Raw genomic sequence first — 54,715 nt, forward strand, 5'->3', positions numbered from 1 at the left:
GTCGATCTCGCATGCGCTATGGCATGGATCACTTAAATGAAGACGCCGCCTAGGCATCGACATGGATTTCGACTCAGGCATGAGGCTGGGGCGGCAATTTTCCCTCAGTCATGGCCTTGGTAGAGGCCGGGGCATCGGATTGTAGAGCGAAGAACTTTCCTATTTGCCGCCGTTTCTACGCCATAGCCCTACGCTGCCTAAATATCAGTTGCACAACGATAAATCACTGTTCTGTCTGGTCTCTGCAATCGTCAGAAACAACCAGCAGGAGGCAGCGTAGCCATGCGTCAACCAGACCGTATCATCCGTTTGAAGACCGTTCTCGCCCGCACAGGGCTGTCCCGGTCCACTATCTACCGCAAGATCGCCGAAGGCACCTTTCCACCCCAGATCAAGATCAGCACCAACGGCGCTGGCTGGAAGGAATCCGACATCAATCGCTGGGTCGCCAACCCGGTCGGATGGCGGCAGCGTTCGTTCAACGAATTTGATTTCCTCGATGACTTCTGATCGCAGTGACGCCCCCAAGCCCGTGACGGCATCCCGCTCTCGGCGCGCCAAACGACCGCCCACGGCGTCGGCGCAGCTTGAGGAATTGCTGGGCTATCCGTGGCCGTTCCCCGGCAGGCCGCCCAAGCACGACCTCACCACATGGACTGTCATCGACGACTGGCCCGACCCCGTTCCGGTCACACAAGCCGAGATTGACGTGTTCGAGCGATGGTTCGGCGACCTGTTCGATGAACTCTTTGACCCCGAGGCCGGATCGCCCGGCGCCGGGATCGCGATCGACCTTGAAGACGGTACCAAATAATGATACTGGATACTCCATGAAAAAGCGTCACAGAACCACGCTGGAACTGATCTTCGCCCGCCCGGTCAACGGCTCGATCCGCTGGGCCGACATAGAGGCGCTGTTTGTAAGCCTCGGGGCGGAAGTCAGCGAGCGGGAAGGGTCGCGCGTCGGCGTGTTCCTGTTTGGCGAAGTGCGCGTCTTTCATCGTCCGCATCCGTCACCGGATACGGACAAAGGTGCGGTTGCCAGCATCCGAAAATGGCTGGACGAACACGGAGTAAAGCCATGAACAATGTCGTTGAAATCAATGGCGAGAAGGCGGTTATCGCTTTCGATCCCGAGATTCAGATGCTGCGCGGTGAGTTTGTCGGCCTCAATGGCGGGGCCGACTTCTATGCCGAGAGCGTCCACGATCTGATCGAGGAAGGCCGCAAGTCGTTGGCCGTCTATCTCGAAATGTGCCGGGAGAAGGGCATTGAGCCGCGCCGGAAGTTCTCCGGCAAGTTCAATGTCCGCCTCACGCCTGACGACCATGCCGCCGCAGTCATTGCCGCAGCAGCATCGGGCAAGAGCCTGAATGAATGGATCGTCGGGACGATCAGGGAGGCCGCTGAATAGCGTCCTCGTTCGTTCGACCGGATTTGAAAGGAGACATCGCCATGACCGCTTCCACCGTGCCGCTACGCGCCGCCCTTTACCTGCGCGTTTCGACGGCGCGGCAGGCCGAGCATGACGTTTCCATTCCCGACCAGAAGCGGCAGGGCGAAGCCTATTGCGAGTCACGCGGGCTGCAACTGGTCGAAACCTTCATCGAGCCGGGCGCATCGGCGACCAATGACCGCCGCCCCGAGTTCCAGCGCATGATCGAGGCTGGCACGTCCAAACCCGCGCCATTTGATGTTGTGGTGGTCCATTCGTTCAGCCGGTTCTTCCGCGATCACTTCGAGCTTGAGTTCTACGTCCGCAAGTTGACGAAGAACGGCGTCAAGCTGGTTTCGATAACTCAGGAAATGGGCGACGATCCCATGCACGTCATGATGCGGCAGATCATGGCGCTGTTCGATGAATACCAGTCCAAGGAAAACGCCAAGCACGTCATGCGGGCCTTGAAGGAGAATGCGCGGCAAGGCTTCTGGAATGGTTCTCTTCCTCCTATCGGCTATCGCACTGTTGCCGCCGAGCAGCGCGGCGCGAAGGTCAAGAAGAAGCTGGAAATCGATCCGCTCCACGCCGACACGGTGCGGCTGATCTATCGCCTTGCCATGGAAGGCGATGGCACGACCGGCCAGATGGGCGTCAAGAACATCGTCTCCTATCTCAACAGCCGCCGCATCTTCACCCGCGATGGTGGACGCTGGGGCATCGGTCAAGTTCACCGCATCCTGACACGCCGCACCTATATGGGCGAGCATGAGTTCAACAAACGCAGCAAGACCAAGGAATTGAAGCCGGTCAGTGATATCGTGACGGTTCCGGTCCCGCCGATCATAGACAAAGAGACGTTCGAGGCGGTTCAGAAGCTGCTCAAGGCTCGTAATCCCAAGGTCGTGCCCGCCCGCGTCATCAGTGGCCCGACCATGTTGACCGGCCTGATCCATTGCGCCAAGTGCGGCGGGGCCATGACCATCCGCACCGGCAAGGGCGGGCGCTATCGCTATTATGCCTGCTCAATGAAGGCGCGGCAGGGGCCGACCGCCTGCGAAGGCATGGCCGTGCCGATGGAGAAGCTGGACGATCTGGTCGTCAATCACCTTGAAAAGCAACTTCTCCAGCCCGAGCGGCTGGAAAACGTTCTTGCCGCCGCACTCGACCGCAGGGAAGAACATGCCGAGCGCCGCCGCGAGCATATCGCCGAGTTGAACAAGCGCTCAGCCGAATCAGAATTGCGCCTCAAACGGCTTTATGACGCCATCGAGGCAGGTGTTGCCGATCTGGACGACCCGGCGCTGAAAGATCGTATCGACGGCCTCAAGGCCATCCGTGATCAAGCCAAGGCCGATGCAGAGCGGGCGCAGGCCATGCTCCAGAACACCGGCCAGAAGGCGGTGACGCCGCAGATGCTGCGAAAGTTCGCCACGACAGCCCGCGAGCGTATCCGGCTGGAAGGCGGCGGCTATCGCCGCGACCACCTGCGCGCGCTCGCCCAGCGTGTTGAGGTCGCAGAGGGCGAGGTTCGCATCATGGGATCGAAGTCCCGGCTGCTACAGACGCTTGTGGCGGGAAGTGGCGTAAATTCAGTGCCCACTCAGGGACTGAAATGGCGGAGGCGGTGGGATTCGAACCCACGGTGGATTTTCACCCACGTCGGTTTTCAAGACCGGTGCATTAAACCACTCTGCCACGCCTCCGTCGGCCTGCATTATCCCGGTGGGCGCGGGGGTGCAACAGGGTCAGCGGTTCAGTGTGACAGTATTCCCGGCACCCGAGATGACCACCTGGCGCAAGCGGGCCAGCGTCACGTTGGGAATAGCGACGGCGGCGGTGATGGTGTCCACGGCTGGGTTCGCGGGGGTCGCCGCGGCCGCAGTGCCGGGCTGAGGCGCATCGGCCACCATGCGCAGGCGCAGCACGCCATCCGCGTCGGGGCGAAGGCGGCCGGTCGGGTCGGGCGTTTCAGCAACCAGCGCCACGTTGGAATAGCCTTTGGTCGGGGTCATGCCGGTGACGACCAGCAGCCGCCCCTCGCTGATGGGTTGCCATGATACGCCGGTGATCTGGGCGATTCCCGGACGTGCGGGGGCTGTGGCGCGATAGCCGCCCTCGGGTTCCAGCGTGGCGGTGCGCGTGCCTGCGCCACTGCCCATCCAGCGCAGCGGGTTCAGCGACCCGGCGCTGTCGCCCAAACGGCCACATCCGGCAACGGCCAGCGTTACGATCAGCAAAGGTGCGGTCAGTTTCATCATCGCAATTCCCCGTCGTTCCGGCCCAAGTGTTAGGGGAAAGCGCGGCGGGGCGAAAGCCTCTTTGACCTTGGCGATGGCACGGTCTAATCCTTGGCGGCGAAAGGAAACCGCCATGGCTACCCCTGCCTTTGAAGATATTGCCGAAACCTTTGACTTTCTGGACAACTGGGAAGACCGCTACCGCCATGTCATCGAGCTGGGCAAGGCGATGCCGCCGATGGACCCGGCGCTGTGCGTGCCTGCGACCAAGGTGGACGGCTGTGCCAGTCAGGTCTGGATCATGCCGCGCATTGCGGATGGCGTGTTCGATTTTCAGGGCGAAAGCGATGCCATGATCGTGCGCGGGCTGATTGCGGTGCTGCACGCGCTGTATTCCGGCGTTCCGGTCGGGCAGGTGGCCGCCATTGATGCTCAGGCTGAACTGGCCCGGCTGGGGCTGGAGGAGAACCTGTCCTCGCAGCGGTCCAACGGGTTGCGGGCGATGATCGAACGGATCAGGTTGCTTTCCGCCGACGCAGGCTGATCCAGCCGCCACCCAGCACGCGCGACCCTTCGGGCGCATAGAAAACACAGGCCTGACCGGGGCTGACGCCTTCCTCCGGGGCCAGAAGTTCGACTTCGGCGCGGTCGGGGCCAGTGGCGCGCAGAATCGCCGGGCGCGGCGGACGGGTCGAGCGGATACGCACGCGCACCGGGATTTCGCCTTGAAACGGTGTGTCGCCCAGCCAGTTGACCTCGGTCACGGGCACGATGCTGGCCGACAGCGCCGATTTCGGGCCGACGACAACCTGCCGCGTTTCGGGGTCCAGCCGCACCACATACAGCGGATCGGCAAGGCCGCCGATGCCAAGGCCCCGGCGCTGACCGATGGTGTAATGGATCACGCCTTGATGCTGGCCCAGAACATTGCCCTGCATATCCACGATCTGCCCCGGTTCGGCCGCACCGGGGCGCAGCTTTTCGATAACGGCGGCGTAATCGCCGTTGGGCACAAAGCAGATGTCCTGCGAATCGGGCTTGTCCGCGACCGGCAGATCATATTGCGCCGCCAAGGCCCGTGTGTCGGCCTTGCTGGGCAGGTGCCCCAGTGGAAAGCGCAGGAAATCAAGTTGTTCCTGCGTGGTCGAAAACAGGAAATAGCTTTGGTCGCGGGCCGGGTCGGCGGCCATGTGCAATTCGGCCTGCTGCGGGCCTTCCTTGCGCTGGATGTAATGCCCGGTCGCCATGCAATCGGCGTCCAACTCGCGCGCGGTTTGCAGCAGATCGCGGAATTTGACCCGTTCGTTGCATCGAATGCAAGGAACCGGGGTTGCCCCCGCCAGATAGGCATCGGCGAATTCGTCGATCACCGATTCTCGGAACTTGTTTTCATAATCAAGAACATAGTGCGGAAAGCCCATCCGTTCCGCCACTCGACGGGCGTCGTGAATGTCCTGCCCCGCACAACATGCCCCTTTTTTCGCCAGGGCCGCGCCATGGTCATAAAGCTGCAAGGTCACGCCGATGACATCATAGCCCTGATCTTTCAGCAGTGCCGCCACGGCAGAACTGTCCACGCCGCCCGACATGGCCACGACCACCCGCGTTTCCGAGGGCGGTTTGGCAAAGCCAAGACTGTTCAATTCAGCGTCGCGCGCGGGGGCGCGTGGGTCGGTTGTCATGCTCATCGGGTGAACCTTTAGGGCCATCGGGCCGGGGTGAGGCAAAATATAGTCAAATGCTGTGCATTCTCAACCCGTGGCGGGGACGGATTCTGCTTTTGTTCAACCGGGATTTAACTGATTTCCGCGATGGTCCTTGGCAACAGTTCAAAGGACAGGCGAATGTTCGTGAAAAAAAGCTATGGCCCCCGCACCGTTACGCTGCCCGATGGCAGCATTCTGTCGATTGTCGATCTGCCTCCCGTCAATACGCGCTGGGTCGCCAGCCGCAAGGCTGTGGTGGTTCATGCCGTGGCCCACGGCCTGATTTCGCGGGATGAGGCGATTCGCCGTTATGACCTGTCAGAAGAGGAATTCGACAGTTGGGTCAGCGCCATCGAACGGCATGGGGCACGGGCGCTCAAGGTGACGGCGCTGCAAAAGTTCCGGCAACCATAAATTGCCGATTGCGCAAAAACTATCCGAAAGGTAACCAGATATTAACCATTTGTCTGCACCCTGACGGGGAAAGAACACCTTAAGGGAATCAAAATGCGCATCTTGCTCGTTGAGGACGAACACAGCACAGCCCGCGCGATCGAGCTGATGTTGTCTGCCGCCAACTATAATGTCTTCCGCACCGACATGGGGGAAGAAGGCATCGACCTGGCGAAACTGTATGACTACGACCTGATCCTGCTGGATCTGGACCTGCCCGACATGCACGGGATGGAGGTGCTGCGTCACCTGCGTATGTCGCGCATCGACACGCCGATCCTGATCCTCACCGGCTCGGACGATACCGAAAGCAAGCTGCGCGGATTTGGCTTTGGCGCCGACGATTACATGACCAAACCATTCGTGCGCGAAGAACTGGTGGCGCGGATTCAGGCGATCATCCGCCGGTCCAAAGGACACAGCCAGGCCATCATTCAGACCGGCGATCTGATCGTGAACCTTGACGCCCGCTCGGTCGAGGTGAATGGCCGTGCGGTCAACCTGACCGGCAAGGAATACCAGATCCTTGAACTGCTGAGCTTGCGCAAGGGCACGACGCTGACCAAGGAAATGTTCCTTAATCACCTGTATGGCGGCATGGATGAACCCGAACTCAAGATCATCGACGTGTTCATCTGCAAGCTGCGTAAAAAGCTGACCGAGGCATTGGGCGGGGCGAATCATATCGAAACCGTCTGGGGCCGGGGTTACGTTCTGCGCGATCCCTCGTCGGCAGACGAAGAGCGGCTGGCCATCGGTGCCTGAGATCGTGCCGACTCCGCTGATGCGGGCAGGCACTTGTTACTGACAGCGGCTGGCCGGGGATGGCTGGCCGCCACTCCCTGTGCCCGCCCGGCTCTGGTTTTTCAACAGACGGGTGCGGGGAGTTTTGCCGGATTCTGCGTGCATGGACCATTGTGCCCTGACGCAAAATGGCCGACCTAAAGGCGAACAGACAGAATCCGGACGACCAGATGAGCACTGATCTGACTGCCGCCGAGGCTGCGGCCCGCATAAAAGATCTGACCGCGCGGATCGCGCAGGCGAACGAGGATTACCATCGGCGCGACGCACCGACGATCAGCGATGCCGATTATGACGCACTGAAGCGCGAGCTTGCGGCGCTTGAGGTGGCGTTTCCCGATCTCAAGCAGGATAACAGCCCCAGCGATCAGGTTGGGGCGGCCCCGGCCGAAGGCTTTGGCAAGGTGATGCATCGCCAGCGGATGATGTCGCTGGAAAATGCCTTTTCCGACAGCGATGTCGCCGATTTCGCCACCCGTATCCGCAGTTTTCTGAACTTGCCCGCTGATGCGCCGCTGAATTTCACCGCTGAACCCAAGATCGACGGGCTGTCGCTGTCGCTGCGATATGAAGGCGGGCGGCTGGTGCAGGCGGCGACGCGGGGCGATGGCACGGTCGGGGAAAACGTCACCGCCAACGCCCGCACGATTGCCGATATTCCTGAAACTCTGCTGCCCGGCGCCCCTGATGTGCTTGAGGTGCGGGGCGAGGTTTACATGACCCACGCCGATTTCGCGCGTCTGAATGACACCGGCCCCCGCACCTTCGCCAATCCGCGTAACGCGGCGGCGGGGTCTTTGCGGCAGATTGATCCGGCGATCACGGCGGCGCGCCCGCTGCGCTTTTTCGCCTATGCCTGGGGCGAGCTGTCCGCGCCGCTGGCCGATACGCAGGCGGGGGCCGTGGCGCGCCTGGCGGAGTTTGGTTTTCAGACCAACCCCTTGATGCAGTTGTGCGACGGCACTGACGCCATGCTGGCCGTCTGGACCGGGATCGAGCAACAGCGCGCGACCTTGGGCTATGACATCGACGGCGTGGTTTATAAGGTGGACGACTTGTCCTATCAGGCACGGCTCGGGTTTCGATCCACGACGCCGCGTTGGGCCTTGGCGCATAAATTCCCCGCCGAACTGGCCTGGACGCGGCTGGAGGCCATCGACATTCAGGTTGGCCGCACCGGCGCGCTGTCGCCGGTGGCGCGGCTTCAGCCGGTGACGGTGGGCGGGGTCGTCGTGTCGAACGCTACCCTGCACAACGAAGATTACATCGCAGGGCGCGACAACACCGGCGCGCCGATCCGCGACACTGACATTCGCCCCGGCGATTGGGTGCAGGTGTATCGCGCGGGCGACGTGATCCCCAAGATTGCGGCGGTGGATCAGTCGCAGCGCACCAGCTCCGCGCCTTACCAGTTTCCCGACCATTGCCCCGCCTGCGGGTCCGAGGCGATCCGTGAGCCGGGCGATTCCGTCCGCCGGTGCACAGGTGGTTTGGCCTGTCCGGCGCAGGCGGTTGAAAAGCTGAAACATTTCGTCAGCCGTGCGGCCTTTGACATCGAAGGGCTGGGCGCCAAGCAGATCGAGATGTTCTTTGCCGATGACACGCTGCCGATCCGGGAACCGGCTGACATCTTTACGCTGGCGGCGCGCGACAAGGCGAACCTGTCGCGGTTGAAGAATCGCGATGGCTTTGGCGAAAGGTCAGCCGAAAAACTGTTCGCTGCAATCGAGGAACGACGTGCCATCCCCTTGACGCGGCTGATTTTTGCGCTTGGCATTCGCCATGTGGGCGAGGTTGCAGCAGCGACATTGGCGCGGCATTTCGGCGACCTGCCCACGTTGATCGCGGCAATGGACGCTGCTGCACCGGCGGCGGAACGCCACATTGCTGCGGATGAAGCCGTCGCCGCCGAACGGGCGCAGGCTGCCGCGCAGAACCGGCGCGCGCGGATTGCCGAAACGCGCGACCGGATCTGGTCTGATCCGCCACTGCCCGCCGCCGCGCGCGCCGCGTGGGACGATCTGACCGGCATTGACGGTCTGGGCGCGGTGCTGGCGCAATCGCTGGTCACGGCCTTTCATCAGCCCACCGAACGGGTGGTGATTGACCGGCTGATTGCGCAATTGAATGTGTTGCCAGCCGAAGCCCCCGCCGCGCAAGACAGTCCGGTGGCGGGGCAGACCATCGTGTTCACCGGCTCGCTGGAAAAGATGACGCGGGCTGAGGCCAAGGCGCGGGCCGAGGCTTTGGGGGCGAAGGTTGCCGGTTCGGTCAGCGCGAAAACCGATCTGGTTGTGGCCGGGCCGGGTGCCGGGTCCAAGGCGAAAAAGGCCGAAGATCTGGGCATCCGCATCATTGACGAGGACGAATGGCTGGCGATCGCGGCGACATAAGCGCGCCGCGCGGACGGCCTCCGGCGCTGTTTCCGCTGTTCGCGGCGGCGGAAACCTTGCCCGGTATCGGTCCCAAGGCGGCACAGGCCTTGGCGCAGATGGGGGTGGAGCGGCCGCGTGATCTGTTGCTGACGCTGCCGTCAGGCGGAGTGCAGCGGCGACGGCTGGATCGCCTGGCCGATGCGCGCCCGCCCGAAATGGTGACGGTGGCTGTCACCGTCACCCGCCACGCGCCGCCCACTGCACGCGGGCGACCGTTCCGGGTGGTGTGCAGCGATGGCGTGGCCGATGTGACGCTGGTTTTCTTTCACCCGCGCACCGACTGGATCACGGCGCAATTACCCATCGGTCAGCGGCGTATTGTCAGCGGTAAGATCGAACTGTTCGACGGCATGGCGCAGATGGTCCACCCTGACCATATCCTGCGCGATACCGACCCGCTGCCTGCGGATTTCGAGCCGGTTTACCCTTTGTCCGCCGGTCTGACGCAAAAGGTCATGGCGCGCGCGGCAGTGGCGGCGCTGGACCGCGCGCCCGCTCCGCCCGAGTGGATCGACCCGGCGGTGATCGCCGCGCAGGGCTGGCCGTCGTGGCGGGATGCTTTGGCGGCGGCCCATGCACCGGCGGGGATGGGCGATCTGTCGCCCACCGCTCCGGCCCGCGCGCGGCTGGCCTATGATGAATTGCTGGCGCATCAGATGACCCTTGCGCTGGTGCGGCGCGACAAGCGGCGCAGCAAAGGGCGCGCCAGTCCGGGCGATGGGCGGCTGCGGGCGCGCGTGATCGACAGCCTGCCATGGCCGATGACCGGCGCGCAAACCCGCGCCGTGGCCGAAATTGCCGCCGATATGGCCAGTGATCAGCGCATGAACCGGCTGCTGCAAGGCGATGTCGGGGCAGGGAAAACCCTGGTCGCGCTGCTGTCGGCGCTGGTTGCGATTGAATCGGGCGGGCAGGCGGTGCTGATGGCTCCGACCGAAATTCTGGCCCGCCAGCATGCCCGCGCGCTGGAACCCTTGGCCCGTGCAGCGGGGGTGCGCTTGGCTGCGTTGACTGGCCGTGACAAAGGCGAGGGGCGTGCGGCGATTCTGGAAGATCTGCGGCAGGGTCGGATCGGTATTCTGGTTGGCACCCATGCCGTGATCCAGCCCGAGGTTGAATTTCACGATCTGCGGCTGGCAATCATCGACGAACAGCACCGTTTCGGTGTGGCGCAGCGGCTGGAGCTGTCGGCCAAGGGCGTGGCCCCGCCTGATATGCTGGTGATGACGGCGACCCCGATTCCGCGCAGTCTGGCACTGTCGCAATATGGTGATCTGGACCTGTCGGTGCTGGATGAAAAGCCCGCCGGGCGGCAGCCGATCACGACGGTCATGATCTCGGATCAACGGCTGGATCAGGTGACGGCGCGGCTGCGCGCGGCGCTGGATGGCGGCGCGCGGGCCTATTGGGTCTGCCCGCTGGTCGAGGAAAGTGAGGTCAGCGATCTGACCGCCGCCGAGGCGCGGTTTCAGGCGCTGCGCGCGCAATTCGGCGATGTGGTGCGGCTGATTCACGGGCAGATGCCGGTCGAGGCGCGCGACACGGCGATGGCCGACTTTATCGCGGGCCGAGCGCGGCTGCTGGTCGCCACGACGGTGATCGAAGTTGGCGTGGACGTGCCCGAGGCAACGATCATGGTGATCGAGCGCGCCGAAAGTTTTGGGCTGGCGCAGTTGCATCAGTTGCGCGGACGAGTCGGGCGCGGGGCCGATGCTTCGACCTGCGTGCTGATCTATCATCCACCGCTGTCAGATATGGCAGCGCAACGTCTTGAAATTATGCGTGAAACCGAGGATGGGTTTCGGATTGCGCAGACTGATCTGGAAATGCGCGGGGCAGGGGACGTGATCGGCACGGCCCAGTCGGGGCTGCCTCGGTTCCGCGTGGCTGATCTGGAACGGCAGGCCGGATTGATGGCGATGGCGCGGCAGGATGCCCGCGCCCTGCTGGAGCGCGACCCGGCGCTGGACAGCGCACGCGGGCAGGCGGTGCGGATGCTGATGTGGCTGATGGAGCAGGATAAAGCGATCCGGCTGATCGGCGTAGGCTGAATGTTCCTAAAAAGTTCTTTACAAGCCGCCAGCGATGTGAGAACAATAACGGAACATCGACAAGGGAGCCACGCTATGACCCGTGAACTTATCTCCGATATTCTGGGTGCCGCCGCTTTGTCGGTGACGACTGTTGTTGTGTTCTGGTTGCCCGCTTTGTTCGGCGTTTGATTTCTGCCCCGCGTTACTCCGGTGCCATCGCCTGTGCGCCGTTTCTGTCCCCGTGACGCGCAACTTGACCGGCCCCGTCGTGGGCCGGTCTTTTCGTCAGGCGGCGCTGGCTTGTGCGCTGTCGAAGGCTGCCAGCGTGGCATCCCACGCCAGCAGGATCGAGGCATGGCGATTGGGGAAATCCCGCGCCGGTGACAGGGCTTCCAGCGCATCAAAGGGCGCGGCGGGCACGGGGCCGCCGTGTTTCAGCATCGCCTCTAACGCGTCGCGGGTGGCGGTGATTTCGTCGCGGCTGCGGCCAATGACGGCAGCCCCCAGAACGGCCGCCGATGCCTGCCCAAGCGCGCAGGCCCGCACCTCTTGCGCAAAATCGGTGATTATCTCGCCATTCAGCACGACGTCCACCGTGACCGACGATCCGCATTGCGGCGACCGGCGCATCGCACTGCCCTGCGGCGCGGGCAGGCGGCCCAGATGCGGAATCGCCGCCGTCAGCGCCAGAATGCGCCGCGAATAAAGCTGCATCAGGTCTTGATCCGGCATGGTGCCCCCTGTGATTGCGCTTTAGATAGGCATGCGCCCCGCGAAAGGAAAGCCGATGTTCGACCCTATGACGCTGAAGTATGATGCCTCTGGCCTGATTCCCGCCATCGCGCAGGACAAAACGGGCGATGTGCTGATGATGGCTTGGATGAACGCACAAGCCGTCGCGCGGACATTGGAAACCGGGCATGTCACCTATTGGTCGCGCTCGCGGCAGGCATTCTGGGTCAAGGGCGAAAGCAGCGGGCATGTGCAGCGGCTGGTTGAACTGCGGGTCGATTGCGACCGCGATTGCCTGTTGCTGATCGTCGAGCAGAGCGGGCCTGCCTGCCACACCAACCGGCGGTCGTGTTTCTATACCGCCATCCGCGAGGGGGCCGAGGTGGAAATTCTGACGCCCGTGGCCGACTAAGCATTCTTGACTTGAAAGGGCGAATCCGGCATATACACGTAACCGGCCGGGCATTTGCCCTTGGCCGGTGCGTTATTTTCAACACCACCCTTTGATCTGGGTGCGCTGTCCGTGGCAATGAACGCCTGCAATCGTCAGGGGCCAAAGGGCGCGGCAATGGAAGGATAAGCGGATGTTTGCGGTTCTGAAAACCGGCGGCAAGCAATACAAAGTGCAGGCGGGCGATGTGCTGCGCGTGGAAAAACTGGCGGCTGAGGCTGGCGACAAGGTCCAGTTCAACGACATTCTGATGGTCGGCAGCACGCTGGGCGCACCCTTGGTCGATGGTGCCTGTGTGCAGGCCGAGGTCGTTGATCAGATCAAGGCGGATAAGGTCATCACCTTTGTAAAGCGCCGCCGCAAGCACTCCAGCCAGCGGACCCGTGGTCACCGTCAGCAACTGACGCTGATCCGCGTCACCGATGTGCTGGACAAAGGCGCGGACAAGACCGGCGTCAAGGCCGCAGTTGGTGCGCGCACCCGCGACACCGCCACCGAAACCAAAGCCTAAGAAGGACCAGAAGATATGGCACATAAAAAAGCAGGCGGTTCCTCGCGCAACGGTCGCGATTCCGCGGGCCGCCGTCTGGGGGTCAAGCTGTTCGGCGGGCAGGAAGCCATCGCCGGTAACATCATCGTTCGTCAGCGCGGCACCAAATGGTGGCCGGGGGCCAACGTCGGCATGGGCAAGGATCACACCCTGTTCGCACTGGCCGACGGTCAGGTGACCTTCCGCAAGGGCCTGAAAGGCCGCACCTTTATTTCGGTGACTCCGGCCACGATTGAGGCTGCCGAGTAAGCCGGTCTTAACACATCAGTGTTACAGCAGGGGACCGGCACTGCCGGTCCTTTTTGCTTTTGCTCTGGTCGGTGAAGGGGACGTCGGCCTGAGCAACGAAAAAGGGAGATGCAGACGATGCTGGCCATCAAGGAACAGCAGACCATCCGCACGGAACGCTTTGTTCTGCGCCCGTTGCGCATTTCGGATGTGGGGCTGATTGCGCATTACACTGCTGACCGGCGTGTGGCTGAAGGGACGCGGGCGATTCCGCATCCGCTGCCGCCCGGTGCATCGGAAGCCTTTGTCAAACGCGCTATGTCGCCCGAGCGTAGTGAAGATGTCTGGGCCATCGACGGATCAGAACATAATCTGACCGAGGTTCTGGGCGTCGTTTCCCTGACCCGGATGGAGGGGGCGCAGTCCGAGCTGGGCTTTTGGATTGGTGCTGGTTTCTGGAATACCGGCTTTGCGACCGAGGCGGTGGCAGCTTTGGTCGAGCTCAACCCGCATGGCGCGCGCACCCTGTTTGCCGAGGCGTTTCAGGATAACCCCGGCTCGGCGCGTGTGTTAACGAATTGCGGCTTTGAGTATCTGGGCGATGCTGAAAGCTGGTCGGTTGCCCGTGCTGCGCGCGTGCCAACCTGGACCTATCTGCGCAAAATGAGTGGCGTCTAAGCAGGCAGGACGACCGGCGCGGTTCCTATTACGCGGGCTGTCCTATGGCCTGAATAAAACGCAGCCCTTCGGCATCCAGCCAGGCGGCTGTCAAAATACCGCTGCGCCACGCCCCGGTATCCACGGCAATCCGGCCCGATTCGGCAAATGGGTTGGGGCTGATAACGTGCCCGTGCCCGATCCAGCAGCCGTCGCCGCGCAGTTTGGCCGTAAAATCAGCCCGCCCCCACAGCAAATCATGATCTTTTTGCCGGTCTAGCCCGCGCGACGGATCTGCTGCGGCGTGAACTGCGGCAAGATCCGGTTCGCCGTGCCAGATCAACGGCAGGCTGTTCAGCCATTCATATTGTTCCACGGGCATATTGCGGCGCAGCTCTTGTGCGGCCAGCCGCGGTCTGTCCAGCAGGTCGGTGATGTGATACGATTTCAATGTGGCGGCTGCGCCATGGCGAAGCCAGCGGCGTCCCTGAACCGGGTCGGCCAGAAAATCCAGCAGCATCCGTTCGTGATTGCCCATAAGGCAGGTCCAGCGATCCGGCGCAGCGCGGGTTTTCGCCATCAGCCGGGCAATGATATGCGCACTGTCAGGCCCCCGGTCGATCATGTCACCCAGAACCACGATCCGCGCCAAATGATAGCCGGGCTGAGCAGCGATTTTGGCAAGCAAACTGTCCAGCAAATCCAGCCGCCCGTGAATATCCCCGATCAGGCAGACAGGCTGCCCAGGGCGGGGCAGGGGCACCGTCCAGATATCAGGTGCGGAACCTGCGCCCGATATCAGCCGGTTGAGCAGATTGCCGATCATGCTGCGGTGCGGGATGCCGTGGGTTCTTCCTTGGCATCCCCCGCTGATTTCAGGCGACCAAGGATCATTGCCCGGCTTCGCTGTCGGTTGCATCCGTTTCGGTCTGAGCACCGTCCGTGCCGTCGAGTACTGCAAGCGCCTCGCGCGCTTCGGCCATTTGTGGCAGGTCGCGGTCGCCGGCCAGTTCCAGCGCGGTGGTCAGGCTGGCCCGCGCGGCCTCGGTCTGGCCAAGCCGTGCCTGCGTCATGCCTAGATGAAAACGAACCAGCGGATCTTGCGGCAAACCCTCAACCGCACGTTCCAGATAGGGCAAGCCTTCTTCGGCGTTGTTGTTCAGATAGGCGATCCAGCCATAAGTATCCTGAAACGGTGGAACCGTCGTGCCACGCAACCGCTGTGCGGCAGCCGTCGCACGCGCCAGACTTTCGGGGTCGCGCCGCCATGTCGCCAGCAGGCTGGCGACATTATTGGCCAGAACCGTGTCGGCGGGATTGGCGGCATAAAGCCGTTCATAGATTGCCAGCGCGTCGTCAACCTGACCGTCACGTTCCAGAACCGAAGCGTGGATCATATTCAGGCGGGCATCTTCGGGCATCCGCGACAGTGCCTCGGTCAGCAGGCTGTTGGCATCGTCCGTGCGCCCTTGCGCGATCAACTGCCCATAAAGCAGTTGCACCGGGCCGGGGGCCTGCGGATTCGCCGCGATCACGTCGCGCAGAACCTGTTCTGCCTCGGCTGGCTTGCCCTCGGACAGAAGCAGGCCAGAGTTAATCAACTGAAGCTCGGCGTCGTCAGGTGTTTCCGCCAGCAGACCATCCAGATAGCTGCGTGCTTCGGTGGTTTGTCCGGCCATAACGCGCGCACGGATCAGTGACAGAACCGCTGCACGATTGCCCTGACCTTCATCGGCGCGCTGCTGCATCAGCGCCAGACCTTCGTCCACGCGTCCCTGCCGCAGCATGGCTTCGCTGCGCAGTGCGCTGGCGGCGGATTGTGCGGCGACATCGGCCTGAATCGCTTCAAGCTGGGCGGCGATCTCAGTCACCCGGGCCCATGCCTGATCCTCGACCGCCATGCGTCCGGCGGTTGTCAGCAGGGCAACGTTAGACGGGTTGTTGCGCAGCGCATCCTCGATCACGGTGCGTGCGGCGGCGCGACGGTTATCCTGAATCAAGAACGCGGCATAGCGCAGCGATGTTTCGGGCGCTGCCGTGGAAATATCCACGGCCGAGGCCAGTGTTTCACCCATAAGCTGGCGGTTTCCAGCGCGTTCATAGGCGGTTGCCAGCAGGTTCAGTGTGTCCAGATCGCGCGGAGCCTGATCCAGCGCGCGGCGCAATTCGGTGATCGCCTCGTTGGCGCGACCATTGTTCATCAAGGATTCGGCCTTGACGCGCAGGGCAAAGATATTGGTCGCGTCGGCTTCGAGCACCTCTTGCACCAGACGGTCGGCCTCTTCGGTCTGGCCCTGATTCAGCAACATTCCGGCCAACATGGCGCGCAGGCGGTTGCTTTGTGGCGAAGGCTGGGTGTTCGTCAGCGTGGTGCGCAGCAGTTCCGTTGCCTCGTCGCGTTGGCCCAGATTGAACATGTAATAGGCACGCATCGAATCATAAAGCTGGCGCGCGGTTTCGTCGGTTGCGTTGGAGGACAGGCGTTCAGCTTCGGTCAGTGCAGCCTGGGTGCCACGATAGCGTTCCATGAACTCAATCAGCCCCATGCTGGCGTCGGAACCGTCTTCGCCCTCGTCCGCCATGCGGCGCCAGACCTGTTCGGCCTGATCCAGCTGATTTTTGGATACATACCACGCCGCCTGAGTCGCCATGACTTGTGTGTTGTCGGGGAAATGTCCGATCATCCATTGCAGATGGGCTTCGGTCGCAACATCGTCATCACCACGGCTGAGCAGCCCCAGTTTGAGCATCGCCGGTTCAAGCGACTCGGGTTCGGCGGCGATCAGCGCGTCGGCCATTTCCAGCGCCTCGGCCTGCTGATCGTTTTCGACGTAATACGAGGCCAAAAGCCGCAGAAGCGTCAGATTGGCCGGATCGTCGGCCAGTTTGGCCCGCACACGCTCAACCACTTCGGCCAGTGCGGCATTGTCGCGGGCCAGCGCGGCCCGACGATAATCCAGCGCCAGAATGATTGTTTCCAGTTCGGGATTGCCTGGTTCCAGCCGCTCGGCCTCGCGGCCGTGGCGTTCGGCTTCGTCCCAATTGCCCAGAGTAATCGCCATATCCGCAAGCTGGCGGCGGATAACGGCGTCCTGCGGATACTGTTCAGCCAGCCGCAGCAGTTGCGAATACCCCCCGCGCGCATCTCCTCGTTGGATCAGCACATCGGCCAATTGTTTGCGTGCTGCGTAATGTGCACCATCATAGCGGAACACGTTCCGCAATTCGACGGCGGCCCGGTCAAGGTCGCCCGCCTCAAGCAGGGCCATGGCAGACTGATAGTAACGCTCGGCCTTGTCCTTTGAGCTTTCGCAGGCAGCAAGAGCCAACGTGGCGGTTAACGCAAGAACAAGACGAGAGGGGCGCATCGAAAACTCCTGAAGCGACTAAGCACGTCGTTTATATGGTGGTATTTCGCTTGTGTGTCACGTCAGGGGTGAACAAGACGTGAAAAAAGGCGGCTGTTCGTATGGGAACAGCCGCCTTTCACCAGATTGTGATTGCCTTAGTGGCCCGTTCCGCGCAGCACGACCCGGACGGTGGCAAACAGAATCGACAGATCGGTCATGAACGACAGATTGCGATCATATTCTTCGTCATACCACGCACGCTCGGAAAAGCGGGTTTCGTTGCGGTCGGACACCTGCCACAGGCCGGTGATGCCGGGGCGCAGGCGGTAATAGGCGCTGCCCGGATACATCTCTTTTTGCGACACCATCATCGGGCGCGGCCCGACCAGGCTCATATCGCCTTTGAACACGTTGAAAAGCTGCGGCAATTCGTCCAGAGAGGTTTTGCGCAGAATACGCCCGATCCGGGTGATGCGCGGGTCATCCAGCAGCTTTTGCTTGGTCAGCCACTGTTCGCGCAGGATCGGGTTTTCGCGCAGATAGGCGTCCAGCCGTGCGTCGGCGTCATGCACCATCGTCCGCAGTTTCCAGATCCGGTAAACCTTGCCGCCGCGTCCGATCCGGTCCTGACTGTAGAACGGCTTGCCGCCGTCACGGGCCACCAGCAGCGCCATAAAGGCAACCACCGGCAGAACAATCGGCAGCGACAGCAGAATCAGGAATACATCCAGCGCACGCTTGATCCCGCGGCGGTAGATGTTGCTTTGCGCGTCATCATCCTGCTGAGGACCGGCCGTAAAGGCCATCGCGCCGCCGCCAGCTCGCGACATCAGCGGGCGACCATGCAGGCCCGAATCCGGCAAGCGATTCGTGGCAGCAGAGCGGCGATCATCCGACGTGATCGAGATGAATGCCTCAGACCCTTGCTGACGCAAGGTTTTCTTCATGGGGTGGGTAATGCCAAATGTGGGCATGGGTACATCCGAACTTATTACAAACGACTTCGAACTGTTGTTCACAGCATACTCCCGCACCAAGCTACTCGTCACGTGGAATGTCAGTTCAGTCCAACTTGCTTCGACGCATGGTTAACACATTGATGGCGGATTGTAATGCACTTGCAGCATTGCGGGCCATGCATAGGCGGAAAACCACCGTTGCATAATTTGCGAATGCATGGGTGAACTCGTTCGCCATCAACATGTTGCGCGGAATGGCTGTTCATGGTAGCGCGCAACTCAACTTAAGGGTGATTTTGCACAAGCTGGTGATGTCGAAAGATTAAAGTTTACGGATATGATACTTGTCGGTGAACTGCCCAACGGGTATGAGGCGTGGGCGCGCGGCCCGGCATGGGCGGCGAATTGCACGGCAGGCAGTCATGTCCATAACCATGAACGGGCCGAGTTGATGAGTAATGAAATCGATATTTACACAACGCACTTCGGGCTGACTCACCGCCCGTTCAATCTGGTGCCCGACCCTGATTTTTTATTCTGGGGGCCGGCGCATCGCCGCGCCTTCTCTATTCTTGAGTATGGTATTCTGACCAAGGCACCGATCACGCTGTTGACCGGCGATGTCGGCGCGGGCAAGACCACGCTGCTGCGCCATCTGTTGCGGGTCATAGATCAGGATGTGCGCATCGGCCTCGTCTCGAACGCGCATGGCCAGCCTGACCAGTTGCTGCGTTGGGTGCTGCACGCGCTGGATGTGAACACCAGCGCGGAACAATCTTATGTCGATCTGTTCTCGCAGTTGCAGAATTTCATCATCGCCGAATACGCCGCCGGCCGCCGTGTCGTGCTGATCTTTGACGAGGCGCAGAACCTTGGCCGTGATGCCCTGGAAGAGCTGCGGATGCTAACCAATATCAACTCGGAAAAAGACGAGTTGCTGCAACTGATTCTGGTCGGCCAGCCCGAGTTGCGCGACATCGTGCGCCGCCCCGATATGACCCAGTTCGCACAGCGCGTCGCCGCCGGTTTCCATATCGGCCCCATGACCGAAAGCGTTGTGCGCGACTATATCGGCCACCGTCTGACGGTTGCGGGCGGGTCGCCCGATCTGTTCACGCCGGGCGCCTGCGCCGCGATCCATGCTCATACGGGCGGGGTGCCGCGTCTGGTCAACCAGTTGTGTGATCTGTCGCTTGTCTATGCCTTCACAGCCGAGGCTGCGACCGTTACTGAGGACACCGTAAACGAGGTTATCGACGACGGCGTGTTCTTTGGCGGCGGGCTTGCCAGTGGTGAACCGCTGCGTGTCATCAATCCTGTCCCCCGCTCGAGTATTGTCCAGTGATCCAGGAAGTCCGGTTCTATTTTTCGCTGTTTCTCCGGCGAATCCACTATTTTATTCTGCTGACGGTGCTTGGTGCGGCGATCGGGATAAGCTTTGCGATGGTCCTGCCGCCCGAATACATGGCGCGCGCCCGGCTGGTCGTCGAATCCGAACAGATCCCCGATGATCTGGCCGCCTCGACGGTCCACACCCGCGCGCTTGAGCAGTTGCAGATCATCCAGCAGCGCATTCTGTCGCGCGACAACATGCTGGATATGGCCAACCGGATGAACATCTATGCCGAACGTCAGCGCAATCCCGAAACGGCATTGCGCCCGGACGAGATCGTGCAGGATATGCGCGACCGTATTCAGATGACGATCAGCGGTGGTGCCCCGGCCGGGCGCAATGCCACCTCTCTCACGACGGTGCAGGTCGGCTTTGTCGCCCCAAGCGGGCAGATGGCCGCTGCCGTCACGAACGAAATCGTGACGTTGATTCTGGATGAAAACGTGCGGATGCGCACCGGCGTCAGCGGCCAGACGTTGCAATTTTTCGCTCAGGAAGTGCAGCGGCTCGACCGCGAACTGGCGGACCGCCGTTCCCGGATCGTGGCGTTCCAGGAACAGAACAAAGAGGCGATGCCCGACAGCCTGGAATTCCGGCGCACTCAGTATTCCAATGCGCAGGCACGCCTGCTGCAACTGGAAACGCAAGAGCAGGCGCTGGTGTCGCGTCGCGACAGCATCCGGGCGCTGTTTGATGCGACAGGACAGTATCAGACCACGGGGAATGCGGAAAACATGACGCCCGAGGCGCGCGAACTGGCCCGCCTGCGCGAACGCTATGCGGGCGCCACCGGGGGCACCAGCGTGGATAACCCGCGTGTGCGGGTGTTGCGTGAACGTATCGCGTCACTGGAAGAAATTGTCGCCCAGCAAGATGCCGATGCCGCCGCCGCTGCCGGTGCGGCGCTGCCAGAAGGCACGCCGATGACTCCGGTCGATATTCAGATTGCCGATCTGGACACGCAGATTCGCGGTATGCAGACAGAAAAGCAGCGCCTTGAAAGCGATATTGAGCGATTGGGCCAGACGATTGAGGCGACGCCGGCCAATGCGGTGGCGCTGGAAACGCTTCAGCGCGATTACGATAACGTGCGCACGCAATATGACCGCGCCGTATCGAACCGCGCCCGCGCCGAAACCGGCGACCTGATCGAGGCGCTGTCCAAGGGTGAACGGATTTCCATCGTGGAACAGGCCGTCCCGCCCGAACAGCCCTTCCGACCCAATCGCAAACGTCTGGTGGCGGCGGGTGTCGGTGGCGGCATGTTGCTGGGCTTTGCCCTGATCGCCCTGCTGGAACTGCTGAACAATTCGATCCGCCGCCCGGTTGACATCGTGAACCGGCTGGACATCGTGCCGCTGGCCTCGCTGTCCTATATACGCACGCGGGGCGAGATCGCGCGCCGCAAGATGATGTTCGCGGGCATTGCCGCGGTGATCGTCATCGGTATTCCGTTGGGATTGTGGCTGATTAACGAATATTTCACGCCGCTGGATATATTGCTGGAAAAAGTCATGGACAAACTGCCGTTCCGTTCGGCGCTGTCCGACCTGCCGGGCAACATCAAGGTCTAAGCGGAAAGGACCATATCATGGAACGACTTCAATCCGCGATCGCCAAGGCCCGTGCATCGCGTCAGGAACTGACCAGCGGTCCTGCAAGCCCCGCTGCCGCCCCTGTGGCCGTGTCCGAAACCGTGACCGAGGCGTGGGACGCATTGCGTGAAATTCCGATCAGCGATGAAATGCTGATCGACAACCGCATCGTTTCTGTCGGCAAGGGCAGCGAGGCGATCGAATTCGACAAGCTGCGCACCCGCGTTCTGCACAGGATGCAGGGCAAGGGCTGGACACGTCTGGCCATCACCTCGCCCGGCCCGTCCTGCGGCAAAAGCACCATCGCGCTGAACCTTGGCTTTGGCCTGGCCCGGCAAGAGGGTGCGCGCGTTATGGTCATCGAACTGGACATGCGCCGCCCGTCATTCCGCAAAATTCTGGGCATCCAGAACGGCTTTGATTTTTCGCGCGCTTTGGCCGGTGTCGCCGCGCCCGAAGATCATCTGTTCCGCCCGCGTCCCAACATGGCCATCGGCCTGACCGCGCGCGTATCCGAATCGGCAGAGTTGCTGCAATCCGGCGTTCTGGCTGATGCGATTGACCAGATTCAGGCGCGGTATCAGCCGACAATCATCATCTTTGACCTGCCGCCTTTCAAGGTCAGCGATGACACCATGAGCTTTATGGACAAGACGGATTCGGTAATGATTATCGCCGCCGCCGGTCAGACCTCGATTGAGGACCTGGACGAATGCGAACGCGAACTGGCCAGCCAGACCGAAGTTCTGGGCGTCGTGCTGAACAAATGCCGCCATCAGGGGGCGGACAGCCAATATTATTACTATGGATGATGCTGCGCCGCGCCGTTCTGGCGTGGCAGGCAATCCCGCCATCAACCACAAGATGCGCATCTAATTTGCTGATTGTCAGTGGTGGTTGGATTGCGGCTAAAATGTTGGAGCGGGTGATCGGGATCGAACCGACGACATTCAGCTTGGGAAGCTGACGTTCTACCACTGAACTACACCCGCAGCGGGGCAGGGAATAGCCCAAGCTATCGCCCTGTGCAAGATGTCAGGCGATCATTCCGTGCCGTTTGCGAACATGATGCCGTTTTATGCGCAAAGCTTGCGGATGAGTGACGGGGGATGCGAATGTGGGTGATCTACAGGTGAAAAGGGGGACAGCAAGCAGGCGTTGATGGGGACAGATGCGATGCAAATGGGGCTGACAGGGCAGATGGCGCACCCCATTCCAATATCCCCAGAATGCCGGCAATGGGCCGCGCCCCCGACACCCCGGCTTGTCCCCGCGTGTCCTCCGCCGGCCCTATGCTTAAAAATACGGCAAAATTTACTTCATCATGCGGCTGATCTTGCTGCCAATCGACATGGTGACACGTCCGCTCTAATTTGATCGGGTTGCGCACGGGGCGGTGTGGATGAACATGGAATATGTTGCCAAAGGCGTGGTTCATGTGCCCGTCCGACAGGACGGGCCGCCCGCGCGTGTCGTGTTTTTGTTGCTGCCCCGGTTCTCGCTGTTGGCGTTTTCGGCGGCGCATGAGGTGCTGCGGATCGCCAACCAACTGACGGCGCGGCAGTTGTTCGAATGGCAGATTTTGTCGGTTGATGGCGGGCCGGTTGCCTCGTCCGGTGGGTTGATCGTGCAGCCAACCGGCACGCTGGACGATCTGGCGCCTGGCGCGATGGTCTTTGTCTGCGGCGGGGTGCAGCCGGAATCGGCGGTCAGCCGCAAGGTCAGCGACTGGCTGCGCCGCCAATGGCGCAGTGGCGAGGTTGTGGGCGGGCTTTGCACCGGCGCTTATGCGCTGGCGCGTGCAGGGCTGTTGGCTGGACGGCGGTTTACGCTACATTGGGAAAACATCGCGCCCTTTCGCGCCAGCCATCCTGGGCTGGAGCCGGTCGAGCAATTATATTGCATGGACGGCCGCATCTGGACCTGTGCGGGCGGTGCAGCGGCTGCGGATCTGTTCATCACCATGCTGCGCCGCCGCCACGGTGACCGATTGGCCGATGCCGTTTTATCAATGAGTCTACACGGCCATCAGCGCGCCGGCGAACAGTTTCAGCGTCGCCCCCTGCCGCCCAGCCTGCGTCCCGGCGACCGCTTTACTGCCGTGATGAGCGATATTGAAGCCAACCTGGCCGATATAACCGAGGTGGGTGATCTGGCCGGTCGGCATGGGTTTTCGCGGCGACAGGTCGAGCGGCTGTTTCGACGCCATTTCAGCCAATCCCCGCGCGAGCATCTGACCGCGTTGCGATTGCAGCGGGCGCGGGCCTTGATGACGGAAACCGGACTAAGCCGGGCCGAAATTGCGCAAAGCTGCGGTTTTTCCTCAAGCAGCCAGATGATGCGCGCGATGCGCCGCAGCACCCCGCAGGAATAGCGGGGTCAGATCAGCCCGACATCGGCCAGCGCGGCGGCCAGTTTCGGTGGCAGCGGGCTTTCTGATCCGCGCCCGGTGGGCAGATCGGGCGGGGCCTCGGCACCGGGCAGATAGCGCCAGCCCTGAAAGGCGCGACGCGGGACGGCGACAGTGCGCATGATCTGCCGGTCAAGGATCAGCCCGCAACGGCGGATGCCGTCGGCACCGATCCGTTCCTCGAAACCCAGTAACCGTTGGCGGGCCAGCATTAACCCCTTGAAAACCCAATAGATCGATCCATCAGGCAGCAATTCGCTTTCGCGTTTGGGCCACATTCGGGTGACATGGCAGGCCGGGCCATCGCCCCAGCGACCGGCCTGCCATTGGGCCAGTTCTTCGGGGCTGTCGCAGCCAACACACAGCTTGGCGATGTTCAGGGGGGCGGTCATTGGGGCAAGATAGGGCCACCGAGGCGCAGCGGCAAGGTGCGGCTTAGCGTTCGGTCAGTTTCAGCTCAATCCGCCGGTTCAGGGCGCGGCCTTCGGCGGTATCCTCGGGCGCGACGGGGCGGGTGTCGGCAAAGCCGGTGGGGGCCAGACGATCCGCCGGAAAGCCCAGGCTGCCGGTCATGTAACGCACCACGGCGAGTGCCCGTGCCTGACTGAGTTCCCAGTTGTCGCGATACCGCCCCGTGCCAGACAGCGGCAGATTGTCGGTGTGTCCGTCCACCCGGATAATCCAGTCAATTTCCGGAGGAATATCCTGTGAAATGCTGGTCAGCATCTCGGCGACGTTGCGGATCTGCGCCTGCCCTTCGGATGACAAACTGGCCTCGCCTGTCTGAAACAGGACACTGGAATCAAAAACAAAACGGTCGCCGACGATGCGCACGCCCTGACGCCCCTCAAGGATTTGCGACAACCGGCCAAAGAACTCCGACCGATAGCGGGCCAGATCGCGGGCCTCGGTTTCGGCGCGGGTTCGCGCCTCGGTTTCAAGGGCAAGGCGGCGGTCCTTTTCTTCGGCAGCCAACAGCAGGGCGGCGTTCAGTTGGGTGCCCAGATCCTGCACCCGCAGTTCGGCGGCGCGCTGTTCGTCGCCGCTGGCGTCCAGCGCGGCCTGAAGTCGGCCCAGATCTGCGTTCAGAGCGGAAACCTGTTCATTCAGCAAGGCAACGCGGCGCTGCCCCTCGGCTGACAGGGTTTGTTCCTGTGCCAGTTGATCCTGTGCCGCGGCCAGCAGGGCGGCCCGCGTCTCTGCCTCGGTTGCGCGTTCGGCGGCGGCGCGGGCATCATCGGTCAATTGATCCTGCGCGGCGCGGGCGGCGGCCAGCAGAGTCAGCGTTTCTTCGGCTTGCTTGCGGCTTTCTTCCAGTGCCAGCGTCATTGCGGTCAGCTCGGCATCCGCCCCTTGCAATCGCTCGCGCAATGCCTGCGCTGCGGCGGTATCGGTCAGGCGTTCGGCCTCGGCCTGCGAAAGACGGGCCTGCATTTCATCCTGCGCCTGTTCGCCGCGCTGACGCAGATCGGCGATCAGCGCCAGCAGGGCATCATGGCGTGCGGCGGCCAGACGCGCCTGTTCGGCCTGCGCGTCAATTTCCGACCGCGCCGCAGCCACCGCCAGTTCAGCGGCCGAGGCGCGGCTGGTGGTTTCGTCCAACTGCCCCTGCAACTGCTGGCGGTCGCTGCGGTCCTGTTCGCGCGCGGCGATCAGCGCGGCGACCTCGGCTTCGAAATCGGTGAGGCGGCTGCGGCTGGTGGCCAGATCGTTGGTCAGTTGCGCCACCTCGGCGCTGTGGGCGCGCGCCTGATCCTGCGATAGCGACAGGGCCGCGCCCAGTTCCGACACCCGCGCGCCCAGCCGGGCAAGCTGCGTGTCGCGTTCGTCGATTTCCTGTTCCTGCGTGCTGATGGTGTTGTCCTGCACGGTGATCCGTTCGCGCAACAGGGACTGCACGACGATGAACACCGTCAGCAGAAAGATCAGCACCATCAGCAGCGCCGTCATCGCATCGACATAGCCGGGCCAGATCGTGCTGGCAAAACGGTTGCCGCTGTTGCGACCCAGTGCCATGTCATGCCCCGCCGCGATGATGTGGGCCGGGCGGCAGCAGGTCGTCGCGGAACGGATCGTTGAATCGCGCGGCCCGGACCGCCCGCGTCAGCACCAGCAGGTCGGATCGCAATTCGGACAGCATTTCCTCGCGTCCGTCGTTCAGGTCGATGACCAGCCGGTGCAGCGCAGCCTCGACGCCGGACAGGTCTGGCGGGGCAGGGCGCGCGGATTCGGTGGCAGCGATCAGCCTTTCCTGCAAAGCGGCCAACCGGTCCTGCCCGGCGATCAGACGGTCTTGCGCATCGGCCAGCCGGTTCAGCGTGTCGGCCAGTGCGGCGGCGCGGGCGATGGCGGCCTCGGCCTCGCTGCCACTGCGCCGGGCCAGCGCATCGACACCCTGCGCCACCAGCAATACCCGTTCATCAGCCTGCGCGGCACCTTCGTCGCGGATGGCGTCGCGTTCGATCTGGAATTCGGCCCAGCGTTCCATCTGGCTGCCAAGCTGTTCCAGAAAGCCGGTAATTTCGGCCTGATCGGGCGCTTCGCCTTCGGTCGCGGCAAGGCTGATGCGGGTAAAGCCCGACATCCATTCCTCTAGCTCGCGGTAAAAGCGGTTCTGGCCGTGGCTGGCGAACAGGTCCAGCAGGCCGACGACCAGCGACCCGGCCAGCCCCAGCAGCGATGATGAAAAGGCGGTCGCCATGCCGCCAAGCTGGCTTTCCAGCCCGCCCATCAGCTTGTCGAACAGGTCCATCGCGGTCTGCCCCTCTTGCGGGGCGAGGGCGCGGATGGTTTCGACGATGGCGGGCACGGTCGAGGCAAGGCCATAGAACGTGCCCAAAAGGCCAAGGAAAATCAGCAGGTTTGACAGATAACGGGTAATATCGCGCGATTCCTCGATCCGGGTGGCGACGGATTCAAGGATCGAGCGTGCCGCCACGGTCGAAATCGCCCCGCCCGCTGGCCCGCCCGCGCCCAGCAGTGCGGCCAGCGGTGCCAGCAGGCGCGGGGCCTGATCGGCGCTGCCATCGGGCCGGGTTGCGGTGCCCTTGTCACTGGCGGCGCGGCGTCGTGCGGCAAAGCGTTCGATCCAGCTGACCGATTGCACCAGTTGCGCGACCTGCCACAGACAGGCCAGCAGCCCCAGCACAAAGACCGACAGAATCAGCCCGTTCAGCCAGCGGTTTGCCAGAAAGATCGGCAGGATGCGCCCATAGGCGAACCAGCCGCCCACCGCGACCAGCGCCAGCACGATCAGCATCAGTACGATCTGCCGCACCGGCTGGGAAAACTGCGGGCGCATCGGAGTCATCGCAGCGGGGCGTTGTCCGGCGGTCAGGCGCAGGCGCGCCGCCGATCCTGCGGCGCCGCCGGGCGGCCGGGCGGAGGTGGGGTCGGTCACGGCAAGGCCCTTTGGTCTTGTGGCATTGGGGCAAGTGTGGCCCGGATCGGCGCAGATGCCAAGCGCGCTGAAAGGCCGGGTTAATATGACAGTCTGTCGCTGCCGGACAGCAATTGGCGCACGGCGTCGGATAGTTCATCCATGCTTTCGTCGGCCAGCCCGATCTGCGCCAGATGGCGGGCCGTGTTGAACAGGTAATCGGCGTTCGGCCCGCGTCGGCCATGGGCCAGTGCGATGATCTGTGCCTGTTCCGGCGCAGCCAGCCCGCCCGCATATTGCCAATGATCCCGTCGCATCACATAGGCCAGTGCCTGCACCTCTCTCCCGTCCTCCAGCGTCAGCGGCACCAGCGCCTCGGCATAGGCTTCTGTCACCAGTTCGCGGGCACGCAGGGCGGCGATGATGTCGTCATGCCCGCCTTCGGGGATGCGCAGCGCCAGCCCGGTGCAATGGGCCGACCGATCCGGGTCAAGCCCCAGCACAAGGCCGGGGCGGTCGGGTGTGCCGCGATGTTCGATCGAGCGCAGGCAAAAGCTGCGGGCATACCCTTCCAGCCGGGCGCGGACGGTTTCGGACGGATCGAAGCCGGGATCCCACATCAGCGAGCCGTAACCGAAAACCCATGAAATCCTGTGCATTTGCGCCGTCCTTTCCGCGCCGGCAGATTAGGGCAGCGCCGCGCCGGATAAAAGGCCCTGTCGGCGGGGGCGGCGCCCAAAGGTGGGTATCGGGTCAAGCAACAAGCGGCTGGTGGTTGACGTGGGGTTACAGCGCCTCGACCAGTTGTCGGCCTTTGCGGCCAAGGCGTTCGGCCAGTTTGCGACCCTCGCGTCCGTTCAGGATGTGCCGGGCGGGGGTGGGGCTGTGATCGGGGCGGGCCAGCTCCGGGAACAGCGTCACCACCTCGGCCCGGCCTGCTGCCCCTAGCCCTTTCAGTGCCTGTGGCCCGGTCAGCAGGCTTTCGGCCCATGCGGCATTGGCGCGCACGATTTCGTGGCGCGGAAACAGCAGGTGCCAGTATTCGACGCCCTGCGGCGGATTCAGCGCCGTAATGCCCGGCAGGCCCAGCAGATGCTTGGCGGCGACCAGCACTTCGGGCTGGCCGAACATGCGCTGCGCGATGACCGAGCGCACCAGAACCCGGTGCTGCGGCGAGACGATCAGGTCGCGGTTGGGGGTGCCTTGGCCCAATGCGCCGACGCTGATACGGATCGGACGCAGGTTTGGTTGCTGATCCAGCCGCGCGGCGTCAACCGGTGTGCCGCGCACCCATGACAGCGGTTGCAGCCCGTGATCGTAGGTGCGGATCAGATCGCCCGCGCGCAGTGTCTCGACCGGGCACGGGCCGGTGGCGGTGTCGATCAGCGTTCCGGCGGCAAAGCAATCGACGCTGGTCAGCGGTGCATAGGGCAGGCTGTAGTGCCCCGGCCCGAAGGTCGGTCGTTCCCTGATGGTAAACCCCGCCGTCGGGTCAAAGCTCGGGAAAGTGATGTTGCCGTCTGTATCTCTGTTCGCCAGCGGCAGAACCATAAGCGAATAGCGGTCCCCCACCAGCGTGCCGATAGAATCGTCACCGGGCAGATGCGGAAAACTGACCGCAAAGCGGTTGCCATTGTCGTCAACCAGAACCCGGTAAAAGCTGAAGGTCATCAGCGTTCCCTGCGGCAGTGTTTCTGCTGACGTTCCCGAACCCAGCGTCAGGGGCTTGCTGAGGTATTGCTCGGTTTCTGGCTGGGGCTGATACCGCTCGACCATCGCGGTATTTTCCAGCATCGGGTCGCTGTCATACAGATACATCGTGTCGATTCTGCTATCCGACAGGTCTGCCCGCTGACCTGTGTAACGATCCCCCCAAGGTGCATGACGGGTCACGACAGAGGTGTTTGTGATGGGAATTTGCCTGTCGAACGTCAGAATCGTGATGTGACGGATCATTCTGCCCCCCTGTCATTCATCGCGGATTTACCGCTGTTGACAGAGGATTAACGGGGCACGGTTAAGAGCAGGTTAACGCTGGTCTGAAAGCCGGCGCAGATGCGGTCAGTCGCCGCCCATGCCACGCTCACGATAGGGGGTGCTGCCATATTGTGCGCGGTAGCATTTCGAAAAATGCGACGGGCTGGAAAAGCCGCAGGCCAGTGCGACCTCGATGATGGTCAGATCGGTCTGCATCAGCAGGTTGCGCGCCCGTCCCAGCCGGGTTTCCATGTAATACCGCTTGGGGCTGCGGTTCAGATAGCGGCGGAACAGCCGCTCCAGTTGCCGCGTGGACATGCCTGCATCGGCGGCCAGATCAGCCGGGCTGATGGGTTCCTCAAGGTTTTCCTCCATCCGGGCGATAACAGCGGCAAGGCGCGGGTGGCGCACGCCGATGCGGGTGGGGATCGACAGGCGCTGACGGTCCTGCCCGGTGCGGATGCCGGTGTGCAGCAACTGGTCGGCCACATCGGCAGCCAGCGGGTCGCCGTGATCCTCGGCGATCAGATGCAGCATCAGATCTATGGACGAGGTGCCGCCCGCTGCCGTTACCCGGTTACCATCATGCACAAAGACCGAGCGGTAAAGATCAACCTTGGGGAAGGCTTCGGCAAATCCGTCGTGGTTTTCCCAGTGAATCGTCGCCCGCCGCCCGTCCAGCAGCCCCGCCCGCGCCAGCAGCCACGCGCCGGTGCAGACGGCCCCTATCTGCGCCCCGCCACGGGCCATGCGCCGCAAAAAGGCCAGTGTGGGTTTGTTGGCGGCCTGAGACACGTCAAGGCCGCCGCAGACGATGACCGTTTCATCGCGGGCGGGTTCGACGCTCAGATCCGTATCCAGCGCGATGCGGGCGCCGTTGGAGCAGGTGGCGTGATCGCCGCCCTCGCCCACCAGCCGCCAGTCATACAGTCGTCGCCCCGATGCGCGATTGGCCAGCCGCAACGGCTCGATCGCGGCAGCAAAGGGCATCATCGTAAAGCGGTTCAGCAGCAAAAAGGTAAAGCGGCGCGGTCGGTTGGCGTCCATGGCTCTCACGGGCAGGGATTTGTGACAGATCAGCAGGGAACAGCCGTATGCGCAAGAGGGGGCGAACCCTTTCCCTTGCTCGCGCCATGGCCTATATACGCCAAGATTTTATGATCGGAGGACGTATCATGACGCAGGACACCCGCACCGCCGCAACCAGCCAGAACTGGGACAAGGCCGGCTGGCGTGCCTATCCCCGCGTCCAGATGCCAGATTATACCGATGCGGCGGCGCTGAACGCGGTCGAGGCGCAACTGTCCAAATATCCGCCGCTGGTCTTCGCCGGAGAGGCGCGGCGTCTGCGCGCGCAACTGGCCGAGGTGGCGTCGGGCAAGGCGTTTCTGTTGCAGGGCGGCGATTGTGCCGAAAGCTTTGCCGAATTTTCCGCTGACAATATCCGCGACACTTTCAAGGTGATGCTGCAAATGGCTGTGGTGCTGACCTGGGGCGCGCAGCTGCCCGTGGTCAAGGTGGGCCGCATGGCCGGGCAGTTCGCCAAACCGCGTTCCGCGCCGACCGAAACCATGGATGGGGTAGAACTGCCCAGCTATCGTGGTGACATCATCAACGGTTTCGATTTTACCGAATCTGCGCGGGTGCCCGATCCCAACCGGATGCTGATGGCCTATACGCAGGCGGCGGCCAGCCTGAACCTGCTGCGCGCGTTTTCGACCGGCGGTTATGCGGATATACAGCGCGTCCAAAGCTGGATCAGTGATTTCGCCGGCGGCCCCGAGGCGGCCCGCTATGCCGAGGTGGCCGAGCGGATCGGCGATGCGATGGCCTTTATGGCGGCGGCAGGCGTCACCGCCGAAACCGCGCATGATCTGGGCACGGTCGATTTCTATACCAGCCACGAGGCGCTATTGCTGGAATATGAACAGGCGCTGGCGCGGGTTGATTCGACCACCGGCCTGCCTGTCGCCGGATCGGGGCATATGCTGTGGATCGGCGACCGCACCCGGCAGGTCGATGGCGCGCATGTCGAATTCGCGCGCGGCGTGCAGAACCCCATCGGTCTGAAATGCGGCCCCTCGATTTCCGAGGATGACCTCAAGGCGCTGATCTGGAAGCTGAACCCGGATAACGATCCGGGCCGTCTGACGCTGATCGCGCGCTTTGGCGCGGGCAAGGTGGGCGACAATCTGCCACGCCTGATCCGCGCCGTTCAGGCCGAGGGCGCGAATGTCGTCTGGTCCTGCGATCCGATGCACGGCAACACGATCAAATCGGCCTCGGGCTATAAAACGCGGCCGTTCGATTCGGTGCTGCGCGAGGTGCGCGAATTCTTTGCCATCCACGTGGCCGAGGGCACGATCCCCGGCGGTGTGCATTTCGAGATGACCGGGCAGGATGTCACCGAATGCACCGGCGGTGTGCGCGCGGTGACGGATGAAGACCTGTCCGACCGCTATCATACCGCCTGCGACCCGCGTCTGAATGCCAGCCAGTCGCTGGAACTGGCGTTTCTGGTGGCCGAGGAACTGCGCGCCCGGCGTCGTAACGGCGGCGCGGCACAGGTCATCAAGGCGGGTTAATCACGTCAGCCGGGGGGCGTCGCGTCCCCCGGTGCTACCGGCGGGGTGATCTGGCGTGCGGGCCGTTATTTCCAGCGCCGATGAATCCAGAACCACTGGTCCATATGCTGCCGGACCAGTTGTTCCAGATCATCGTTCAGCGCCTGCATCATCTGTTCCGGCGTATCCGCTGCAATGGCCGGACCGATCTGAATGCGGAAGGTCAGCCCATCGGGCTGGCGGATACCCGCAATCGGCACCAACAGCGCGTCATATTTCAGCGCCAGTTCCGCAGGCGTCAGCACGGTGCGGGTCGGCAGGCCGAAAAAGCGCAACTCGGGCGCGTCATAGGTGTATTGGTCAAACCCAAGCGCCAGCATCCCGCCGCCGCGCAGGAATTTCAGCATGGCCCCCATGCCCGCCCGGCTGCGCGGAAACAGCGGTTGGGCAATGGCATTCATTGCAGGGATGTAATGTTCGTTGAAGGCTTGATTGTTCATTGGCCGGAACAACCCGCCCACGGGCCAGCCCCGTGCGGCCAGCGCGGCGCGCATTGCGTCGTAATTGCCGAAATGCGCGCAGGCCAGAATAACCGGGCGACCGTCTTGGGCGGCCTGTTCCAGCAGCGGCAGGCCGGGGCCTTGAATTACGGCGGTATCGCGGATGTGGGCGGTGAATTCCTCGCCTGAATAGATCTCCGCCAGCGACCGGCCTGCGTTATTGGGCACGGCGCGGATCAGACGGCGCACCTCGGAGGCGGGCAGATCGGGCCGGGCCAGTGACAGATTGGCGCGGATACGCTTGCGCCAGCCGGCGACGGGGGCGATCACATGCGCCATCACCCAGCCCGCCGCCGCGATCCTTTGCGGATAGGGCAACAGACCCGCAACCCGCATCAGCGCGGCAAAGACCCCGCTGCTGAGCCTGTCGGCAAAACCGGGAGTGTCAGCCATGATGTGCCGCCTTTGCTTCGCGTGACCAGACATACAGCCCGGCACCGACGATGATCGCCGCGCCGGTCAGGCTGAACATATCGGGAATCTGACCAAAGAACAGCCAGCCCCAAAGCCCCGCCCAGATCAGCCCGGTATAACCAAAGGGCGCGATCACCCCGGCCTCGGCCAGTGCAAAGGCGCGGATCAGCATCGCCTGACTGATGGTGCCCAGAATACCGATCAGCACAAAGGCCCACAGATGTCCGGCATCGGGCGTCGTCCAGAAAAACGGCACTGCCAGCGATGATAGCACCGTTCCCATCACCGCAGACCAGAGAACCGATGTGGCGGTGGAATCGAACCGCACCACCCGCGTCAACAAGGCCCCCGCGGCATAGGTAAAGGCCCCGATCAGTGGCAGCAGCGCGGCGGGCTGGAACACGCCTGCGCCCGGCTTGATAATCAGCATCGCCCCGGCCATGGCCAGGGCGATCCCGGCCAACCGGCGCGGCCCGATCTTTTCACCCAGAAACAGCGCCGCGCCCAAGGTAATCAGCACCGGGTTCAGATCCATGATTGCCGTCGCCTCGGCCAGTCCGATGAACTGGATCGAGGTAAAGAACAGCATGACCGAAGCGATCTGCGTCAGTCCGCGCGCGAATTGCAGGCCCGGCTGTCGCGTCCGCATGGTGGCGGCCAGACGCGGGCCAAAGATCAGCGCCACCAGCACCATATTGCCGGCGAACCGCGCCCAGACCACCTGAACCGGATGATAGAACTGGGTCAGGTGCTTGGCCGTCGCATCCATCAGCGTAAAGGTAAAAATCGCGGCCAGCAGCAGCATGATCCCGGCGGTCTGTTCGCCGCCGGGCTGGCGCTTGCCGTCCTTTTCGCGCCCCATCAGGGCAAAGGCGCGCGGCAGCACAGGCATCAGGCGTTGCCCCCAAGGAGCGTATTCAGACAAACAGAAAGCGGCACCTTGTTTATCTGAATACCCCCGTCAGAGGCATCGGCCATCACAGCAATTCCCGTGCCAGTTCGACAACGGCTTCGGCCGTGATCCCGAATTCCTTGTAAAGTTCGGGGGCCGGGGCCGAAGCGCCGAATCCGGTCATGCCAACGAATCCCGCCTTTTTCTCGCGCCCGCGTTCGCCCAGCAGCAGCCAGTCCCACGGTTGGCGAATGGCGGCCTCGATGGCGATGCGGACCGGGCCTTTGGGCAGAATGTCCTTGCGGTAATCCTTGGGCTGATCGCGGAACAGCTCCATCGACGGGACCGAGACGACGCGGGTGGCGATGCCTTCGGCTTCCAGCTTCTCGCGGGCGGCGACGGCGATTTCCACCTCAGAGCCGGTGGCCATCAAGATGACTTCGGGTTCATCACTTGCTTCGCGCAGGATATAGGCGCCGCGTGCGGACAGGTTTTCCGCGCCCGCCTCCTCGCGCAGCAGGGGCAGGTTCTGCCGCGACAGGGCCAGCACCGAAGGGGTGCTGTCCTGCGACAGCGCGATGTCCCAGGCCTCAGCCGTTTCAATCTGGTCGCAGGGGCGCAGCACCAGCGTGTTCGGCGTGGCGCGGCTGATGGCCAGATGCTCGACCGGCTGGTGCGTCGGGCCGTCTTCGCCCAGACCGATGGAATCATGGGTCATCACATAGACCACCGGCAGACCCATCAACGCCGACAGGCGCATGGCCCCGCGCGCATAGTCGGTAAAGGCCATGAAGGTGCCGCCATAGGGGCGGAAGCCGCCGTGCAGCCAGATCCCGTTCATCGCCGCCGCCATGCCATGTTCACGGATGCCATAGTGGATATAGCGGCCCTTGCGGTTGTCGGGGCCGAACACGCCCATATCCGGCGTCTTGGTGTTGTTCGATCCGGTCAGGTCGGCCGAACCACCAAAATTTTCCGGCATTACCGGGTTCAGCGCCTCAAGCACGTTCTCGCTGGCCTTGCGGGTGGCGACCTTGGGCTTGGCCTCCAGCGACTGCTGTTTCACCGTCTGAATGGTCGGGGCCAGTTTCGGGTTCACGTCGCCGCTGATGCGGCGGGCGAATTCGTCGCGCTGATCGGTCGGCAGCGCATCGACGCGGCCTGCCCAGTCTTTGCGGGCATCCCCGCCGCGCGCACCGATTTTGCGCCATTCATCCAGCACGTCCTGCGGAATGACAAAGGCGTCGTGTTCCCAGCCATAGGCGCTGCGCGTCGCGGTGATTTCGTCTTTGCCCAGGGGCGAGCCATGCGCCTTGTAGCTGTCGGCCTTGGTCGGGGCGCCAAAGCCGATGATGGTTTTCGCGGCGATCAGCGTGGGGCGGCCATCGTCGTTTTTCGCCTCGGTCAACGCGCGGTCGATGTCGGCGGCGTCGTGGCCGTCGCATTCCAGCACACGCCAGCCGGCGGCGGCAAAGCGGGCCTTCTGGTCGGTTTTATCCGACAGCGATACGCGGCCGTCGATGGTGATGTCATTGTCGTCCCAGATGACGATCAGGCGGCCAAGCTGCTGGCGACCGGCCAGACCGATGGCTTCGTGGCTGATGCCTTCCATCAGGCAGCCGTCACCGGCGATGACCCAGGTGCGGTGGTCGCACAGATCCGCGCCGAACTCGGCCCGCATCGCCTCTTCGGCGATGGCCATGCCGACAGCGGTCGAGATGCCCTGACCCAAGGGGCCGGTGGTGGTTTCCACGCCCTCGACATGGCCGTATTCGGGATGGCCCGCCGTGATCGCGCCCAACTGGCGGAAATTCCTGATCTGATCCAGCGTCATCTGTTCGTAGCCGGTCAGATATAGCAGCGAATAGATCAGCATCGAGCCATGCCCGGCGGACAGCACGAAACGGTCGCGGTCAAACCAGTTCGGCGCCGAGGCGTCGAATTTCAGGTGGTTGCGAAACAGCACGGTCGCCACATCGGCCAGACCCATCGGCGCACCGGGGTGGCCCGAATTCGCGGCCTCGACCGCATCCATGGTCAGGGCACGGATGGCGGTGGCAAGGTTCCAGTGCAGCGGTTCGGCAGCCTTACGGCGGGCAGCGACATCCATTGGGCGTCCTTTCGGCGTTACAGTTGCAGGTGTGATATGCAGCCCGCGCCCCTGTTGCAAGCGCAAGCCGCGCCCGATAGCTTTGCGCCCGCCGCAACAGGAACCTGCCACATGACTGATCTTCCCGCCATCACCGGCTTTCGTCAGGATCGCGTCGGGGCGCGGATCGTTTGTCTGCTGAACGTGATCCGGCTGGGGCAGGAATTCGGTGTTCCGGCGCGGTTCATATGGCTTAGCGACCCCTCTGGTCCCTACCCGGAACTGGTTGATCCGGGGCATTTTCTGGATGCCGGTTTTGTGGCGCGGCATATCCGCATTGTGCCGCGCGGGCCTGATCTGGCCAGCCTGCGCAATCTGGGGGCGCTGGCCCCTACGATGGACTGCGATCTTTTGGCCAAGATGCTGGCGCGCGGCGACAGGTTTTTCTGTGACACCGCCTTTGGCGCGCTGTGCATGATCGACGAAGGCGAAAACGAGGTGCGCGCCCGTCTGGCCGCTATCGCCGCCGATCTACCCCTGTCGCCGCGTCTGCGTGACCAGCTGGCGCGCCTGCGCGACCGCCTGGCCCAAGGCGGCGAGGGCGCGGCCCCCATGGCCATTCATGTCCGGCGTGGCGATATTCTGGATGGCGATCCGTGGAGCCTGTCTTCATGGTCCGAAAAATACGTTCCCGACGAATTTTTCCGCGCGTGGATTGATCGCCAGCCGGGGCCGGTGGTGGCCTTTTCCGATACCCCCGCCGCCGTGCATCATCTGGCGCAGGGTGATCCGCGGGTAATGCTGATCGACGATCTGCTGCGCGATCAGGACCTGCTGCCTGCCGAACGGGATGTGCTGGAATTGCTGGTGATGGGCGATTTCGCGCGGATCGGTGCGCCCTCGAACAGCGCCTTTTCCCGTGCGGCGCAGCTGGTCGGTCGCGCGCGGGTCGAGCCGCTGCCGATGGCCTTGCCGCGCCCGACGCTGGTGGCGGCCTATGATGCGCTGCTGGATCGGGTTATCGACCGGCCTGACAGCTTTTTCGCCATGGGCGATCTGGCGCAGTCACTGCATTACGCGGGTGCCCATGCGCTGACGACCGGGCAGGGGGCGCGGCTGGCGCGGGCACGGGCGCAGGATCAGGCGCTGATGACGGCACATCCCTTTACGCGGCTGGTGCTGGCGCAGGCGGCGCTGGCGGGGGGGATGCGCGAACTGGCGAAAGATCTGCTGGCCGCCGCATTGGAGGACGGGCGCACCCGTCGCCGCGACCGGCTGCAATGCGAACAGATGCTGACACTGATCGAATCAGAACAAAGCGATTTCGACATCGACGAGGCACTGATCGAACATATTTTTATCGGCCGCAGTCTTGGTTCCGAGCTGGTCGTGCCGATCTTTGCCGCGCGGGCTTTGCTGGCGGACGGGCGCGCGGGCAAGGCGCTGATGTTTCCGCCCGAACTGGCCATCGGTTTAGTGCGCGGCACCGGCGATGGCGACGATCCGGCCATTGCCGCCCTGGGCGGCGGCACGCGGACGCGGGTGCTGCCCGGTTGGCTGTATCTGATGGACTGGGCCGAATTGCTGCCCGATGAAATCTCGCGTGAGCCGTTGCGGCGGTATCCGCCGCTGGCCGCCAAGCTGCGCATTATCGGTCCCGATGCCGCCGAGGTCGAGGCCCGGCTGGAGGCCGGCGAAAAGCCCCCGCCCCCCGAAACCGAAAAGCAGGCCTGGCGGATTGGCCTGTATGGCGCTGCGCTGGCCGCGCATGGCCGCTATCGCCGGGCGATGCAGGTGCAGTCATGGCTGCACGAACATCGGCCGAATGATCCGCTGACATGGAAACGGATCGCCGACATTCATTTTGCACATGGCAATGCGCATCGCGGGATGACGCATCTGGATCAGGCGCTGGCGCTGATGCGGAGCAATCCGTTGCTGCAACTGTCCAAGGCGCGGCGGATGGCGGCGGTCGGGCGGCGGCGCGGGGCGATATTCCATCTGGGCCGCGCCGAAGGCTTTTGGCCCGGCCTGAACCTGTGGGTGCAGCAGCGCATTCTGATCCAGCGCGCGCTGCGGCTGGCCGCGCAGCAAGCTGCACCGCAGAATGCCGAGGCATCCGCGCCCAAAGAATCGCCCTCAGCCGGGTAAGCCACCCTCGCCTTGTGCTGCGGCCTCATCCGCCTGTTTGCGCGACAGCGGGCGGATACGCAGCTTGGCGATGCGATTTTCGCGCCGTTGCAGCACCTCGAAGCGATAGCCGTGAAAGCTGAACACCTGCCCCTGTTCGGGAATCGACTGCGCCATATGGATGACCAGCCCGGCGACGGTGTTCGCCTCGTCGTCGGGCAGGTTCCAGTCCAGGGCGCGGTTCAGGTCGCGGATGGTCATGGTCCCATCGACAACGTAATCCCCCTGCGGGCCGGGGGTCAGCGTGCGCGAGGCTTCGGCGTCGTGTTCATCGGTGATCTCGCCGACGATTTCTTCCAGAATATCTTCCAGCGTAATCAGCCCGCGGATGCTGCCGTATTCATCCACCACCAGCGCGAAATGCGTGCGCCGTTTCAGGAATTCGCGCATCTGTTCATCCAGCGCGGTGGTGTCGGGCACGAAATAGGGCTTCATCGCCACGGCCATCACGTCGAAATCGCGCACCGCGTCGGCCGGGTCGCCCTCGCCGTCATAGGCACTGCGATGGACGGCGCGCAGCACGTCCTTGGCGTGCAGCACACCGACGACGTTTTCGCGTTCGTTGCGATACAACGGCAGGCGGGTGTGCGAGCTGTCCAGCACCGCCTGAAGGATTTCCGCAGGCGGCAGGCCCGCGTCGATCATCTCGATTTCGGAACGGTGGCGCATCACCTCTTCGACCGAGCGGTTGCCCAGATCCAGCGCGCCCAGCAGGCGGTCGCGGTCTTCTTTCTGGACGGCGCCGGTGGCCTGACCGATCGACAGCGCGCCGGCAATTTCTTCGTGCAGGCTGAACATCGCACCGGCGGGGTCGGTCTTGACGCCAAACAGCCGCAGGATGCCGCGCACGATCAGGCGCACAATCGCGACAATGGGCGACAGCGCCAGCGTGATCCAGCGGATCGGACGGGCGACACGGCGGGCCAGATCCTCGGGCGCGGAAATCGCATAGGTTTTCGGCATCACCTCGGAAAAGATCAACACCAGAACGGTGACAATCACCGTGGCAAAGGCCACGCCCTTGGGGCCGAACACGGCAGTCATCAGCGCCGTCGCCAGCGAGGCGGACAGGATATTCACCACGTTATTGCCCAGCAGGATCGCGCCGATCAGGCGTTCGCTGTCTTTGGTCACGGCCAGTGCAGCCTGCGATCCGGTGTCGCCCTTGTCAGCGCGGGCCTGCAACTTGCCCCGGCTGGCCGCCGTCAGCGCGGTTTCCGAACCGGAAAAGAACGCCGAGATCATCAGCAGCACGACAATCACCGCGCTTGTGCCCCAGAAAGCGGCGTCAAAGCGGCTGCCGGTCTGTGTTGCGGCTTCGGCGGTCTGCGCGAATGCGGCGGTGCCTAGGGCGGAAATCATCGTCTGGTCCCTGAACTGTGTAATGGGGCGGAAACAGTGGCATCAGCGGAATCGCGTGCCAGCGGGTGGTGATCCAGAACCAGCCGCCGCATCCGGTCGGCCAGCACATGGGTATAAATCTCGGTGGTGCCCAGATCGGCATGGCCCAGCAAGGTCTGGATCGCGCGCAGATCGGCACCGCCTTCCAGCAGATGCGTGGCGAAGGCGTGGCGGATGACATGCGGCGTTACCCGCGCCGGGGCGATCCCGGCCAGAACCGCCATCTGGTCCAGCAGCCGCCCGAACACCTGCCGGGGCATATGCCCGGCGGCCGAGGGCGCGGGAAACAGCCAGCGCGCCCCGCGTCCGGCCACCAACCGACCCAGCGGCGTGTTTTCGGGCGCGGTGTCGCGCAGCGCCAGCCAGTGCGTCAGCGCGTCCCGCGCCGGGCGCGACAGCGGCACCATGCGATCCTTGCTCCCCTTGCCCCGGATCAGCAGCACCTGCGGATCACCGCGCGTGGCCGCGACCGGCAGACCGACCAGTTCGCTGACACGCATCCCGGTGGCATACAGCAACTCGATCAGGCAGGCGTTGCGCGCCTGTTCGGCGGGATCGCGTCCCGCACGCGGGGCGGCGGCGATCAGCGATTCCACCTCGGCCATGGTCAGCGACCGGGGCAGGCGGGCCGCGCGGCCCGGCCCGGCGATGCGGATGGCCGGATCATCGGCACGCCAGCCCTCGGACAAGGCAAAGGCGCAGAACTGCCGGATCGAAGACAGCCGCCGCGCCCGCGTGGACCGTGCCAGACCAAGCGCATCGCAGGCGGCCAGATAGTCCTCGATCTGATCGCGGGTGGCGCTGGTCAGGTCGCCACCGCGCGCGGCCAGATGGGCGGCAAAGTCGATCAGGTCGCGACCATAGCCTTCCAGCGTGTTGCGTGCGGCCCCGCGTTCGGCGGCCATCGCATCCAGAAAGGCGGAAATGGCGCGATCGCCTTGCGGGGGTGGGGCTGTGCTCATCGGTTGCGGGCCGCCTGCTGGCGTTCCAGCGCGATCTGCGCGGCGACCAGCCGGGCGTCGCTGTCCAGCCCCAGCCCTGCCATGGCGGCCAGCCCGCGCGTGGCCCGCATGTCGTCGCCCTCGATCCCGGCGTCGATGTCGGCCATGGCGGCCAGCAATGCCTCGCCCTTGCGGGCATCGGGGGGCTGTGCCGGATCGGGCAGCGGCAGGGCTGTGACAGGGGCGTCGCCCTGACCCATCCAAGCGCGCAGCCGGGCCAGTGCCGCCTGCGCCTGCGGCGTGTCGGCGGTCAGTGATGGCAAGCGGGGGGCCAGCATCTGCGCCAGCACATCCTCGGCCCCGGCGCTGGCAAAGGTCGCGGCGGCCTCGGCCAGCTCTTGATCCGGTGCGGTATTTCCGGCGGCGATGGCGCGGTCCAGCGCCTGAACCGCCGCTGCCCGGTCCCACACCCCGCCCGAGGCCGCAGGCCGCTGTTCACTGTAGATCGCCAGCATTTCAGCAGGTGACAGAACGCCCGCTGCCGCCAGCCGTTCAGCCGCATCCAGCCGTGCCTTCCAGCCGCTGTTCGGGCGCAGGTCGGAATGGGCAAAGGCAATCGGCAGATGCGAGGTCGGCAGCGGCTGGCCGACCGCTTCGAGAATGCGCAGATCCAGCGGGGTCAGCGGGTCGGGCGGCACCAGAGCCTGACCGGAATCGACATAGGAATCGTCCAGAAACTGTAGCATCAGCCCATTGCGGGCCGGGTCCATCAGGCCCAGATCGCTGGCACCGTGGAATACGATGGCCGCCGCCGACCAGTCGCCCGACTGTGCCAGGCAAAAGATGCGCGCGGGAAAGCTGGGCGCAATGCCGGGGGTTGAATTCATCATCTGGCAGGCGCGTATTTCGTCCCCGTCCAGCAGGGCGATGTCAAACAGGCGGCGAAAGACCTCGGGTTTGCCGCTGCCTGCCTGCTGCATCAGCAACGCCCGCGCGGCATCCAGATCGCCCATGTCCAGCAGCCGGTCGGCGCGGGCCAGAAACAGCCGCCCGCGTGACGAATCACTGACAGGCGGGGCAAGCTGTGCGGTCAGCAGCCGCTGCATCAGCGCCGTCATCGCGGGCAGGCGCGCCGGGGTGCGGTCAATCAGCCGAGCCAGGTCATCCGCGGCGCTGCCGTTCCACAGATCGCCCGGCAGGCCCGCCGCAGCGGGTGTCACCGTGCCGGCGGTGTCGGGATCGTCACTATCCAGCCGCGAGACCGTCACCCGCCCGACCGAGCCGGTGCGCGCCACTGGCGTAATCGGTTCGCGCAGGGCGTCGGTGCCTGCGGCAGTCCCGTCCCGGTTGCGCATGGGCGGGCGGGCGTCACCGGGCCGCCAGCCCGATGCCTCTCGCGTCGGGGCCTGAACCGAGCCGGACAGCCAGTCGCTGGCGGACAAGGGCGTTTGCGCCGGAGCAGCCCCTGCTGCCGCCAGCCCGATCACCAGTGCCGCCGTCAGCCTGTGGATCACCCAAGCCCCTCCAGCGCGACGGGCTGTCTGATTTCCCGTTGCTGCGGCTCCATATCGCCCAGATAGGCATAGCCGATCAGCCCCAGAGCCGCCGCCACCAGCAGCACCGCCAGAAATTTCACCAGCCGCATGTTTCGTCCTTGCCTTGTCTTACCTTATTCCGCCAGTCGCGCTTATGCCCGACCGATGCCGGTCTGCGCCAGCCGGGGTGGACTATATAGGGCAATTCCGCAAAGATCACGCCATTCGGTGCAGATCGTGCCGGGATAACACAAGTCTTTGACGACGCGAGGCGAATCGGCGGTTTATGGGGCAGGGAACACGCGGGCGACTGGCACGGCATATCGTGCTGATCGGGATGATGGGGGCAGGAAAGACGGCGGTTGGTTCGGAAACAGCGCGCAGACTGGGCGTGCCCTTTACCGATTCCGATGCTGAAATCGAGGCCGCCGCCGCCATGTCCATCAGTGAGATTTTTGCCCGCGATGGTGAAACCTTTTTCCGTGACCGTGAAACACAGGTGCTGTCGCGTATCCTGAACGGGCCGCCGGGGATCGTTTCGACCGGCGGCGGGGCGTGGATGCGGCCGGAAAACCGTGCGCTGATTCGCAAACACGGGCTGGCGGTCTGGATCGACTGCGATCTGGAAACGCTGTGGCACCGGGTCCGGCAACGGCCCACGCGCCCCTTGCTGCAAACCGCTGACCCCAAGGGCACGCTGGCCGCCCTGATCGAGACCCGTGCGCCGGTTTATGCCAAGGCTGATCTGGTGTTCCAGTCGCGCGCGGGCGATACGATCGAGGCTGCCGCCATCCGCATGATCGACCAGATCTGCACAACCCGGCCCGACATGTGCGAAAGGATCACGCGATGACCAGCCCTGCCGACACCCGCGTTCACGTTGCCCTTGGGGATCGGGCTTATGATGTGGTGATCGGGGGCGGCCTGACCGGGCGCGCGGGTCCTCTGATCGCGCCGCTGCTGCACCGTCCCCGCGTGGCCATTGTCACCGATGAAACCGTGGCGGGGCTACATCTGGCCGCTTTGCAGGCGTCCTTGTCGGCGGCGGGGATCACCAGTTCCGCCCTGACCCTGCCTGCGGGTGAGGCCACCAAAAGCTGGGATCATCTGGGCCGCACGGTCAACTGGCTGCTGGCCGAAAAGATTGAACGGCGCGATGTCGTCATTGCCTTGGGCGGTGGGGTGATCGGCGATCTGACGGGCTTTGCCGCCGCAATTCTGCGGCGCGGCGTGCGTTTTGTGCAATTGCCCACATCGCTGCTGGCGCAGGTGGACAGCTCGGTCGGCGGCAAAACCGGCATCAACAGCGCGCATGGAAAAAACCTGATCGGGGCCTTTCATCAGCCCTCGCTGGTGTTGGCCGATATTGATGTGCTGGCCAGCCTGCCGCAGCGCGACTTTCTGGCCGGTTATGGCGAGGTGGTGAAATACGGTCTGCTGGGCGACGCCGGGTTCTTTGAATGGATCGAGGTGAACGGCCCGGCCTTGCGCGGCGATCCGGCGCTGTTGCAGCACGCGGTCGCCCATTCCGTCGCCATGAAGGCGGGCATCGTCGAACGTGACGAAACCGAGCAGGGCGAACGGGCGTTATTGAACCTTGGCCACACCTTTTGTCATGCGCTGGAATCTGCCACCGGCTATTCCGACCGGCTGTTGCATGGCGAAGGCGTGGCGATTGGTTGCGCGCTGGCCTTTGATCTGTCGGCGCGCATGGGGCTTTGCCCGCAGGAAGACCCCAGCCGGGTCGCGGCGCATCTGTCCGCCATGGGCATGAAGGCGCGGATCGCCGATATTGCGGGCGATCTGCCCGATGACACGGCGCTGATCGCGTTGATGGGGCAGGATAAAAAGGTCGTGGACGGGCGGCTGCGTTTTGTGCTGGCGCGTGGTATCGGTCAGGCTTTTGTCAGCGATGACGTGCAGACGGCTGATCTGGCCGCCACGCTGGCGGCGGCGCGATAGGCAGGTCAGGGATAAACCCGCACCAGCCGGTTCGAGGACAGCAGCGCGCCCGGCGTGATGATGGCGATGTTCTGCACGTCCTGCCAGCAATCGGTGATCGACAGCGCGGCCACGCAATAGGGATGCGCAGGCCAATCGGCCAAGATCGTCTTGACCAGCGGGCTGTTCATATCGGCCAGATCGCCAAGCCTTTGCGGCGCGGCGATGACGTGCCCTTCGCTCATCGCGGCCTCGAACGGCAGTTCCGCACCGTAAAAGCGGCCATTGCCGAACAGCAGAACCTGATCGAAGGGGCTGCCATAGGCGGACAGCAGAAGATAATTCGTCATCAGACCCAAGCCCGGCGTTTCCGCGTCTTTCAGCCGATACACCACGTATTCATCGCCTGATCGGGTATCGGTCAGTTCATAAAGAATACGCTCGGTCACGCCCTCATCTTCGTGGGCAAAGACCACGCGCGGATCGCCGCTTGATGGCCGCAGGATGCCGACCGATCCCCATTTGCCGCCTTCAGTCTGTCGAAGAAGTTCGTCGAACGAGTTCAGATCGTTCAGAAAGATCAGGTCACCCGGCCGCCAGTCCCATTCTGCCTCGGACAAAAGCGTCTGATAATAATCGGGCTGCGTGCCGTCGGGGCCGGGCGGCAGATCGCCCTGCGCCAACGCCGGCGCGCAAGCGGCGAAAATGGCCGCGGCGCCAAGATTATGGATAATCGTGCCGCCGCGCCTTTGCATCCTCAGAACGGGATTTCGTCGTCGTAATCGGCGCGGCTGCTGCCTCCGCCCTGTGATCCGCCCCGGCTGCCGCCCGAGGGGCCGTCGTCATAACCGCCGCCGCCATACCCGCCCCGGTCGCCGCCATAGCTGCCACCGCCACCACCGCCGCCAGCTGAACCGCCACGGCCGTCCAGCATGTGCAGTTCAGAGCGATAGGGGCGCAAGGCGACCTCGGTCGAATAGCGGTCGTTGCCGGACTGGTCCTGCCATTTGCGGGTTTCCAACTGACCCTCGACATAGACCTTGCTGCCCTTTTTCAAATACTGCTCGGCCACGCGGACCAGCGGTTCGGAATGGATGACGACGCTGTGCCATTCGGTCCGTTCGCGCCGTTCGCCGCTGTTACGGTCCTTCCACTGTTCGGATGTGGCGATACGCAGGTTGGCGATCTTGCCCCCGTTCTGGAAGGTGCGGATTTCCGGGTCTTGCCCCAGATTGCCGACCAGAATGACCTTGTTGACGCTGCCTGCCATGAGATGTCCTTCGTTATGCCTTTGGCGCCGGGATGCGCCGTTTGGAGGTGTTTACAACCTGCCGCAGCGGGGCGAAAGGCAAAGATCGTTAACGCAGGCTCAATGCGGGTTCGGCGGAAAATTGCCGACCGGCTGGCCGGGATTCTGCCCCGGAATTGTGATGCTGGTCTGGTTCGGGGATTTTGCTATAGTCCGTGTAACGAATAAGACAGACGAGGGCGGTGGCATGGGTTTGGGCAGGCATTTGCGTGCGACTGTGGTCGTGACCTTGGGGCTGGTGATGGCTGTGCCCGCCGGTGCGCAGGGGTTGTTGGTGCCGCAGGGGTCTGATCGGTCCCGCGCCGCGCAGTTTGACCGGCAGACACGTCTGATGGATTCGCGGCTGGCCAGCCAGTATCAGCAATCTGCCCGGCTGCGCCCCGATGGCGGCAATCGTTCCGAAGTGGTGATCGAGCTGTCGTCGAACAACATTCCCGCCTATCGCGGGCGGCGCAGCGAATATCTGCCACACGCCCGCGCCGCGGCCCGCAAGCATGGCATCCCCGAAGATCTGTTCCTGCGCCTTGTGCAGCAGGAATCGGGCTGGAACCCGCGCGCGCGGTCGCACAAGGGCGCGACCGGGCTGGCGCAGTTGATGCCGGGCACGGCGGCCAAGCTGGGTGTGAACCCGCATGATCCGGTGCAGAATCTGGATGGTGGGGCGCGCTATCTGCGGATGATGTATAACCAGTTCGGCAATTGGCGGCTGGCGCTGGCCGCCTATAACGCGGGGCCGGGCGCGGTGACCAAGCATGGCGGCATCCCGCCCTATCGCGAAACCATCAACTATGTGCGGATCATTTCCGGCAGTTAAGGGTTCAGCGCGCGCCCCCGTCTGACGATGGCGGGGCCTGACGTGCGCCCATGCGATTCAGCACCGGCTGCGGGATGGCATAAAGGCGGATAACGGCAGGCCAGTCGTGCAGGCCAGCCAGTTCGCGCAGAACCATGAATTCCCACGCAGCAGTCGCCGCCTGTGTCAGTTGCGCGTCAGCGGCAGGGTCGGTCAGCGCGCGTTCCAGCCGCCGCCCGGCGCGACCAAGCGCCGATGCGCGCTCGGCCTGCAATTCCACATCCAGCGGCGAATCGCCCAGCTTGTCGCGGATTGTCGCCCAGTCCATGCGCAGGCGGATGTCTGCCCTCATCAGCGTTCCTTTCGGGCGCGCGGTTGTCCCCCGAAAGGCGTATTTGGGTAAACAGAAAGCGGCAAGGCCGGGTTGGATGGTGGATCAGACCTCTTCGATGCGTAGTTCGACGGGTTCGCCCAGAATGACGCCGGTTTTCGGCAGTTGTTCGATGGCGAAGTCGATGGCGTCGGGGGTGGTTTTGTCGGTGACGATCAGCACCGGCACGCCGTCGCCGTCGTGATGGCTGTATTGGCGCATCCGGTCGATGGAAATGCCCGCATCACCCAAAACCGAGGCGACTTTCGCCAGCGCGCCGGGTTTGTCCAGCAATTCCATGCGCATGTAATAGGCGGCAGGCACCGCTGTGCGCGCGGGTTGCGCCGCTGTCAACGAGGCGGCAGGCTGGCCAAAGACCGGCAGGCGCACGCCACGGGCGATTTCCACGATGTCCGACATGACCGCGCTGGCGGTCGGACCTTCGCCTGCGCCGGCGCCACGCAGCACGATCTGCCCCACACTGTCGCCCTCGACCACCACCATATTGGTGCCGCCGACCAGTTGCCCCAGCGGGCTGTCGGCCGGGACAAGACAGGGTGACATACGCTGTTCCAGCCCGCGCGCGGTCATCTGTGCCACGCCCAGCAATTTGATGCGATAGCCCATGTCGCGGGCGCGGTTGATGTCGTCGATGCTGACCCGCTCGATCCCTTCGATTTCCACCGCATCGAAATCAACCTGCGTGCCAAAGGCGATGGCCGACAGGATCGCCAGCTTGTGCCCGGCGTCGATGCCGCCCACGTCCAGCGTCGGGTCCGCTTCGAGATAGCCAAGCTGACGCGCCTCTTCGAACACGGTTTCATAGGGCAGGCCCGCGCTTTCCATCCGGGTCAGGATATAATTGCAGGTGCCGTTCATCACCCCCATGACGCGGGTCATGCCGTTGCCCGCCAGCGATTCCGTCAGCGTCTTGATGACCGGAATGCCGCCTGCCACAGCCGCCTCGAACCGGATCACGCGGCCAAGAGATTCGGCCAGTTCGGCCAGTTCGTGCCCGTGAATCGCCAGCAGCGCCTTGTTCGCGGTGACGACATCCTTGCCGGTGCGCAGCGCGGCTTCGATGCTGTCTTTGGCGATGCCGGTATCACCGCCGATCAGTTCGACATAGACATCCACATCATCGCGCGTGGCCAGATCAAGAGGGGAGGTTTCCCATGCGAAATCTGACATGTCGAAATCGCGGTTCTTGTGACGGTCGCGTGCTGAAACGGCGCTGATCGCGACCGCGCGGCCCGAGCGGTTGGCCAGCAGATCGGCGTGGCGCTGAATGATCTTGACCACGCCGGTTCCCACGGTGCCAAGCCCGGCGATGCCAAGGCGGAGGGGGGCGCTGTCGGTCGTGGTCATGTCTGGCCTCTTGTCCTGAATTTGCCGGGTGTTAGCGCGCGCGGCGCGGCGCGGCAAGCCGCCAAACGTCACAGCCAGCGTCGGGTTCGGGCGCAATAGGCAGAAAATGCCGGGCCGAAGGCTGTGGCAAGGCGGGCTTCCTCGGTGCGGATAAAGCGGGTGGTGATAACCGCAACAAAGGCCGGGGTCAGCACCAGCGCGGCCAGTGGCGCGCCGAAGGCGGCGCAAAGCCCGGTCAGGATCAGCGCGTCGGCCAGATAGATCGGGTTGCGTGACAGCGCGAACAGGCCGTCCGTGACCAGGGCGCGCGGCAGGGCGTGCGGATCGGAAGGCGTGTCGGTGCGGCGCATCTGCAAGGCCGCTGCTGCCAGCAGCACCAGTCCGGCGAATGCCAGCAACCACCCGGCCCCGACCGGCCATGTCGGACCGTGAGGCAGGGTGCGCCCCGCCAGCCAAGCCAGTGCGATGCCGCCCAGCAGCCAAACCTTGGGATAATCGGCGGTCAGTTGCATGGAGGATCTCCCTCATGTCCGGCGATCTGTCCGGTGATGCCGGTGGCGCGCATGATCGCCAGACAATGACGCGCTGCGGCAAGGGTCTGATCGTGCAGGCGATTCACCTCGGTCGCCGTCATCGGGCCGGGCGCAGGCGCGCCTTTGGTGTTGATAAAGGTGGGCTGCCACAGCCCTGGCGCATGGGTCGGCCGCCACGAGGCATGGCAGATCAGGTTGCGCATCTTGCGGATTTCGCGCAGTTCGGCAATCAGCGGCTTGCGCCCCTCGGCCTCGCTGTTGCGGCTGGCGCTGGCAAAGGCGTCGATCAGGGTGCCCATGCTGTCATCGGCCAGATCCTCCATCCGCTCGATCCACGCCTGCAAGGCCGCGTCGCTGGCGCTGTCACCCAAGCCTTTCAGCGTCAGTGAATAGATCGCCCGTTTCAGCGATTCCTCGAGAAAGCCAAAAGCAGACACCGTGTGGCCGATGGCTTGTGCCATGTCAGGGTCCAGCCGGGAGCAGGGGCGGTCGGGGTGCGTGCGGGGCGTCGGGCACATATCAGGCCTTTCCGTGGTAAGTCAGGGGCGCTCGCGCCCCTCTGGCCTGCGGCCATTCACCCCGAGGATATTTGCAGACCAAAGATAGGCAAGGGCTGTGATGCAAATGGTGATTTTGATCCAGAAGGTCCAGTGCGCGATCAGGGATAGCCCCCAATGCGAGCGGGTCTCTGGTGCGGTGATTGCGGTATAAGACTGGTCGTTCAGCCGCCATGTCGTGCCCCGCGATCAGAGGCAGTGTTATGGCTGCGACCATTGCCTAGACCCCAGAGATATGCGGTAGAAACGATGGCGGTGGATGGTGTTGCCGCCAGCGTGCACCAGATCAGAGGTGCCCATACCAGACAGGCCGCCGCCATAGTCGGGCCGCGCGCTGAATACGCACGGCCCCAAAGATAGCCGCAGGCAGATACGCGATCAGCCGCGCGCCTCGCGGATCAGACGCAGAATGTCGGCGGCGGCGGCGGGGATGTTGGTGCCGGGGCCAAAGATCGCCTTGACGCCTGCGCGGCGCAGATAGTCGTAATCCTGCTGCGGAATGACGCCGCCGCAGATGACCAGAATATCCTTGGCACCTTGGGCCGCCAGCGCCTCGATCAGTTTTGGGGCCAGCGTCTTGTGACCGGCAGCCTGCGATGAAATCCCGACCACATGCACGTCGTTATCGACGGCATCCTGCGCCGCCTCTTCGGGCGTCTGGAACAGCGGCCCCACGTCCACGTCAAAGCCGATGTCGGCAAAGGCGGTGGCGATGACCTTGGCACCACGGTCGTGGCCGTCCTGCCCCATTTTCACCACCAGCATCCGCGGGCGACGGCCTTCGATTTCGGCAAAGGCTTCGACGTCGCGCTGAATTTGGGCGAAACCTTCGTCGCCCTCATAAGCCGCGCCGTAAACACCGGCCAGCGTTTTCACCTCGGCCCGGTGGCGGCCAAACACTTTCTCCATCGCCATGCTGATTTCCCCCACGGATGCGCGCGCGCGGGCGGCCTCGACGGCAGCCTCAAGCAGATTGCCGCCCTGTTCGGCGCGGCGGGTGATTTCGTCCAGCGCGGCCTGACAGGCGGCTTCGTCGCGGGTGGCGCGCATTTCGGTCAGGCGGGCGATCTGCGATTCGCGCACCTTCACATTGTCGATGTCCAGAATATCAATCGGGTCTTCTTTATCCTTGCGGTATTTGTTGACGCCGACGATCACTTCCTCGCCCCGGTCGATCATCGCCTGACGCCGCGCGGCAGTTTCTTCGATGCGCAGCTTGGGCATCCCCGAGGCGACGGCCTTGGTCATGCCACCCATCTCCTCGACCTCCTCAATCAGCTTCCACGCCTGATCGGCAAGCTGAGCGGTCAGGGTCTCGATATAATAAGACCCGGCCAGCGGATCGACGACATGGGTGATGCCGGTTTCCTCCTGCAAGATCAGCTGGGTGTTCCGTGCGATCCGGGCGCTGAAATCGGTGGGCAGGGCGATCGCCTCGTCCAGCGCATTGGTGTGCAAGGATTGTGTGCCGCCGAGCGCCGCCGACATCGCCTCGTATGCGGTGCGGATGACGTTGTTGTAAGGGTCCTGTTCCTGCAAGCTGACGCCCGAGGTCTGGCAATGTGTGCGCAGCATCTTGGACCCCGGCTTTTTCGCGTCAAATTCATCCATGATCCGATACCACAGCAGCCGCGCGGCGCGCAGTTTCGCAATTTCCATGAAAAAGTTCATGCCGATGGCGAAAAAGAACGACAGCCGCCCGGCGAAGGCATCCACATCCATACCCGCCGCGATGGCCGCGCGAACATATTCGCGCCCGTCGGCCAGCGTATAGGCCAGTTCCTGCACCAGATTGGCCCCGGCTTCCTGCATGTGATAGCCGGAAATCGAGATGCTGTTGAATTTCGGCATCTCGTTCGAGGTGTATTCGATAATGTCCGCGATGATCCGCATCGAAGGTTCAGGCGGATAGATATAGGTATTTCGCACCATGAATTCTTTCAGAATGTCATTCTGAATGGTGCCGGACAGGACGCTGCGGTCATGCCCCTGTTCCTCGCCCGTGACGATAAAGTTCGCCAGAATCGGGATCACCGCGCCGTTCATCGTCATGCTGACGGAAACTTTATCCAAGGGGATTCCGTCGAACAGGATCTTCATATCCTCGACCGAATCAATGGCGACACCGGCCTTGCCGACATCGCCGACGACGCGCGCATGGTCGCTGTCATAACCGCGATGAGTCGCCAGATCGAAGGCGACCGACACGCCCTGCTGACCGGCCGCCAAGGCGCGGCGGTAAAAGGCGTTCGATTCCTCGGCCGTGGAAAAACCTGCATATTGCCGGATCGTCCAGGGCCGGCCCGCATACATCGTTGCCCGCACCCCACGGGTAAAGGGCGCCAGCCCCGGCAGGGTGCCCATATGGTCCAGCCCCACCGTATCGTCCTGTGTATAAAGCGGCTTGACCTCGATCCCCTCCAGCGTCTGCCAGTTCAGGTCATCGGGGCTGCGGCCCTTGAGTTCCTTTTCCGCCAGCTTGCGCCAGTCATCCAACGTCGGTTTTGTCATGATCTGTCCTTTCCGATTGGACTGCCTGCCCTATATTCAGGGCAGAACGAGGTGCCGATGAAATTGAAACGATTGCCCGCGACGATGTTTCTAGCCGTAATGGCCGTGGCCGCGATGGGGCCGGGGCGATCCGATGCGCCGCCCGAATCCGTGGTGCCGCCAGTGCGCCCGTCGCAGCCGGCAAGCGGCGCGGCATGGCCCACCAGCCAGTCGCCCGAACCTGCCGCACCCGGTGCGGCGGCAGGCCAGCCCGCTGCGGTGGGCGATGCCACGCTGCACATTCTGCCCGCGTCCGAGGCCGCCCCGGCGACATTTCTGTGGCAGGCACGGCCCTTGGTGATCTTTGCCGATACCGCCGCCGACCCCGCCTTTATCGAGCAGTTGAAACGGCTGGAACGTGATCCGGCGGCGCTGATAACCCGCGATGTGGTGGTCATTACCGACACCGATCCGGCGGCAAACAGCGAATGGCGGCAGCAATTACACCCGCGCGGCTTTTCACTGGTGCTGCTGGACAAGGATGGACAGGTAAAACAGCGCAAGCCCAGCCCCTGGACCGTGCGCGAAATCAGCCGCGCCATCGACAAATTCCCACTGCGGCGGCAGGAAATCGGCCGGGCAGGGGTGCTGCCCTGATTGCAATTCACCGAAACCCCGCTCATATTCATAAGAACGAGTGAGGGCATCATGGACAAACCGAAATCCCTGCGCATTTTCCGGTCGCACCCGCGGACAGAACCCGTTTTGACCAGAAAGCCGCCGCGCACCGAACGCCCCGAAGCGCAGAGCACTGTTATGCGTCCGTCGTTGATTGCCGAAGCCGAACGGATCATGGGCGTCCAACCGATCCTGGGCCGGACGAAGCCGCGTCCGGGCTATTGACGGCGCGGCGTCCGGTTCCATCCATATTGCTGGCAATGGCGATCATCGCCTTTTCGCCCAGGTCCAGCGCTTCAAGTTCGAAGGCGATATAATCGCGATACATCGCCGCCGCGCGATCCGATCCGATCTTTTTCTTGTCCAGAACCCGCAGGTCGGCAATCATGGCAGAAATCGCATTCAATTGGCTGTAATACAGCACCAGCGGGTCGATGGTGTCGCGCGGCAGGATGTGGATATTCTCGATGATCGCGCGAAAAATCGCATCGTTGGATTCCGACGGGATGGTCGGGAAGTAATCCGGTTCGGTTTCGATCATGCGGGCGATGTTTTCACCGTATTCCGCCAGTTCCTCGCGCCGCAGCATGGCGACATTGGCGCGGATTTCTGCAAACAGCGCGCGTTGAACATCACGCACCCGCTCGGCCCGGTGGCGACGGTCGCGCCAGATATTCTGATAAGCGACAACCCACCAGCCCGCTGCCAGAAACAGCCCGGCGATGACTGCCTGTTGTGCCGGAGGGGACAGGATATGATCCAGCGGTGCCATCAGCGCGCACCCTGCCGCACGATCCAGTCACGCATCATCAGACCGGCTGCGAAATAGCCCGCCAGCGCCACGAAAGGCGCACCCGATGCAGGCATTGGTGTCAGAAAGGCCAGCGCGATAGCCAGTAAAGGCAGTGCGGTCATTGCCCCGCCTGCCGCCGTCAGCCGCCATAATCGAGGCCACCGCCCCGATGCCAGTGCGATTACCGCCCCATAAGCCAGCGTGCCAGTGGTGGCCAGAACGGCGAACTGCCCGGCCAGTTCGATCGCTTGATGCGACAGGCGCGAACTGTCCAGTCCGACAAGGGCCGAGGCGTGGTCATGCCACCATGCCGCCTGATCCGGGAACCGCCGCGCCAGCCCCAATAAAGCCGCCCCCGCCGCCAGCCCTGCAAACAAGGCCAGTGCGATAACCAGGCGGCTGAGGGGGCGGCGGGGCGCTGTCACCAGAACCTCCACCATGGGCGTGTTGTCAGGATCGGGCTGTCGGCAAAGGGATCAGCGCCGGATGCGCGGCTGTGTCGCCCGGCGATATGGCTGAGCCACCCACCGATCCGCGGTGCGGCGGTGGGTTCGGGCGTCAGAATATGTGGCTGACCGGGCAGGGGGGCCATGGGGTGCCAGCCGGTCAGCTTGGCCCACAAGAGCATCAGCCGGTCAACCGGCATCATCGGTTGCGTCATCAGATCCGACATTATTTCAGAGGCGCGCGGATCGCGGGTGACGTTAACCGGATGATACATCACATTGTTATGCGCCGTGACGCGAATATCTGCCCCGAACAGGCTGCTGATCCCGCTGGGAAACAGCGACAGCGACAGCGATCCTTCGGCAACCAGCCACGCCAGCGGACCACCCCGCAGATTGCTGCTGCGTTGCGTCAGCAATACGCGGTCATCCAGCATTGTTCGCAGCGGTGGACCATCCGTGGAAAAGTCCTCTGGCTGGGCAAGGCGACCGCCGCGATGGCCGATTTCTTCCAGCACGTCCCGTTCATCGCGCTGATGCAGGACGATGGCGTTCAACACGCCATCGCCCGAAAGCGTCTGCTCGGAAAGGGACGCGGCAGCCGTCATTCGAACTCCATGATGATGTCATCGACGCGCAGGCTTTGGCCCGGCTCGGCGTTGACGGATTTCACCACGGCTTTCTTTTCGGCGCGCAGGATGTTTTCCATCTTCATCGCTTCGATCGTGGCCAGTGCCTGACCTTCCTGCACCTCGTCGCCTTGGGCCACGTTGATCTTGACCACCAGTCCCGGCATCGGACACAGCAGGAATTTCGACGTATCCGGTGCCACCTTTTCAGGCATGAACCGCGCCAGTTCGGCGGTGCGCGGACGGCGGACATAGACCTTGAGATCGGCGCCGCGTGTGCGCATCCGATACCCGGCATGGATTTTGTCCACCTTGATGACCAAGGGTTCGCTGTCCACCGTCAGCCGCGCCAGCGACATGCCCGGCAGCCAGTCGCCTTCGACCCGCAGGGTCTGATCGCCGATGGTCACATCCGCGCCTTCGGGGTCGGCGACCATGCGCACCTTGATTTCGTGCTTGCCGATCAGCACCACCCAGTTCGACCCGACATGGCGTTCATGGTTGCCCAGACGGCCCGTGATCCGGGTGCGCCGGATTTCGGCCACGCGATGCATTGCCGCCGCTGTGGCCGCGATCCGGTGCAGATCCTCGGGCGAGGGTTCGACGCCCTGAAAACCATCCGGATATTCCTCGGCGATAAAGGCCGTGGTGATGTCACCGCTGACAAAGCGCGGGTGATCCATCACCGCCGACAGGAAGGGCAGGTTGTGGCCGATGCCCTCGACCTCGAACCCGTCCAGCGCCTCGCGCATGGCTTCGATCGCGCGGTCGCGTGTGGGCGCCCAAGTGCACAGTTTGGCGATCATCGGGTCGTAATACATGCTGATCTCGCCGCCTTCATAGACGCCGGTATCGTTGCGTACGGCGGTCGCGCCCTGCCGCACATCCCCGGCCAGCCATTTGCCGCTGCTGACCATTGGTCCGGCAGCGATTTCAGCCGGGGGGCGATAACGGGTCAGGCGGCCAATCGAGGGCAGAAAGTTGCGATACGGGTCTTCGGCGTAAAGGCGGCTTTCGATGGCCCAGCCATTGATTTTCAGATCCTCCTGCCGGAAGGGCAGAGGTTCACCGCTGGCGACACGGATCATCTGTTCGACCAGATCGACGCCGGTAATCAGTTCCGTGACCGGATGTTCCACCTGCAAGCGGGTATTCATTTCAAGGAAATAGAAATTCCGGTCGCCATCGACGATGAATTCCACCGTCCCCGCACTGGTATAGCCCACCGCCTTGGCCAGCGCGACAGCCTGTTCGCCCATGGCCTTGCGCGTGGCCTCGTCAAGAAAGGGCGAGGGGGCTTCTTCGATGACCTTCTGGTTGCGCCGCTGGATCGAACATTCGCGTTCGTGCAGGTAAACCGCATTGCCGTGCTTGTCGGCCAACACCTGAATTTCGATGTGGCGCGGCTGCGTCACGAATTTCTCGATGAAGA

Annotated in this window: 55 protein-coding genes, 2 tRNA genes and 1 pseudogene (1 of these 58 cut by a window edge); 24 read left to right on the forward strand and 34 right to left on the reverse strand. The window is 63.4% G+C overall.

The features are described from left to right. Window positions 1–282: 282 nt before the first annotated feature. The 5 genes and pseudogenes from Q4G22_RS06340 to Q4G22_RS06360 all read left to right on the forward strand — a co-directional run. Window positions 283–510, forward strand: coding sequence for an AlpA family transcriptional regulator (locus Q4G22_RS06340; protein WP_303385065.1), 228 nt, complete (start codon window positions 283–285; stop codon window positions 508–510). Continuing rightward, window positions 500–814, forward strand: a complete 315-nt coding sequence (locus tag Q4G22_RS06345) for a hypothetical protein (protein ID WP_303385066.1) — start codon at window positions 500–502, stop codon at window positions 812–814. The genes Q4G22_RS06340 and Q4G22_RS06345 overlap by 11 nt, the downstream gene beginning before the upstream one ends. Window positions 815–830: 16 nt before the next feature. Further along, window positions 831–1,085 (forward strand): type II toxin-antitoxin system HicA family toxin, encoded by a 255-nt coding sequence (locus Q4G22_RS06350; protein ID WP_303385067.1) that lies wholly within the window; start codon window positions 831–833, stop codon window positions 1,083–1,085. Beyond that, window positions 1,082–1,414 (forward strand): type II toxin-antitoxin system HicB family antitoxin, encoded by a 333-nt coding sequence (locus tag Q4G22_RS06355; RefSeq protein ID WP_012090880.1) that lies wholly within the window; start codon window positions 1,082–1,084, stop codon window positions 1,412–1,414. Before Q4G22_RS06350 ends, Q4G22_RS06355 begins: the two co-directional genes overlap by 4 nt. A gap of 41 nt (window positions 1,415–1,455) precedes the next feature. Continuing rightward, a pseudogene (locus Q4G22_RS06360) lies at window positions 1,456–2,490 on the forward strand (recombinase family protein); the annotation flags it as partial. On the opposite strand, the gene Q4G22_RS06365 reads toward Q4G22_RS06360, so the two are convergent. The 4 genes from Q4G22_RS06365 to Q4G22_RS06380 form a co-directional block, all read right to left on the reverse strand. Further along, window positions 2,464–2,643, reverse strand: coding sequence for a hypothetical protein (locus Q4G22_RS06365; protein WP_303385068.1), 180 nt, complete (start codon window positions 2,641–2,643; stop codon window positions 2,464–2,466). The pseudogene Q4G22_RS06360 and the gene Q4G22_RS06365 sit on opposite strands and share 27 nt — an antisense overlap. 30 nt (window positions 2,644–2,673) lie before the next feature. Continuing rightward, entirely contained in the window at window positions 2,674–2,925 is a 252-nt protein-coding gene (locus tag Q4G22_RS06370) for a hypothetical protein (RefSeq protein WP_303385069.1), read from the reverse strand. A gap of 129 nt (window positions 2,926–3,054) precedes the next feature. Continuing rightward, a tRNA-Ser gene (locus Q4G22_RS06375) sits at window positions 3,055–3,144 on the reverse strand. Between the two features lie 42 nt (window positions 3,145–3,186). After that, on the reverse strand, window positions 3,187–3,699 hold the full coding sequence (locus tag Q4G22_RS06380; RefSeq protein WP_303385070.1) for a hypothetical protein: 513 nt from the start codon (window positions 3,697–3,699) through the stop codon (window positions 3,187–3,189). A 112-nt stretch (window positions 3,700–3,811) separates the two neighbouring features. On the opposite strand from Q4G22_RS06380, the gene Q4G22_RS06385 reads away from it, so the two are divergent. Further along, window positions 3,812–4,222 carry a SufE family protein gene (locus Q4G22_RS06385; RefSeq protein WP_303385071.1) on the forward strand — a complete coding sequence of 137 codons (411 nt, stop codon included), beginning with the start codon at window positions 3,812–3,814 and terminating at the stop codon, window positions 4,220–4,222. On the opposite strand, the gene mnmA is transcribed toward Q4G22_RS06385, so the two are convergent. Continuing rightward, on the reverse strand, window positions 4,194–5,360 hold the full coding sequence (gene mnmA, locus Q4G22_RS06390; RefSeq protein WP_303385202.1) for a tRNA 2-thiouridine(34) synthase MnmA: 1,167 nt from the start codon (window positions 5,358–5,360) through the stop codon (window positions 4,194–4,196). The two genes, Q4G22_RS06385 and mnmA, sit on opposite strands and share 29 nt — an antisense overlap. A 162-nt stretch (window positions 5,361–5,522) precedes the next feature. On the opposite strand from mnmA, the gene Q4G22_RS06395 reads away from it, so the two are divergent. The 4 genes from Q4G22_RS06395 to recG all read left to right on the forward strand — a co-directional run bounded on the left by Q4G22_RS06395 (window position 5,523) and on the right by recG (window position 11,127). After that, window positions 5,523–5,798, forward strand: a complete 276-nt coding sequence (locus Q4G22_RS06395) for a DUF1153 domain-containing protein (RefSeq protein ID WP_303361472.1) — start codon at window positions 5,523–5,525, stop codon at window positions 5,796–5,798. A 93-nt stretch (window positions 5,799–5,891) separates the two neighbouring features. Further along, on the forward strand, window positions 5,892–6,602 hold the full coding sequence (gene ctrA, locus Q4G22_RS06400) for a response regulator transcription factor CtrA (RefSeq protein WP_303385072.1): 711 nt from the start codon (window positions 5,892–5,894) through the stop codon (window positions 6,600–6,602). Between the two features lie 209 nt (window positions 6,603–6,811). Next, the gene (gene ligA, locus Q4G22_RS06405) at window positions 6,812–9,034 is read left to right on the forward strand and encodes an NAD-dependent DNA ligase LigA (RefSeq protein WP_303385073.1); all 2,223 of its coding nucleotides are present in this window, start codon (window positions 6,812–6,814) and stop codon (window positions 9,032–9,034) included. Further along, window positions 9,010–11,127 carry an ATP-dependent DNA helicase RecG gene (gene recG, locus Q4G22_RS06410; RefSeq protein ID WP_303385074.1) on the forward strand — a complete coding sequence of 706 codons (2,118 nt, stop codon included), beginning with the start codon at window positions 9,010–9,012 and terminating at the stop codon, window positions 11,125–11,127. The genes ligA and recG overlap by 25 nt, the downstream gene beginning before the upstream one ends. Before the next feature lie 267 nt (window positions 11,128–11,394). On the opposite strand, the gene Q4G22_RS06415 is transcribed toward recG, so the two are convergent. Next, a complete protein-coding gene (locus tag Q4G22_RS06415) occupies window positions 11,395–11,841 on the reverse strand; it encodes an iron-sulfur cluster assembly scaffold protein (protein ID WP_303385075.1) in 447 nt (148 codons plus the stop codon). Between the two features lie 55 nt (window positions 11,842–11,896). Here Q4G22_RS06415 and hisI point away from each other — a divergent pair, with 55 nt between their 5' ends. From hisI to Q4G22_RS06435, 4 genes are all read left to right on the forward strand, one after another. After that, on the forward strand, window positions 11,897–12,253 hold the full coding sequence (hisI, locus tag Q4G22_RS06420) for a phosphoribosyl-AMP cyclohydrolase (protein ID WP_303385076.1): 357 nt from the start codon (window positions 11,897–11,899) through the stop codon (window positions 12,251–12,253). A gap of 172 nt (window positions 12,254–12,425) precedes the next feature. Next, entirely contained in the window at window positions 12,426–12,803 is a 378-nt protein-coding gene (gene rplU / locus Q4G22_RS06425) for a 50S ribosomal protein L21 (protein ID WP_303385077.1), read from the forward strand. A gap of 15 nt (window positions 12,804–12,818) precedes the next feature. Next, entirely contained in the window at window positions 12,819–13,091 is a 273-nt protein-coding gene (gene rpmA, locus Q4G22_RS06430) for a 50S ribosomal protein L27 (protein ID WP_303385078.1), read from the forward strand. A gap of 117 nt (window positions 13,092–13,208) precedes the next feature. Further along, window positions 13,209–13,748, forward strand: a complete 540-nt coding sequence (locus tag Q4G22_RS06435) for a GNAT family N-acetyltransferase (RefSeq protein WP_303385203.1) — start codon at window positions 13,209–13,211, stop codon at window positions 13,746–13,748. A 28-nt stretch (window positions 13,749–13,776) separates the two neighbouring features. On the opposite strand, the gene Q4G22_RS06440 is transcribed toward Q4G22_RS06435, so the two are convergent. The 3 genes from Q4G22_RS06440 to Q4G22_RS06450 all read right to left on the reverse strand — a co-directional run bounded on the left by Q4G22_RS06440 (window position 13,777) and on the right by Q4G22_RS06450 (window position 18,024). Beyond that, the gene (locus Q4G22_RS06440; RefSeq protein ID WP_303385079.1) at window positions 13,777–14,490 is read right to left on the reverse strand and encodes a metallophosphoesterase; all 714 of its coding nucleotides are present in this window, start codon (window positions 14,488–14,490) and stop codon (window positions 13,777–13,779) included. A gap of 127 nt (window positions 14,491–14,617) precedes the next feature. Further along, the gene (locus Q4G22_RS06445) at window positions 14,618–17,056 is read right to left on the reverse strand and encodes a tetratricopeptide repeat protein (RefSeq protein ID WP_303385080.1); all 2,439 of its coding nucleotides are present in this window, start codon (window positions 17,054–17,056) and stop codon (window positions 14,618–14,620) included. Between the two features lie 176 nt (window positions 17,057–17,232). Continuing rightward, the gene (locus Q4G22_RS06450; RefSeq protein ID WP_303385081.1) at window positions 17,233–18,024 is read right to left on the reverse strand and encodes a sugar transferase; all 792 of its coding nucleotides are present in this window, start codon (window positions 18,022–18,024) and stop codon (window positions 17,233–17,235) included. 349 nt (window positions 18,025–18,373) lie between these two features. Here Q4G22_RS06450 and Q4G22_RS06455 point away from each other — a divergent pair, with 349 nt between their 5' ends. The 3 genes from Q4G22_RS06455 to Q4G22_RS06465 are packed head-to-tail and all read left to right on the forward strand — an operon-like array spanning window position 18,374 to window position 21,836. Further along, window positions 18,374–19,381: an ExeA family protein gene (locus Q4G22_RS06455; RefSeq protein ID WP_368661463.1), complete on the forward strand. Its 1,008-nt coding sequence runs from the start codon at window positions 18,374–18,376 to the stop codon at window positions 19,379–19,381. Then, complete coding sequence (locus Q4G22_RS06460; protein ID WP_303385082.1) at window positions 19,378–21,003, forward strand: lipopolysaccharide biosynthesis protein; 1,626 nt, start codon at window positions 19,378–19,380, stop codon at window positions 21,001–21,003. Before Q4G22_RS06455 ends, Q4G22_RS06460 begins: the two co-directional genes overlap by 4 nt. A 17-nt stretch (window positions 21,004–21,020) precedes the next feature. Further along, window positions 21,021–21,836: a CpsD/CapB family tyrosine-protein kinase gene (locus Q4G22_RS06465; protein WP_303385083.1), complete on the forward strand. Its 816-nt coding sequence runs from the start codon at window positions 21,021–21,023 to the stop codon at window positions 21,834–21,836. 105 nt (window positions 21,837–21,941) lie between these two features. Here the strand turns inward: Q4G22_RS06465 and Q4G22_RS06470 are convergent. Continuing rightward, window positions 21,942–22,016 (reverse strand) — tRNA-Gly (locus Q4G22_RS06470). A gap of 410 nt (window positions 22,017–22,426) precedes the next feature. Here Q4G22_RS06470 and Q4G22_RS06475 point away from each other — a divergent pair. After that, complete coding sequence (locus Q4G22_RS06475) at window positions 22,427–23,398, forward strand: GlxA family transcriptional regulator (protein WP_303385084.1); 972 nt, start codon at window positions 22,427–22,429, stop codon at window positions 23,396–23,398. Between the two features lie 5 nt (window positions 23,399–23,403). Here the strand turns inward: Q4G22_RS06475 and Q4G22_RS06480 are convergent, their stop codons facing one another. The 6 genes from Q4G22_RS06480 to Q4G22_RS06505 form a co-directional block, all read right to left on the reverse strand. Beyond that, window positions 23,404–23,826 (reverse strand): DUF1489 family protein, encoded by a 423-nt coding sequence (locus Q4G22_RS06480; RefSeq protein ID WP_303385085.1) that lies wholly within the window; start codon window positions 23,824–23,826, stop codon window positions 23,404–23,406. Between the two features lie 43 nt (window positions 23,827–23,869). Then, window positions 23,870–25,450, reverse strand: coding sequence for a peptidoglycan -binding protein (locus tag Q4G22_RS06485; RefSeq protein ID WP_303385086.1), 1,581 nt, complete (start codon window positions 25,448–25,450; stop codon window positions 23,870–23,872). Window position 25,451: 1 nt separating this feature from the next. Beyond that, window positions 25,452–26,744, reverse strand: coding sequence for a biopolymer transporter ExbB (locus tag Q4G22_RS06490; RefSeq protein ID WP_303385205.1), 1,293 nt, complete (start codon window positions 26,742–26,744; stop codon window positions 25,452–25,454). 170 nt (window positions 26,745–26,914) lie between these two features. Then, on the reverse strand, window positions 26,915–27,472 hold the full coding sequence (locus tag Q4G22_RS06495) for a gamma-glutamylcyclotransferase (RefSeq protein ID WP_303385087.1): 558 nt from the start codon (window positions 27,470–27,472) through the stop codon (window positions 26,915–26,917). A 127-nt stretch (window positions 27,473–27,599) separates the two neighbouring features. Next, window positions 27,600–28,769, reverse strand: a complete 1,170-nt coding sequence (locus tag Q4G22_RS06500) for a Hint domain-containing protein (protein ID WP_303385088.1) — start codon at window positions 28,767–28,769, stop codon at window positions 27,600–27,602. A 105-nt stretch (window positions 28,770–28,874) separates the two neighbouring features. Then, window positions 28,875–29,837 carry a GlxA family transcriptional regulator gene (locus Q4G22_RS06505; protein ID WP_303385206.1) on the reverse strand — a complete coding sequence of 321 codons (963 nt, stop codon included), beginning with the start codon at window positions 29,835–29,837 and terminating at the stop codon, window positions 28,875–28,877. A 128-nt stretch (window positions 29,838–29,965) separates the two neighbouring features. Between Q4G22_RS06505 and Q4G22_RS06510 the strand changes: the two genes are divergently transcribed. After that, window positions 29,966–31,375 carry a class II 3-deoxy-7-phosphoheptulonate synthase gene (locus Q4G22_RS06510; RefSeq protein ID WP_303385089.1) on the forward strand — a complete coding sequence of 470 codons (1,410 nt, stop codon included), beginning with the start codon at window positions 29,966–29,968 and terminating at the stop codon, window positions 31,373–31,375. A 65-nt stretch (window positions 31,376–31,440) separates the two neighbouring features. Here the strand turns inward: Q4G22_RS06510 and Q4G22_RS06515 are convergent, their stop codons facing one another. The 3 genes from Q4G22_RS06515 to tkt form a co-directional block, all read right to left on the reverse strand. Beyond that, on the reverse strand, window positions 31,441–32,307 hold the full coding sequence (locus Q4G22_RS06515) for a lysophospholipid acyltransferase family protein (RefSeq protein ID WP_303385090.1): 867 nt from the start codon (window positions 32,305–32,307) through the stop codon (window positions 31,441–31,443). Beyond that, window positions 32,300–33,220: a DMT family transporter gene (locus Q4G22_RS06520; RefSeq protein ID WP_303385091.1), complete on the reverse strand. Its 921-nt coding sequence runs from the start codon at window positions 33,218–33,220 to the stop codon at window positions 32,300–32,302. Before Q4G22_RS06520 ends, Q4G22_RS06515 begins: the two co-directional genes overlap by 8 nt. A gap of 85 nt (window positions 33,221–33,305) precedes the next feature. Further along, on the reverse strand, window positions 33,306–35,330 hold the full coding sequence (tkt, locus tag Q4G22_RS06525) for a transketolase (protein ID WP_303385092.1): 2,025 nt from the start codon (window positions 35,328–35,330) through the stop codon (window positions 33,306–33,308). A 111-nt stretch (window positions 35,331–35,441) separates the two neighbouring features. Here tkt and Q4G22_RS06530 point away from each other — a divergent pair, with 111 nt between their 5' ends. After that, window positions 35,442–37,460 carry a M48 family metallopeptidase gene (locus Q4G22_RS06530; RefSeq protein WP_303385093.1) on the forward strand — a complete coding sequence of 673 codons (2,019 nt, stop codon included), beginning with the start codon at window positions 35,442–35,444 and terminating at the stop codon, window positions 37,458–37,460. On the opposite strand, the gene Q4G22_RS06535 is transcribed toward Q4G22_RS06530, so the two are convergent. The 4 genes from Q4G22_RS06535 to Q4G22_RS06550 are packed head-to-tail and all read right to left on the reverse strand — an operon-like array spanning window position 37,449 to window position 41,486. After that, window positions 37,449–38,861 carry an HlyC/CorC family transporter gene (locus tag Q4G22_RS06535; RefSeq protein WP_303385094.1) on the reverse strand — a complete coding sequence of 471 codons (1,413 nt, stop codon included), beginning with the start codon at window positions 38,859–38,861 and terminating at the stop codon, window positions 37,449–37,451. The genes Q4G22_RS06530 and Q4G22_RS06535 overlap by 12 nt on opposite strands. After that, window positions 38,858–39,862, reverse strand: a complete 1,005-nt coding sequence (locus Q4G22_RS06540; RefSeq protein WP_303385095.1) for a site-specific tyrosine recombinase XerD — start codon at window positions 39,860–39,862, stop codon at window positions 38,858–38,860. The genes Q4G22_RS06535 and Q4G22_RS06540 overlap by 4 nt, the downstream gene beginning before the upstream one ends. Further along, a complete protein-coding gene (locus Q4G22_RS06545; protein ID WP_303385096.1) occupies window positions 39,859–41,355 on the reverse strand; it encodes a hypothetical protein in 1,497 nt (498 codons plus the stop codon). The genes Q4G22_RS06540 and Q4G22_RS06545 overlap by 4 nt, the downstream gene beginning before the upstream one ends. Next, a complete protein-coding gene (locus Q4G22_RS06550; RefSeq protein ID WP_303385097.1) occupies window positions 41,352–41,486 on the reverse strand; it encodes a hypothetical protein in 135 nt (44 codons plus the stop codon). Before Q4G22_RS06550 ends, Q4G22_RS06545 begins: the two co-directional genes overlap by 4 nt. 176 nt (window positions 41,487–41,662) lie before the next feature. Between Q4G22_RS06550 and Q4G22_RS06555 the strand changes: the two genes are divergently transcribed. Beyond that, window positions 41,663–42,229 (forward strand): shikimate kinase, encoded by a 567-nt coding sequence (locus tag Q4G22_RS06555; RefSeq protein WP_303385098.1) that lies wholly within the window; start codon window positions 41,663–41,665, stop codon window positions 42,227–42,229. Beyond that, window positions 42,226–43,338: a 3-dehydroquinate synthase gene (gene aroB / locus Q4G22_RS06560; RefSeq protein ID WP_303385099.1), complete on the forward strand. Its 1,113-nt coding sequence runs from the start codon at window positions 42,226–42,228 to the stop codon at window positions 43,336–43,338. Before Q4G22_RS06555 ends, aroB begins: the two co-directional genes overlap by 4 nt. A gap of 5 nt (window positions 43,339–43,343) precedes the next feature. Here aroB and Q4G22_RS06565 read toward each other — a convergent pair whose 3' ends face one another. Continuing rightward, entirely contained in the window at window positions 43,344–44,000 is a 657-nt protein-coding gene (locus Q4G22_RS06565; RefSeq protein ID WP_303385100.1) for a peptidoglycan peptidase, read from the reverse strand. A gap of 74 nt (window positions 44,001–44,074) precedes the next feature. Then, window positions 44,075–44,587 (reverse strand): single-stranded DNA-binding protein, encoded by a 513-nt coding sequence (gene ssb, locus Q4G22_RS06570; protein WP_303385101.1) that lies wholly within the window; start codon window positions 44,585–44,587, stop codon window positions 44,075–44,077. Between the two features lie 280 nt (window positions 44,588–44,867). Between ssb and Q4G22_RS06575 the strand changes: the two genes are divergently transcribed. Next, window positions 44,868–45,440 (forward strand): lytic transglycosylase domain-containing protein, encoded by a 573-nt coding sequence (locus Q4G22_RS06575; RefSeq protein WP_303385207.1) that lies wholly within the window; start codon window positions 44,868–44,870, stop codon window positions 45,438–45,440. A 4-nt stretch (window positions 45,441–45,444) separates the two neighbouring features. Here Q4G22_RS06575 and Q4G22_RS06580 read toward each other — a convergent pair whose 3' ends face one another. The 5 genes from Q4G22_RS06580 to scpA all read right to left on the reverse strand — a co-directional run bounded on the left by Q4G22_RS06580 (window position 45,445) and on the right by scpA (window position 50,758). Next, window positions 45,445–45,771 (reverse strand): DUF6665 family protein, encoded by a 327-nt coding sequence (locus Q4G22_RS06580; RefSeq protein WP_303385102.1) that lies wholly within the window; start codon window positions 45,769–45,771, stop codon window positions 45,445–45,447. Window positions 45,772–45,855: 84 nt separating this feature from the next. Continuing rightward, complete coding sequence (locus Q4G22_RS06585) at window positions 45,856–47,157, reverse strand: homoserine dehydrogenase (protein WP_303385103.1); 1,302 nt, start codon at window positions 47,155–47,157, stop codon at window positions 45,856–45,858. 68 nt (window positions 47,158–47,225) lie between these two features. Continuing rightward, a complete protein-coding gene (locus Q4G22_RS06590; protein WP_303385104.1) occupies window positions 47,226–47,669 on the reverse strand; it encodes an isoprenylcysteine carboxylmethyltransferase family protein in 444 nt (147 codons plus the stop codon). Beyond that, entirely contained in the window at window positions 47,660–48,151 is a 492-nt protein-coding gene (locus Q4G22_RS06595; protein WP_303385105.1) for a hypothetical protein, read from the reverse strand. The genes Q4G22_RS06590 and Q4G22_RS06595 overlap by 10 nt, the downstream gene beginning before the upstream one ends. Before the next feature lie 474 nt (window positions 48,152–48,625). Beyond that, on the reverse strand, window positions 48,626–50,758 hold the full coding sequence (gene scpA / locus Q4G22_RS06600; RefSeq protein ID WP_303385106.1) for a methylmalonyl-CoA mutase: 2,133 nt from the start codon (window positions 50,756–50,758) through the stop codon (window positions 48,626–48,628). An 84-nt stretch (window positions 50,759–50,842) separates the two neighbouring features. Here scpA and Q4G22_RS06605 point away from each other — a divergent pair, with 84 nt between their 5' ends. Further along, entirely contained in the window at window positions 50,843–51,394 is a 552-nt protein-coding gene (locus Q4G22_RS06605) for a DUF4174 domain-containing protein (protein ID WP_303385107.1), read from the forward strand. A 193-nt stretch (window positions 51,395–51,587) separates the two neighbouring features. Here Q4G22_RS06605 and Q4G22_RS06610 read toward each other — a convergent pair whose 3' ends face one another. The 4 genes in view from Q4G22_RS06610 to Q4G22_RS06625 are tightly spaced (each overlapping or abutting the next) and all read right to left on the reverse strand, a layout consistent with a single transcriptional unit that may run on beyond the window. Continuing rightward, complete coding sequence (locus Q4G22_RS06610) at window positions 51,588–52,187, reverse strand: hypothetical protein (protein ID WP_303385108.1); 600 nt, start codon at window positions 52,185–52,187, stop codon at window positions 51,588–51,590. Beyond that, on the reverse strand, window positions 52,187–52,648 hold the full coding sequence (locus Q4G22_RS06615) for a hypothetical protein (protein WP_303385109.1): 462 nt from the start codon (window positions 52,646–52,648) through the stop codon (window positions 52,187–52,189). Before Q4G22_RS06615 ends, Q4G22_RS06610 begins: the two co-directional genes overlap by 1 nt. Then, window positions 52,630–53,262: a hypothetical protein gene (locus Q4G22_RS06620; RefSeq protein ID WP_303385110.1), complete on the reverse strand. Its 633-nt coding sequence runs from the start codon at window positions 53,260–53,262 to the stop codon at window positions 52,630–52,632. The genes Q4G22_RS06615 and Q4G22_RS06620 overlap by 19 nt, the downstream gene beginning before the upstream one ends. After that, window positions 53,259–54,715 carry the 3' portion of an acetyl/propionyl/methylcrotonyl-CoA carboxylase subunit alpha gene (locus Q4G22_RS06625; protein WP_303385111.1) on the reverse strand. The gene runs 589 nt beyond the window's last position, so the window shows 1,457 of its 2,046 coding nt (coding positions 590–2,046); its start codon lies off the right edge, out of view; the stop codon is at window positions 53,259–53,261. Before Q4G22_RS06625 ends, Q4G22_RS06620 begins: the two co-directional genes overlap by 4 nt.

Origin of the sequence: Paracoccus sp. (in: a-proteobacteria), assembly GCF_030538655.1 — a bacterium.
In the GTDB taxonomy this organism is placed as follows: domain Bacteria; phylum Pseudomonadota; class Alphaproteobacteria; order Rhodobacterales; family Rhodobacteraceae; genus Paracoccus.

Coding starts and splice junctions, on each gene's coding strand:
- Q4G22_RS06585 (WP_303385103.1), bottom strand. CDS start 47,157: ATGACCACGACCGACAGCGCCCCCCTCCGCCTTGGCATCGCCGGGCTT.
- rplU (WP_303385077.1), top strand. CDS start 12,426: ATGTTTGCGGTTCTGAAAACCGGCGGCAAGCAATACAAAGTGCAGGCG.
- Q4G22_RS06620 (WP_303385110.1), bottom strand. CDS start 53,262: ATGACGGCTGCCGCGTCCCTTTCCGAGCAGACGCTTTCGGGCGATGGC.
- aroB (WP_303385099.1), top strand. CDS start 42,226: ATGACCAGCCCTGCCGACACCCGCGTTCACGTTGCCCTTGGGGATCGG.
- Q4G22_RS06520 (WP_303385091.1), bottom strand. CDS start 33,220: ATGCCTGTGCTGCCGCGCGCCTTTGCCCTGATGGGGCGCGAAAAGGAC.
- Q4G22_RS06500 (WP_303385088.1), bottom strand. CDS start 28,769: ATGATCCGTCACATCACGATTCTGACGTTCGACAGGCAAATTCCCATC.
- Q4G22_RS06385 (WP_303385071.1), top strand. CDS start 3,812: ATGGCTACCCCTGCCTTTGAAGATATTGCCGAAACCTTTGACTTTCTG.
- Q4G22_RS06450 (WP_303385081.1), bottom strand. CDS start 18,024: ATGAAGAAAACCTTGCGTCAGCAAGGGTCTGAGGCATTCATCTCGATC.
- hisI (WP_303385076.1), top strand. CDS start 11,897: ATGTTCGACCCTATGACGCTGAAGTATGATGCCTCTGGCCTGATTCCC.
- rpmA (WP_303385078.1), top strand. CDS start 12,819: ATGGCACATAAAAAAGCAGGCGGTTCCTCGCGCAACGGTCGCGATTCC.
- Q4G22_RS06435 (WP_303385203.1), top strand. CDS start 13,209: ATGCTGGCCATCAAGGAACAGCAGACCATCCGCACGGAACGCTTTGTT.
- ctrA (WP_303385072.1), top strand. CDS start 5,892: ATGCGCATCTTGCTCGTTGAGGACGAACACAGCACAGCCCGCGCGATC.
- tkt (WP_303385092.1), bottom strand. CDS start 35,330: ATGGATGTCGCTGCCCGCCGTAAGGCTGCCGAACCGCTGCACTGGAAC.
- Q4G22_RS06535 (WP_303385094.1), bottom strand. CDS start 38,861: ATGATTTCCGCCCTAGGCACCGCCGCATTCGCGCAGACCGCCGAAGCC.
- Q4G22_RS06490 (WP_303385205.1), bottom strand. CDS start 26,744: ATGACTCCGATGCGCCCGCAGTTTTCCCAGCCGGTGCGGCAGATCGTA.
- ligA (WP_303385073.1), top strand. CDS start 6,812: ATGAGCACTGATCTGACTGCCGCCGAGGCTGCGGCCCGCATAAAAGAT.
- Q4G22_RS06510 (WP_303385089.1), top strand. CDS start 29,966: ATGACGCAGGACACCCGCACCGCCGCAACCAGCCAGAACTGGGACAAG.
- Q4G22_RS06550 (WP_303385097.1), bottom strand. CDS start 41,486: ATGCGGCTGGTGAAATTTCTGGCGGTGCTGCTGGTGGCGGCGGCTCTG.
- Q4G22_RS06540 (WP_303385095.1), bottom strand. CDS start 39,862: ATGAGCACAGCCCCACCCCCGCAAGGCGATCGCGCCATTTCCGCCTTT.
- Q4G22_RS06395 (WP_303361472.1), top strand. CDS start 5,523: ATGTTCGTGAAAAAAAGCTATGGCCCCCGCACCGTTACGCTGCCCGAT.
- mnmA (WP_303385202.1), bottom strand. CDS start 5,360: ATGACAACCGACCCACGCGCCCCCGCGCGCGACGCTGAATTGAACAGT.
- Q4G22_RS06590 (WP_303385104.1), bottom strand. CDS start 47,669: ATGCAACTGACCGCCGATTATCCCAAGGTTTGGCTGCTGGGCGGCATC.
- Q4G22_RS06415 (WP_303385075.1), bottom strand. CDS start 11,841: ATGCCGGATCAAGACCTGATGCAGCTTTATTCGCGGCGCATTCTGGCG.
- recG (WP_303385074.1), top strand. CDS start 9,010: ATGGCTGGCGATCGCGGCGACATAAGCGCGCCGCGCGGACGGCCTCCG.
- Q4G22_RS06365 (WP_303385068.1), bottom strand. CDS start 2,643: ATGCTCGCGGCGGCGCTCGGCATGTTCTTCCCTGCGGTCGAGTGCGGC.
- Q4G22_RS06345 (WP_303385066.1), top strand. CDS start 500: ATGACTTCTGATCGCAGTGACGCCCCCAAGCCCGTGACGGCATCCCGC.
- Q4G22_RS06595 (WP_303385105.1), bottom strand. CDS start 48,151: ATGGCACAAGCCATCGGCCACACGGTGTCTGCTTTTGGCTTTCTCGAG.
- Q4G22_RS06505 (WP_303385206.1), bottom strand. CDS start 29,837: ATGGACGCCAACCGACCGCGCCGCTTTACCTTTTTGCTGCTGAACCGC.
- scpA (WP_303385106.1), bottom strand. CDS start 50,758: ATGACAAAACCGACGTTGGATGACTGGCGCAAGCTGGCGGAAAAGGAA.
- Q4G22_RS06530 (WP_303385093.1), top strand. CDS start 35,442: ATGACTGATCTTCCCGCCATCACCGGCTTTCGTCAGGATCGCGTCGGG.
- Q4G22_RS06580 (WP_303385102.1), bottom strand. CDS start 45,771: ATGAGGGCAGACATCCGCCTGCGCATGGACTGGGCGACAATCCGCGAC.
- Q4G22_RS06615 (WP_303385109.1), bottom strand. CDS start 52,648: ATGGTGGAGGTTCTGGTGACAGCGCCCCGCCGCCCCCTCAGCCGCCTG.
- ssb (WP_303385101.1), bottom strand. CDS start 44,587: ATGGCAGGCAGCGTCAACAAGGTCATTCTGGTCGGCAATCTGGGGCAA.
- Q4G22_RS06515 (WP_303385090.1), bottom strand. CDS start 32,307: ATGGCTGACACTCCCGGTTTTGCCGACAGGCTCAGCAGCGGGGTCTTT.
- Q4G22_RS06380 (WP_303385070.1), bottom strand. CDS start 3,699: ATGATGAAACTGACCGCACCTTTGCTGATCGTAACGCTGGCCGTTGCC.
- Q4G22_RS06475 (WP_303385084.1), top strand. CDS start 22,427: ATGAACATGGAATATGTTGCCAAAGGCGTGGTTCATGTGCCCGTCCGA.
- Q4G22_RS06485 (WP_303385086.1), bottom strand. CDS start 25,450: ATGGCACTGGGTCGCAACAGCGGCAACCGTTTTGCCAGCACGATCTGG.
- Q4G22_RS06465 (WP_303385083.1), top strand. CDS start 21,021: ATGGAACGACTTCAATCCGCGATCGCCAAGGCCCGTGCATCGCGTCAG.
- Q4G22_RS06340 (WP_303385065.1), top strand. CDS start 283: ATGCGTCAACCAGACCGTATCATCCGTTTGAAGACCGTTCTCGCCCGC.
- Q4G22_RS06555 (WP_303385098.1), top strand. CDS start 41,663: ATGGGGCAGGGAACACGCGGGCGACTGGCACGGCATATCGTGCTGATC.
- Q4G22_RS06605 (WP_303385107.1), top strand. CDS start 50,843: ATGTTTCTAGCCGTAATGGCCGTGGCCGCGATGGGGCCGGGGCGATCC.
- Q4G22_RS06480 (WP_303385085.1), bottom strand. CDS start 23,826: ATGACCGCCCCCCTGAACATCGCCAAGCTGTGTGTTGGCTGCGACAGC.
- Q4G22_RS06575 (WP_303385207.1), top strand. CDS start 44,868: ATGGCTGTGCCCGCCGGTGCGCAGGGGTTGTTGGTGCCGCAGGGGTCT.
- Q4G22_RS06495 (WP_303385087.1), bottom strand. CDS start 27,472: ATGCACAGGATTTCATGGGTTTTCGGTTACGGCTCGCTGATGTGGGAT.
- Q4G22_RS06455 (WP_368661463.1), top strand. CDS start 18,374: ATGATACTTGTCGGTGAACTGCCCAACGGGTATGAGGCGTGGGCGCGC.
- Q4G22_RS06610 (WP_303385108.1), bottom strand. CDS start 52,187: ATGGCACCGCTGGATCATATCCTGTCCCCTCCGGCACAACAGGCAGTC.
- Q4G22_RS06355 (WP_012090880.1), top strand. CDS start 1,082: ATGAACAATGTCGTTGAAATCAATGGCGAGAAGGCGGTTATCGCTTTC.
- Q4G22_RS06350 (WP_303385067.1), top strand. CDS start 831: ATGAAAAAGCGTCACAGAACCACGCTGGAACTGATCTTCGCCCGCCCG.